The sequence below is a fragment of the Microbacterium sp. zg.Y1084 genome (assembly GCF_024623595.1).
GTDB classification, from domain to species: domain Bacteria; phylum Actinomycetota; class Actinomycetes; order Actinomycetales; family Microbacteriaceae; genus Microbacterium; species Microbacterium wangruii.
In genome coordinates, this window is record NZ_JANJGV010000008.1 from 1 (window position 1) to 54,741 (window position 54,741).

The following is a 54,741-nucleotide window of genomic DNA, read 5'->3' on the forward strand; positions in this document are numbered from 1 at the left end:
GGGGTGCTGGGTTCCCCCCCCCAGGGTATTGAGTGTGGGCCGATGGGGTTGGGGGGGGGGGGGGGCCGGGGGCCCCCCCCGACCTCAGGGTCAGTCGACGGCCGGCTGCTCGCCGTCGATGCCGGCGGGAGCGAGGTGCTCCTCGAACAGCGCGGTCCACACGTCGCCGCCGTCGGTGAAGAGGGAGTTGATGTGGTCGAGCAGAACGGTGTCGCCCTTCTCCAGGCCCACGCCGTAGCGCTCCTCGCTGAAGGGCTCGCCGGCGATCTTCAGCTCGTCGGGCTGCTGCGCCACGTAGCCGGCGAGGATCGCCTCGTCGGTGGTGATGGCGTCGACCGAGCCGGACAGCAGCTGCTCGATGCACTGCGAGTAGGTGTCGTACTCGACGGTGTCGCCCGGGCTGTACTCCTCGCGGATGCGCTGCAGCGGCGTCGAGCCGGTCACCGAGCAGACGATCTTGCCTGCGAGGTCGTCCGGTCCGGTGATGTCGTCGTTGTCCGCGGCGACGAGCAGGCCCTGGCCGGTGAGGAAGTACGGACCGGCGAAGTCGATCTGCTCCTTGCGCTTGTCGGTGATCGAGTAGGTGCCGACGTAGTAGTCGATGTCGCCGTTGACGATCGCCTGCTCGCGGTTGGCGGAGGGGATGGTCTCGTAGGTGATCTGGTCCTCGTCGAAGCCCAGCGACGCCGCGATCCAGCGCGCGATGTCGATGTCGAAGCCGGTGCGCTCATTGGTGGCCGCATCCTGGTAGCCGAGGCCCGGCTGGTCGTTCTTCACACCGATGATGACGCCGTCGCGCTCGACCATGCGGTCGTACGTCGGGCTGCCTTCCAGCGAGACGTCGGTGGCGACCTCCCACAGCGCTGTGGTGTCCTCGCCGTCGGTGGCTTCGCCACCCGGGTTGTCGGGCGTGCCGCTGTTGCAGCCGCTCAGGGCGAGGGCGGCGATGGCGATGCCGGCGAAGGCGCCGGCCATACGGGTCTTGCGCATGTGATCCTCCTGGTGTCGATGGTTTCGGTGACCGGCCCGGGTGCACGGGCGCGGACGTCTCAGTGCGTGATGAGCTTGGAGAGGAAGTCCTTCGCGCGGTCGCTGCGCGGGTTGGTGAAGAACGTGTCGGGGGTGGCCTCTTCGACGATCTGCCCGTCGGCCATGAACACCACGCGGTCAGCCGCCTTGCGCGCGAACCCCATCTCATGGGTCACGACGATCATCGTCATGCCGTCCTGCGCGAGACCGACCATGACGTCGAGCACCTCGTTGATCATCTCCGGGTCGAGCGCACTGGTGGGCTCGTCGAAGAGCATGACCTTGGGCTTCATCGCGAGTGCGCGTGCGATGGCGACCCGCTGCTGCTGCCCGCCTGACAGCTGGGCGGGAAGCTTCTCGGCCTGCTGGGCCACCCCCACCCGCTCGAGCAGGGCGCGCGCCTCGCGCTCGGCATCCGCCTTCTTCATGCCCTTGACCTTGATCGGGCCGAGCGTCACGTTGTCGAGGATCGACAGGTGCGAGAACAGGTTGAACGACTGGAACACCATGCCGACGTCGGCACGCAACGCCGCGAGGGCCTTGCCTTCCTTCGGCAGCTCTTTGCCGTCGATGGTGATCGTTCCGCTCGTGATGGTCTCGAGGCGGTTGATCGTGCGGCAGAGCGTCGACTTGCCGGAGCCGGACGGGCCGATGACCACGACGACCTCGCCGCGGTTCACGGTGAGGTTGATGTCCTTCAGCGCCTGGAAGTCGCCGTAGTGCTTCTGCACGTCGGTGATCACTACGAGCGGCTCGCCTCGCTGGACGTCGATGTTCGACGTGCGCGGGGCAGCCTGCGAATCTGATGTCGCCATGGAACTCACCTTATTCATCCGCCGGGATCCACCGTGGCGGTTGCCCGGACCTTTACCGTTCTGAAACATAATCGACGCGCGGCGCGGTGTGCGCGGATGCCGCGGGGACGGTCCTCCGGGCAGGGCGCGCGTCAGTCGTCGGCGCGTTGGGCGAACGCCGACTCGTAGAGGCAGACGCTGGCCGCGGTGGCGAGGTTGAGCGACTCGGCGGCACCGTAGATGGGCAGACGCAGCGCCAGGTCGGCGTGCGCACGCGCCTCCTCGTCGAGGCCCCGCGCCTCGTTGCCGAAAAGCCACGCCGTGGGGCGGGCGAGCAGCGCGCGGCTGGCCAGGAAGTCCTCGCCGCCCACGTCCGCCGCGACCACCTGCAGGCCGGCGGCGCGCGCCCGGGCCGCCGTCGCCTGGAGGTCGGCGCCCACGGCGACGGGCACGTGGAAGAGCGAGCCGGTCGTGGCGCGCACGACCTTCGGGTTGTAGAGGTCCACGGTGCGGCCGGTGAGGATCACGGCATCCGCCCCGGCGGCGTCGGCCGCCCGGATGATGGTGCCGAGGTTGCCGGGGTCGCGCACCTCCTCGCAGATCGCGATCAGCCGCGGGCCCGCGGCGAAGATGTCCTTGAGCGACGTGGGCGACTGGCGGGCGACCGCCACGAGCCCCTGCGGGGTGACCGTGTCGGCCATCGCATCGATGACGGCTTCCGTGGTGAAGACGACGTCGACGCCGGCTTCCTCCGCGGCGTCACGGATGTCCGAGTGGCGCTCCAGAGCGCCCGGTGTCGCGAAGAGCTCCACGAGCGCGTCCGGCCGGTGCGCGAGTGCCTCGCGGGCCGCCTGCGGACCCTCGAGCAGGAACAGTCCGGTCTCCTGTCGCGCGCTGCGCTTGGTCAGCTTGGCGACGGCACGCACACGAGGCGAACGCGGATTCTCGAGCACGCTCCCATCCTAGGGCGCGCATGCCCGGCATCCGGGTACGCCGAAGGGGCGCCCTCCGTGGAGGACGCCCCTTCGTGACACCGCGAGAGCGGTGAGGTGTGCGTGCGTCAGGCCTTGGGAGCGTTGACGTCGGCGGGCAGCGCAGCCTTGGCCGTCTGCACCAGCGAGGCGAACGTGGCCGGCTCGTGCACGGCCAGCTCGGCGAGCATGCGGCGGTCGACCTGCACGCCGGCGAGACCCAGACCCTGGATGAAGCGGTTGTAGGTGATGCCGTTCTGGCGGGCAGCGGCGTTGATGCGCTGGATCCAGAGGCGACGGAAGTCACCCTTGCGCTTGCGACGGTCACGGTACGCGTAGACCAGCGAGTGGGTGACCTGCTCCTTGGCCTTGCGGTACAGGCGCGAACGCTGACCCCGGTAGCCGGAGGCGCGCTCGAGGATGACGCGACGCTTCTTGTGGGCGTTTACTGCCCGCTTGACTCTTGCCATTTTCTTCTACTTCCTAACGTGCGGGGGAGCTCAGAGACCGAGCAGCTTCTTGGCGACCTTCGCGTCACCCGGGGCCAGGACCTGCTCCTGGTTCAGGCGACGGGTGCGGCGGCTCGCCTTGCCCTCGAGGTTGTGGCGCATGCCGGCCTGCTGCTTCATGAGCTTGCCGCTTCCGGTGACCTTGAAGCGCTTCTTGGCACCCGAATGGGTCTTCTGCTTCGGCATCTCTTCTTCCTTCGTTGCTGGTCCCGCGCAGGCGGGAGTCGGTATCCCGCGGTGCGGGGGTCTGTGGGGCCTATTCGGCCGGCTGTGCGGCGGAGTCGTCTCCGCTTGCGGCATCCGCTGCCTGGCCGTCGCCGGAGCGGGCCTGGCGTGCGGCTTCCTTGTTGGCCGTGCGCTGGGCGTTCTGCTCCGTCTTGACCTCGGACTTGTTCTTGTGCGGGGCCACGACCATGACCATGTTGCGGCCGTCGATGGTCGGGCTCGACTCGACGGTGCCGTACTCCGCGACGTCCTCGGCGAACTTGCGCAGCAGACGCACACCCTGCTCGGGGCGCGACTGCTCGCGGCCGCGGAACAGGATCATGGCCTTCACCTTGTCGCCGGCCTGCAGGAAGCCCTCGGCGCGCTTGAGCTTGGTGATGTAGTCGTGCGCCTCGATCTTCAGACGGAACCGGACCTCCTTGAGGACGGTGTTCGCCTGATTGCGCCGCGCTTCCTTGGCCTTCTGCGCCGCCTCGTACTTGAACTTGCCGTAGTCCATGATCTTGACCACGGGGGGCTTCGAGTTCGGGGCCACCTCGACCAGGTCGAGTTCGGCCTCCTGTGCCAGGCGCAGCGCCACCTCGATGCGGACGACGCCGACCTGCTCACCCGCGGGTCCGACGAGGCGGACCTCGGGGACGCGGATGCGGTCGTTGGTGCGGGGATCGCTGATGCGGAGCTCCTCTTACGTAGCGAATGGGTTCGGCCACCGCGACGGCCCGTCATCAAACGGTCCCTCGCGGGCGGAAGATTCGCACGTTCCACCCGCACAGCGCACCTGCGCCGGCTTGTGCACCCTAGCTACCCCGTGGAAACGGAGCGGAGTGCGTGGACCCGGTAGCCTGGAGCGGCAAGCGCGGGTGGGATGTGATCCTCTTTCGATCCGGGGTTGAACCCCCGGTGCCCGCGAAAGTCTAGCAGAAAGTGCGATGTGAACACGATTCCCGATGGCCAGGCCGATTCCACGGCGCACGCGAGCGCTCCGGACGCCGAGACCCAGGCCCGCTGGGACGAGCAGGACCGCGCGGCGAGCGCCGCCACGCGCGACATCGCGGATGTGCCCGCCGTCGAGGTGATCACGACCGCCGCCGTGCACCTGATGAGCGCCGCCGCCGTGAAAGTCGGCCTCGCCGACGACCCCGAGACGCAGCAGGACCTCGACGAGGCGCGCAAGCTGATCAACGCCCTGGCAGGTCTCATCACCGCCGGCGCCCCCGAGATCAGCGACATGCATGCCCGCTCGCTGCGAGACGGACTGCGTTCGCTGCAGCTGGCGTTCCGCGAGGCGTCGGTGATCCCCGACCCGATCGGCAAGGGCCCCGGCGAGAAGCTGACCGGCCCCGTCACCTGACCCGCTGCCGGGTGGGTGTCCGTCACGGACGCTCACTCGGCGCCGGGCACGCTCATTCCGGTGCGCGCAGCAGTTTCACAGTCAGCGAGTCGACCAGCACCGCGATGCGGTTGTCGGCCGCCCAGTGCGCGGCAAGGCGCTGCAGCACGGCATCGAGCTCGGCTTGGTCCAGGCCCGACATCAGCTGCAGCCGCACCACCAGCTCCGGCCCGCGAAGCCGGGCATCGGGATCGCCCGGCTCCACCGACAGGTCGAGCACGGCGAGCTCTCCCCCGACGCTCTCCTGCAGCCCGCGGTACACCTCCGGCGACGCGAAGCTCGGCTCCCAGGGCTGCCCCTGACCGATCGCCCACACGGCGGGACGGCGCAGCACGAACTCCGTCTCGGACGTGGGGTCGATCACGATGAGGTCGGTGTCGTCATGGGCCGCCGCGAGCGCGGTGCGCATGCCGTCGGCGGGTACGGGACGGGCGGTGGCATCCCACCGCTGCATCGCCTGCACCGAGGTGAACACGGGCAGCACGCTGCGTCCATCGGGCGCGGCGACGGTGACGATCGAGAGCTCCTGCGTCTTGTCGACGGCGAGCCCGGTCGGACCGACCCCCTCGTCGCCCTTCTCCGCCACGAGCGGGATCAGCAGCCTCGCCTGCCGATAGGCGTCGACCACGGCGACCTGGTCGCCCTCGCCCGCCCGGAACGCGAGGAGCGCCGCCAGCAGTGCCGGGTCGGCGGACCCGTCATCCCCGGCGTGCGGGTTGGATTGGAAGCTGCGTCCCTCCCACGCGACCCCGGCGGAGTCGGCGGTGTTGCCGCAGTGGTCCTCAGAAGCCGGCGACATCCAGCGCCTCGGCCAGGGTGAACGCCTCGGCATAGAGGGCCTTGCCCACGATGGCGCCCTCCACCCCCAGCGGCACGAGCTCGCGCAGTGCGGCGATGTCGTCGAGGCTCGAGATGCCTCCGGATGCCACGACCGGCTTCGGGGTGCGGGAGGCGAATTCGCGCAGCAGCTCGAGGTTCGGGCCGCGCAGAGTGCCGTCCTTGGTGACGTCGGTGAGCACGTAACGGGTGCAGCCGGCCGCTTCGAGGCGGTCGAGCACCTCCCACAGGTCTCCGCCGTCGCGGGTCCAGCCCCGGGCGGCGAGCGTCGTGCCGCGCACATCCAGCCCGACCGCGATCGCGTCGCCGTAGCGCGCGATGACGTCGGCGGCCCATTCGGGGTTCTCCAGCGCCGCGGTGCCGAGGTTGATGCGGCTCGCTCCGCTTTCGAGCGCGGCCTCGAGCGAGCGGTCATCGCGGATGCCGCCGGAGAGCTCCACCTGCACGCCCTTGACGTTGCGCACCTGCTTGATGACCTTGCGCAGCACCGCCGTGTTGTTGCCGCGACCGAACGCCGCATCCAGGTCGACGAGGTGGATCCACTGCGCCCCCTGCCGGGCCCAGGCCATCGCGGCGTCGACGGGGTCGCCGTAGGTCGTCTCGGAACCCGCCTCGCCCTGCGTCAGGCGCACGGCCTTGCCGGCGGCGACGTCGACGGCGGGGAGGAGGATCAGCTCAGGGGTGGACGCGAAATCGTTCATGGCTCCAGGTGCGGGCTCGGGATGCGCAGCGTCAGGCCGCGCAGGCACGATGTCAGACAGTAGTCGGGCGCAGCGCGCCGATCCAATTGGACAGCAGACGGATGCCGGCTTCGCCGGACTTCTCCGGGTGGAACTGGGTGGCCGAGAGCGGCCCGTTCTCGACGGCGGCGAGGAACGGCGCACCGTGACGGCTCCAGGTGAGGGCCGGCGCGGGGAACGGCGGGATGACGTCGAGCTCCCACGACTGCGCGGCGTAGGAGTGCACGAAGTAGAACCGCTCCTGCTCGAGCCCGCGGAAGAGCACCGACCCCTCGCCGGGCTCGACGGTGTTCCAGCCCATGTGCGGCAGGATCGGGGCGTCGAGCTCGGTGACGGCGCCGGGCCATTCACCCAGGCCGGCGGTGTCCTCGCCGCGCTCGACGCCGTGCTCGAACATCACCTGCATGCCCACGCAGATGCCCAGCACCGGCAGTCCCCCGGCCAGTCGCCGGTCGATGAGCTCATCGGCACGGCTGGCACGCAGCGCGTCCATCACGGCGCGGAAGGCACCCACCCCCGGGACGACGAGCCCGTCGGCGTCGCGGATGAGTCCGCGGTCAGCCGTGAGCCGTGCATCGGCCCCGGCGGCGACGAGCGCCTTCACCGCGGAGTGGACGTTGCCCGATCCGTAGTCGAGCACCGCAACGAGAGGCCGGGCGGCCTCGCTCACAGAGCGCCCTTCGTGCTGGGGATGCCCTGCACGAGCGGGTCGAGGGCCTTGGCCTGGCGGAACGCTCGCGCGAACGCCTTGTACTCCGCCTCGGCGATGTGATGCGGATCGCGACCTCCCAGCACCCTGACGTGCACGGTCATTCCGGCGTGGAAGGTGATCGCCTCGAACGTGTGACGCACGAGCGAGCCCGTGAAGTGGCCGCCGATCAGGTGGAACTCGTAGCCGGCGGGCTCCCCCGTGTGCACGAGGTAGGGCCGGCCGCTGATGTCGACGACGGCCTGAGCCAACGCCTCGTCCAGAGGCACCAGCGCGTCGCCGTAGCGGGAGATCCCGCTCTTGTCGCCCAGTGCTTCGCGGATCGCCTGGCCGAGCACGATCGCGACGTCCTCGACGGTGTGGTGCGCGTCGATGTCGGTGTCGCCGGAGGCCCGCACCGTGAGGTCGGTCAGCGAGTGCTTCGCGAAGGCGGTCAGCAGGTGGTCGAAGAAGGGCACGCTCGTGTCGATGTGGCTGCGACCGGTGCCGTCGAGGTCGAGGTCGAGCTCGACGGACGATTCGCTGGTGGCGCGGCGCACAGACGCGGTGCGCGCCTCGGGACGGGTCATGACCCCGAGTCTATCGACGCCAGCGCGTCGAGGAACGCGGTCGTCTCCTGCTCGGTCCCCGCCGTCACCCGGAGGTGGTGCGGGATGCCGACGTCGCGGATGAGCACTCCCCTGTCGTAGAGCGCCTGCCACGTGGCGGCGGGGTCGGCGACGCCGCCGAACAGCACGAAGTTCGTCCACGACTCGTGGGGCTCGTATCCCAGCGCCTCCAGGGTCGCCGAGATGCGGTCGCGCTGGGAGACGATCTCGTCGACCATGCCCAGCATGACCGGCGCGTGCCGCAGCGCGGCGGTGGCGGCCGCCTGAGTGAGTGCGCTGAGGTGGTACGGCAGCCGCACCAGCCGCAGGGCGTCGATCAGCGCGGGATCGGCTGCGAGGTATCCCACCCGCGCTCCGGCGAAGGCGAAGGCCTTGCTCATGGTGCGGGACACCACGAGCCGCTCGCGCCCCGGCATCAGCGTCACCGCCGACCGCGCGTCGCGTGGGGCGAACTCGACGTACGCCTCATCGACGATCACGACACCGGCTGTGGCCTCGTAGACCGCCTCGACCACGTCGAGTGACAGCGGCGTTCCGGTGGGGTTGTTCGGCGCGCAGAGGAAGACCACGTCGGGCGCCGCCTCCGCGACCTGCGATGCCGCGTCGTCGGGAGCGAGGGTGAAGTCGTGCGCGCGGTGACCGGCGACCCAGGTGGCTCCCGTCCCCCGCGTCAACAGCGGGTACATCGAGTAGGTCGGCGCGAAGGAGAACGCGGTGCGGCCGGGACCGGCGAACGCCTGCAGCACATGCTGCAGCACCTCGTTCGAGCCGTTCGCCGCCCAGATCTGGTCGCGGGACAGGCCGTGGCCGAGGTACTCGGCGAAGGCCTCGCGCAGCGCCGTGAACTCGCGGTCGGGGTAACGGTTCACGTCGCGCAGCGCACGAGCGACGGCGTCGAGGATGTCGCCCGCGACCTCGTCGGGAACCGGATGCGTGTTCTCGTTGACGTTCAGAGCGACGGGGAGTGCCGCCTGCGGAGCGCCGTACGGCGTCTGGCCGCGCAGATCGTCGCGGAGGGGGAGGTCGTTGAGACTCGGGATCACCCCTCCCATGCTAGCCAGCCCGGCCATCAGTGGGCTCGGCCCCAGGTCGGAACGTATCGCCCTCGCACCCGGCCTCACGGCGCGGCGGTGTACTCCCAGGGGATGGACAGTCGCTGACCGGCGGCGACCACGGAGGACTCGAGGGCGTTCAGCCGCACGATCTCGTGGATGACGTCGCGCGGGTCGGCCTGGGGCGCGACCTCTTCGGCGATCGACCACAGCGATTCGCCCGCAGCGACGGTGACCATCTGGAACGAGCCGGCCGGAGCGGAGCGGTCCCCGCTGGCGAGTGCACCTCCCCCACTGAGGGCGGCGGCGCCGACGGCGATGACGATGGGGAGGGCGGCGAGACCGGTGAACACCCGGCGACCGCGGGCGGTGAGCCGCAGCCGCGTGGCGGACGACGTCGGTCCGGCGAGCTGGATGGTGGTCATGGAGTCCTCCTCTGTGGCGATCTTCGCATCCGACCTTCGGCCAGGAAGGCCGGATGCGAAGTTCTTTTCCGAAGTTATCTTCGATGTTCTAGGGTGTCAAGCACGGGACCGGTCGGATATCGAATCGCACGCGACACGCGTGGACCTCTGCGCCGCGGCATCCGGCACCGGATACGGTTTCGATAGGAGCACCCCATCACGGACCTCCGACATTCGAAGACGCTGCCTCGCGCGGCGAGACGGGAGAAGGCTCGATGACCGACGCGACACCGGCCGGCCGCGAGCGGGACAAGCCGCAGACGCGGCGGCGCAAGAGCCTCAGCGAGAAGCAGCTGGCGATCCTCGAGGTCATCCAGCGCTCGATCGCACGGCATGGCTACCCGCCGAGCATGAGGGAGATCGGCGACGCGGTGGGACTCAAATCGCTGTCGAGCGTGACCCATCAGCTCAATCAGCTCGAGCTGAGCGGATACCTCCGGCGCGACCCCGGCAAGACGCGCGCCATGGAGGTGCTGATCGACCTGCCCGGCTCTGCCGCCGAGAATCCTGCCGATGCCGCGCCCAGCGTCGGCGACGCCGCGCTCGTGCCGCTCGTCGGCCGCATCGCCGCGGGCGTGCCGATCACCGCCGACCAGCAGGTGGAGGAGATCTTCCCGCTGCCGCGCCAGCTGGTGGGCAAGGGTGACCTGTTCATGCTGAAGGTCAGCGGCGAATCGATGATCGATGCCGCGATCTGCGACGGCGACTGGGTGGTCGTCCGCTCGCAGCCCACAGCCGACAACGGCGACATCGTCGCGGCGATGCTCGACGGCGAGGCGACGGTCAAGACGTTCCGCCAGCGCGACGGTCACACGTGGCTGCTGCCGCGCAACAGCGCGTTCGAGCCGATCCTGGGCGACGAGTCGGTCGTGCTGGGCAAGGTGGTGGCGGTGCTGCGCGCGGTGTAGCCGCGACCGCGCGTACGCCGCGTGACATGACGAGGGGATGCCGCACTGCCGCGGCATCCCCTCGTGCGTCCCCGCCGGGAGGTCAGGCCCGCACCGCCACCTCCTCGCGCACCGCGCGCGCGGCCGAGACGAGGTTCTCCAGCGACGCGACCGTCTCGGCATAGCCGCGGGTCTTCAGTCCGCAGTCGGGGTTGACCCACACCTGGCCGATCGGCAGCTCGGTGACGGCGCGCCGCAGGAGGCCCGCGATCTCGTCGACGGACGGCACCCGGGGCGAGTGGATGTCGTACACGCCTGGCCCGACGCCGCGCGCGAAGCCCGAGGAGCGGATGTCGCCGATCACCTCGCCACGGCTGCGGGCCGCTTCGATGGAGGTGACATCGGCGTCCAGCGCAGCGATCGCATCGATGACGACGGCGAACTCCGAATAGCACAGGTGCGTGTGCACCTGGGTGGCGGGGACGGCGCCCGCGGTGGCGAGACGGAACGCACCGACCGACCACTCCAGGTAGTGCGGCTGGTCGGCGCTCTTCAGCGGCAGCAGCTCGCGCAGGGCGGGCTCGTCCACCTGGATGATGCGGATGCCGGCCGCCTCGAGGTCGGCGATCTCATCGCGGAGGGCGAGCGCCACCTGGTCCGCGGTCTCGCCCAGCGGCTGATCGTCGCGCACGAACGACCACGCCAGAATGGTCACCGGCCCCGTCAGCATCCCCTTCACCGGAGCCGCGGTGAGGCTCTGGGCGTAGGCCGACCACCCCACGGTGATGGGGGCCGGCCGAGAGACGTCGCCCCACAGGATCGACGGGCGGGTGGCCCGCGATCCGTAGGACTGCACCCAGCCGTTGCGGGTGACCGCGAAGCCGTCGAGGTTCTCGGCGAAGTACTGCACCATGTCGTTGCGCTCCGCCTCGCCGTGCACCAGCACGTCCAGCCCCAGGCGCTCCTGCAGCTCGATCACCCGGCGGATCTCGTCGCGCAGGAAGCCGTCGTACTGCGCGGCGGTCAGTTCTCCACGCGCAGCGGCGGCGCGGGCACGGCGGATGTCGCCGGTCTGCGGGAAGGAGCCGATCGTCGTCGTCGGCAGCACGGGGAGTCCGAGCTCACGCTGCGCGGATTCCCGCGTGGCGGCTGCGGCCCGCGAGTAGTCGTCGGGACTCAGCGCCGCTGCTCGCGGCCGGACCGCCCCGTCGCGCACGCCGGGGGCGGCGTGCCGGTCGGCGAGCGCAGCGGATGCCGCCGCCAGCTCGTCGGCGATGCCCTCGCGCCCGACCTGCAGCCCCGTGGCGAGCGTGGCGACCTGCTGCACCTTCTGGTCGGCGAAGGCGAGCCAGGACACCAGGCGGGGATCGAGGTCGGGCTCATCCGCGACGTCGTGCGGCACATGCTGCAACGAGGTCGAGGTGCCTGCGGCGACGGCGCGGGCACCGAGGGCGCGCAGCGCGTCGAGTCGCTCCCAGGCGGCGGCGAGGTCGCCGCGCCACACGTTGCGGCCGTCGATGACGCCACCCACCAGCGTCTTGCCGTCGAGGCCGGGGGCGGGCTCCGGCACGCCGCCCCGGTGCAGGTCGAGCGCCACCGCCTCGATCGGAGCCGCGGCGAGCGCCCGCCACGCCTCGGCCGACAGCCGGCCGTAGCCGGCGGCGACAAGCACGGCGGGACGGTCGGCGGCGTCGCCGAGCAGCGCATAGGCGCGGGCCGCGGCTTCGGCGAGGGCGGCAGGCGACGCCGGCAGGCTCTCGCTCACCAGCGCCGGCTCGTCCAGCTGCACCCACTCCGCGCCCGCCGCGCGCATGGCGGCGAGAAGCGCGCGGTACACCGGCAGCAGCTCGTCCAGGCGCGAGAGCGGGTCGAAGCCCTCGGGCGCGGCATCCGTCGCCTTGGCCAGGGCCAGCAGCGTCACCGGGCCCACGATCACGGGCCGGACGACCACCCCGTCGGCACGCGCTTCGGCGACCTGGCGCGCGAAGCGGTCGCTCGACAGCGCGAACCGCGTCTCGGGACCGATCTCGGGCACGAGGTAGTGGTAGTTGGTGTCGAACCACTTCGTCATCTCCAGCGGCGCACGCTCCCGGTCGCCGCGTGCCGCTGTGAAGTACGCCGTCAACGGGATCGTCCCGTCCGCGGCACGGAGGTCGGCGAACCGCTGCGGCAGCGCGCCCACCGTCGCGGCGGCGTCGAGCACCTGGTCGTAGAACGAGAAGGTGTCGGGGATGGCGGAGTCCCCGGCCCCCAGCCCGAGCGCTGCGAGGCGCCGGCGGGTGCGCCGACGCAGGTCGGCAGCCACCTGCTCGAGCCCTTCGAGATCCAGATCGCCGGCCCAGTGCGCCTCGACGGCGCGCTTGAGCTCGCGGCGCGGGCCGATGCGCGGGTAGCCGAGGATCGTACCGGCGGGGAACGTGGCGTCGGTCATGATGCGGTCTCCTTGTGTGGGGTGAGGATGCCGCCCTCGCGGAGGACGGACAGGACGGTCTCGTGGTCGTTGAAGGCGTAGAGGTGCACGCCGGGGGCGCCGCCGGCGACGACGGCGCGGGCGAGATCGGCGGCCGCTGCGATGCCGATGTCGCGCTGGCCTGCGGCCGACGGCTCGACCTCGAGCGCGATGGCCAGCTCAGACGGCAGGTCCTCGCCCGTCAGCTCCAGCACGCGACGCAGGCGTGCGGGCGAGGTGATCGGCATGATGCCGGGCAGCAACGGAATCGTCACCCCGGCCGCGCGCGCCCGGTCGACGAAGGCGAGGTAGACGTCGGGGTGGAAGAACAGCTGCGTGATCGCCAGCGTGGCCCCGGCGGCCTGCTTGGCCAGCAGCGCGTCGAGGTGCTGACCGGCGTGGCGAGACCGCGGGTGCCCCATCGGAAAGGCCGCGACGGCGATGTGCGCGCGCGGGCGCGGCGCGACGCGCGCTGCACCCGGCAGTCCCGGGATCGCATGTTCGGTGTACGGGGCGTGCTCGGCCTGCACCCGGTCGATGAGCTGCACGAGTTGTGCCGCGCTCTCGAGGTCGCCCAGGAAACGGTCGCCCTCGGCCGCCCCCGCGGGCGGGTCGCCGCGCAGCGCGAGGAAGCTCGTGATGTCGGCGTCGAGGAACTCGCGGATGAGTGCCGCGGCCCCGGCGTAGGTGTTGCCCACGCAGGTGAGATGGGCCAGGGGCTCGACGGCGGTCGTGCGGCGGATGTGGCGCAGCACCTCGAGGGAGTCTCCGCCGGTCGATCCCCCCGCCCCGTACGTCACCGACAGGAAACGGGGACCCGCGGCCGCCAGGCGTGCGATGGTCTCGCGCAGGTGGCCGGCGGCGGCGGCGGAGCGCGGCGGATACAGCTCGAACGAGAACGGCACGGTCGGTGCGCTCGCGTCGGGCGACAGGCTCATGGGGGCGTCCTCGGAGGTTCCGGGAATGCGGCCCGGACGGCCGCATCCACGCACAGCGTGCGTTTCTCGCGGGCGGGTGCCGGGCTCGGCTGTCGCTCCTGCCGCGCTCGGGGAGCCGGCGACGATGGGGCCACGGTAGCGACGCTCCCGTGCGTGCGCGACGGATGTGACGCACTGTGTCCCCGCGTAACGTTGTGCGCATGGTGGACGTTCTCCCGTACGGTTCCTGGCCATCCCCGCTCACGGCCGAGCAGGTCTCGGGCGCGGCGCCGCGCCTGGAGGGCGCGCGCTTCGTCGGCGACGAGGTGTGGTGGGGGGTGACGCTCCCCGCGGAAGGCGGCCGCACGGCCGTGCGCCGGCGGCGGGCCGACGGGACGGCGGCCGACGTGCTGCCGGCGCCCTGGAACGCACGCTCGCGGGTGCACGAGTACGGCGGCGGAGCTTGGACGGCCTCCCCTGAGGGCACCCTCTACTTCGTGGAGAAGACCGATCAGCGTGTCTACGCGGTGCGCCCCGGCGCCGACCCCGAGCCCCTGACCCCGGCCGACGGCGATGTGCGTCACGGCGGGCTGAGCTGGCAGGCCGGCACCCTGCTCGCGGTGCGCGAGGACCACACCGCACCCGGGGTCCCGCGACGCGCGATCGTCGCGATCCCCGTGGACGGCGGCGCGGTGATCGAGCTCGCCGGGGGCAGCGACTTCGTCGTGCATCCTGCGCTCAGCCCCGATCGCCGCCATCTCGCCTGGGTCGGCTGGAATCACCCCGACATGCCGTGGGACCGCGCCCGACTGTATGTCGCGGAGATGGAGGCCGGCGTCGCGGTGCGGCCCGTGGTGCTGACCGACGGCGAGACCTCACCGCTGCAGCCGGTGTGGACCGATGAGCGGCACCTGCTCTTCAGCGACGACCCCACCGGCCGCTGGAACCTGTGGCGACGCGACGTGCTCGACGACGCCCCCGCCCAGCCGGTCGCCCCGGCCGACGCCGACACCGGCGGACCGGTGTGGGTGCTCGGTCAGCGCTGGTTCGCGCCGTTGCCCGATGGGCGCATCGTGGCGGTGCGCACGCACGGCGGCGACGACGTCGTGCTCATCGATGCGCACGGCGCCGCGCAGAGTCTCGGTCTGCCGCTGACGGCGGGCGTGTCGGTCGAGGACGTCGCCGGGACGCGCGTGCTGCTGACCGGAGCCGGCATCGACACCCCCGCCGGACTGTGGCTCGTCGACGTCGACGAGCCGGCCGCCGCGCAGGCGCTCGTCGGCGGCGAGCCCGCCTGGGCGCCGGAGTGGACCCCGATCCCCCGCGCGGTGACGGTGGAGGGCCCGCACGGCCCGGTGCACGCGTTCGACTACCCGCCCACCCACCCCGGTGTCGTCGCCCCCGACGGGGAGCTGCCGCCCTACGTGGTGTTCGTGCACGGCGGGCCCACCGCCCACGTCGCCGCCGCCGCATCGGGCAGGATCGCCTACCTCACCAGCCGAGGGATCGGCGTGCTCGATGTCAACTACGGCGGCTCCAGCGGCTATGGCCGCGCGTACCGCGAACGCCTGCGCGGCCAGTGGGGCGTCGTCGACGTCGACGATGTGGCTGCCGCAGCCCAGGGCCTGGCCGACGCCGGGCGGGCGGATGCCGCGCGCCTGGCGATCGCCGGCGGTTCGGCCGGCGGGTGGACGGTGCTGTCGGCGCTCGTGGGCACCGATGTGTTCTCGGCGGGCATCTCCCGCTACGGCGTCGGCGATGCCCGCACCCTCGCCGAGGACACGCACGACTTCGAGGCGCGTTACCTCGACGGACTGATCGGCCCGCTCCCGGAGGCCGAGGCGGTGTACGTCGAGCGGTCGCCGCTGAGCCGGTCGGATCGCTTCCGCGTGCCGGTGCTGCTGCTGCAGGGCGCCGAGGACGAGGTGGTGCCCCCGTCGCAGTCCGAGGCGATACGCGACGCGCTCGCCTCCCGCGGCATCCCCCACGCCTACGTCCTCTACGAGGGCGAGGGCCATGGGTTCCGGCGTGCGGAGACCGTGGTGCATGCGCTCGAGTCCGAGCTCGCGTTCCTCGGGCAGGTGTTCGGGTTCGCCACCCCGGGTGTCCCGCCGCTCGAGCTGACGCGGGCGGACTGACAAGTGGGGGCCGCCATCACGGCGGGCCCCCACTCCTCAGGTCAGGCGTCGGTGCGGAACCGCTCCAGCTCGGCGGCCAGTCGCGGCGACACGTGCGCGTGCAGGGCGGTGCCCTCCTCCTCGTGCGACTGCGCGACGATGTGGCCGGTCTCGTGCGCGGCCGAGACGAGGTCGCCCCGGTCGTAGGGAACGAGCGCGTGCACTTCGACCGCCGGCAGCGGCAGAGCCGCTTCGACGACGGTGCGCAGTTCGTCCACGCCCTCGCCGGTGCGCGAGGAGACGAAGAGGGCGTCGGGCACGAGTCCGCGCAGCACGAGACGGGTGTCGTCGTCGACGAGGTCGGCCTTGTTGAACACGACGATCTCGCGGATGTCGCGCGCGCCCACGTCGCCGATCACGTCACGGACCGTGGCGATCTGGCTGGCGGGGTCGGGGTGCGAGGCATCCACCACGTGCAGGATGACGTCGGAGCCCGACACCTCCTCGAGCGTGGAGCGGAACGCCTCGACGAGCTGGTGCGGCAGGTTGCGCACGAAGCCGACGGTGTCGGTGAGGGTGTACACGCGACCGTCAGCCGTCTCCGACCGGCGCACGGTGGCGTCCAGCGTCGCGAACAGCGCGTTCTCGACGAGCACGCCCGCGCTCGTGAGCCGGTTGAGCAGGCTCGACTTGCCGGCGTTGGTGTACCCGGCGATCGCGACGGAAGGGATCGTGTTGCGCTTGCGCTCTGCGCGCTTCGCGTCGCGCGCAGGGCCGAAGTCGCGGATCTGCCGGCGCAGCTGCGCCATGCGGGTGCGGATGCGCCGACGGTCGAGCTCGATCTTCGTCTCACCGGGTCCGCGCGAGCCCATGCCGGCGCCGCCGGCGCCCACCTGGCCACCGGCCTGGCGGCTCATCGAATCGCCCCAGCCGCGCAGGCGCGGCAGCAGGTACTCGAGCTGCGCGAGTTCGACCTGCGCCTTGCCCTCGCGGCTCTTGGCGTGCTGGCTGAAGATGTCGAGGATCACCGTCGTACGGTCGATCACCTTGACCTTCACGACGTCTTCCAGGGCACGGCGCTGGCTGGGCGCCAGCTCGGTGTCGGCGATGACGGTGTCGGCGCCGACCGCGGCGACGATGTCACGCAGCTCCTGCGCCTTGCCCCGGCCGACGTAGGTCGCCGGGTCGGGGTGGGGGCGCCGCTGCAGCACGCCGTCGAGCACGACCGCACCGGCCGTCTCGGAGAGGGCCGCCAGCTCGCGCAGCGAGTTCTCGGCATCCTCCTGCGAGCCCTGGGGGTAGACGCCGACGAGGACGACGTTCTCCAGCCGCAGCTGGCGGTACTCGACCTCGGTGACGTCCTCGAGCTCGGTCGACAGCCCGGGCACGCGACGCAGCGCCGCGCGCTCCTCGCGATCCCACTGCTCGCCGTCGCCGTCGCCATAGGCGGTCGAGGCGTCCTGCAGCGCCTGCGCGGCACCCAGCGGGTGACCGTCGGCACGGTCGCCGAACGTGCTGACCTTCACTCCCGGGCGCGCCTCAGCGCGCGCCAGCACCCTGTCCACCGGGTCTACCGGGGTGTGATCGGGGCTTTCGGGTGTGGTGGTGTCTGTCATGGATTCCTTTCGGGAGACCGCAGGGGCGGCATCCTCAAACTCTAGCTTTCCGCGCTGCGCGCGGCCTCCGCTACGCTCGCAGGATGGGGAACGATCACTACTTCAGTGCCTCCCCGTCCAGTTCCGATGATCTCCGTCGCATCCGGGTGACCCTGTCCGACCGCGCCGTGGACGTCATGACTGCGGGCGGGGTGTTCAGCCCGGGACATGTGGACTCGGGGACAGCGGTGCTGCTGACCAACACTCCGCCGCCTCCGCCCGGCGGGCACCTGCTCGACCTCGGCTGCGGATGGGGTCCCATCGCGCTGTCGCTGGCCATGGACGCGCCCCACGCGACCGTCTGGGCCGTCGACGTCAACGAGCGGGCGCTCGATCTCGTTCGCCGCAACGCGGAGGCATTGGGGCTTGACAACATCAACGCCGTGCAGCCGGGAGATGTTCCCGACGACGTCGTGTTCCGCACCATCCGCTCCAACCCGCCGATCCGCGTCGGCAAGAGCGTGCTGCACGACATGCTGCAGCAGTGGATCCCCCGGCTCGGTGAACGCAGCGACGCGTGGCTCGTCGTGCAGCGCAACCTGGGATCCGATTCGCTGCAGCGGTGGCTGGATGCCACCTTCGCCGACGGCTACAGCGTGCACCGGGCTGCCACGGCCAAGGGTTTCCGCGTCCTAAAGGTGCGGCGACACGGGACCCCGCCGACGGCGGAGATCTCCCTGCCCTGAGGCGGTCGCCGCGCAGGTCAGGCGAGTGTGACCTCGCCGGTGAACACCAGCGTGGCCGGCCCCGACAGCAGCACGTGCTCGCCGTCGTCGTCGGTGCGCACCCGCACGCCCAGCGTGCCGCCGGGCACGTCGACCTGCCAGGCGTCGGGCGCCGCAGCGCCCGCCCACAGCCGCACCGCGAGGGCCGCGGCGGCCACACCGGTGCCGCAGCTGAGCGTCTCGCCCACGCCGCGCTCGAACACGCGCATCGTGATCGCACCCACACCGCCGCGCACGAGCGGGTCGGCGGGGACGACGAACTCGATGTTCGCGCCGTCGCGGGGCTCCGGGTCCAGCAGTGGCTGCACCGTGAGGTCGAGGCCTTCGAGCTCGCGCCGGGTGGGCAGGGCGACCACCACGTGCGGGTTTCCGACGTCGATCCCCTGGCCAGGGCGGGCCACATCGAGCCCCCGTGCGCGCACGAGCACGTCGCCGTCCTCGGCCCGCCACACGCCGAGGTCGACTTCGAAGCCGTCCGCCGACCAGGTGACCCGCTTCACGCCCGCCCGCGTGCCGATGTCGAGATGGCCGGCGTCGGGCAGTGCCGCCAGCCCGGTGTCGACGAGGTAGCGGGTGAACACGCGCACGCCGTTGCCGCACATCTCCGCGATGGAGCCGTCGGCGTTGCGGTAGTCCATGAACCACTCCGCACCGGATGCCGCCGCCTGGTGTCCCGCAGGCAGCGCAGCCGACCGCACGACGCGGAGGATGCCGTCGCCGCCGATGCCGAAGCGCCGGTCGCACAGCACGGCGACCTGGTCGTCGGAAAGGTCCAGGGCGCCATCGGGGTCGGCGATGATCACGAAGTCGTTGCCGGTGCCGTGGCCTTTGGTGAACGGGAGGGTCTGCGGCATCCGGCCAGTCTATTCGAGGCCCGTGCCGGCCCCTCCGCCCCGGTCGATCGTCGGCGAAGCCCAGCCGGGGGATTCTTCCAGCGCGGCGGCGTCGGCGTCGGGACCGACCCAGGTGACGTCGGCATAGCGACGGAACCACGACACCTGCCGCCGGGCGTACCGCCGGGTCAGCGCCTGCGTCTGCGCGATCGCCTCCGCCTCGGCGAGGTCTCCGTCCAACTGCCCGAGAGCCTGCGCGTAGCCGATGGCGCGCCGGGCGGTCACACCGTCTTCGAGGCCCGCAGCGCGCAGCGCCGCCACCTCACCCACCAGGCCGTCGCGCCACATGGCCTCCACCCGCGCATCGAGCCTGGCCACCAGCTCGTCGCGCGGCATCTGCACGCCGACGATGCGCGTCGGCTCGTGCCACAGGACGGGGGTCTCCGGCAGGGCCGCGCCGTGGGTCGCCTCGCCCTGTTCCAGCACCTCGAGCGCGCGCACGATACGTCGGCCGTTGCGGGGATCAACCCGTTCGGCGGTCAGCGGGTCGATGTCGCGCAGCCGGGCGTACAGTGCGCCGGGTCCGGTCTCGTCGAGCTCGCGCTCCAACCGTGCGCGCACGGCGGGGTCACGCGGCGGAAAGCGGAAGTCGTAGAGGACGCTGGAGACATACAGGCCTGAACCGCCCACCAGGATCGCGTCGGCGCCCCTGCCGTGGATGGCGGTGACGGCGGCACGCGCAGCGTCCTGGTACCACGCGACAGCCGCATCCTCGGCCGGCTCCAGCACGTCGAACAGGTGATGCGGGATGCCGCGCCTCTCCGCGACGGGGAGTTTCGCGGTGCCGATGTCCATGCCTCGGTACAGCTGCATGGCATCGGCGTTGACGATCTCCGCCGGACGGCCGCGTGCGGCAAGAGCCTCGACGAGGTCGAGCGAGAGGGCGGTCTTGCCGGTGCCGGTGGCGCCGATGACCGCCCACAGGGCCGGAGCAGACGGGTCAGACACCGACGCGCAGCGTGGGCAGTCCCAGCGATATCGCTCGGGGCGCGCCGTTCTCGCCGGCCGGCGCGGGTACGGCGCACGACTCCGCCTGCGCGCGGTCCCACGCGTCGCCGGCGCGGGTGCGGCGGATGCGCAGCGGCGCCCCGTCGGGAGCGTCGGCGAGCAGGTGGAAGGGCGCAGCGTGCGTGATGACGACCGACACGACGTCGCCCGGACGCGGTGTCTGCGACTGCGCAGTCACCTCGAAGTGCACGAGGCGGTTGTCCTCGGCACGACCGGTGAGCCGATGCGTCGCGGCGTCCTTCTTGCCCTCGCCGGTGGACACCAGCACGTGCACCTCGCGCCCGACCTGCGCCTGGTTCTCCTCGAGGCTGATGCGCTCCTGCAGTGCGATGAGCCGGTCGTAGCGCTCCTGCACGACGTGCTTCGGCACCTGGTCGGGCATGGTGGCGGCCGGGGTGCCCTCGCGGATGGAGTACTGGAAGGTGAACGCGCTGGCGAAGCGCGCCTGCTCGACGACGCGCATGGTGTCCTCGAAGTCCTCGTCGGTCTCGCCCGGGAAGCCCACGATGATGTCCGTGGAGATCGCCGCGTGCGGCATCCGCTCGCGCACCCGGTCGAGAATCCCGAGGAAACGCTCCGAACGGTAGGACCGCCGCATGGCCTTCAGGACGCGATCGCTGCCCGACTGCAGCGGCATGTGCAGCTGCGGCATGACCGCGGGGGTCTCGGCCATGGCAGCGATGACGTCGTCGGTGAAGGCGGCGGGGTGAGGGCTGGTGAAGCGGATGCGCTCGAGCCCCGGGATCTCTCCCGCCGCGCGCAGCAGCTTGCCGAACGCCTGGCGGTCGCCGAACTCCACGCCGTACGAATTGACGTTCTGTCCGAGCAGCGTCACCTCGATCGCGCCGTCATCGACGAGCAGGCGGATCTCGTTGAGGATGTCCCCTGGCCTGCGGTCCTTCTCCTTGCCGCGCAGGCTCGGGACGATGCAGAACGTGCAGGTGTTGTTGCAGCCCACCGAGATGGAGACCCACCCGCTGTGCACGGCGTCGCGCTTGGTCGGCAAGGTGGAGGGGAACACTTCGAGCGACTCGAGGATCTCGAGCTCGGCCTCGCCGTTGTGCCTGGCACGCTCGAGCAGGCTCGGCAGCGAGCCCATATTGTGCGTGCCGAAGACGACATCGACCCAGGGGGCCTTGCGCTGCACGGTCTCCTTGTCCATCTGCGCAAGGCAGCCGCCGACGGCGATCTGCATGCCCTCGTGCTTGTCCTTGCGGGACTTCAAGTGTCCGAGCGTGCCGTACAGCTTGCCTGCGGCGTTGTCGCGCACGGCGCAGGTGTTGATCACGACGACATCGGCTTCGCCGCCATCCTCGGCACGCACGTAGCCGGCGCTCTCCAGCGAACCCGACAGCCGCTCGGAGTCGTGCACGTTCATCTGACAGCCGAACGTGCGCACCTCGTACGTGCGGGGACGACCGTCGGCCGTGTGTGCGGCGGGTGACGGCGCGATGAGTGTGGGGGCGGCGGAGGGCGAGCTCATGATCTGTTCATTGTAGGTTCCCGCGCCGAGCGCGAGCCGGGCAGTCCGCACCCTGTGCTGCTGCCACGGAGCGGAGGGATCAGCGGAAGCGGACGCCGCCGCCACCACCCGAACGATTCTCCGCGATCGCCGCCCGCGCCGCCGTCGCGGCGACGGAGCCGGGGTAGCCGCGACGGGCCAGCTGGCCCATGAGCCTGCGCAGCGCGGTGTCGTCGTCGACATGAGCCAGCTGGCGCGCCTTGGTGCGCGCGAACTCGAGCGCACGCTCGGCGTCGTCGTCGGGCTGCTCGCTCAGCGCCGCATCGACGACCTCGCGCGGGATGCCGCGGGCTGAGAGCGTCTGCGCGATCGCCCGCCGGCCCTGCCCCTTGCGCTCGGTGCCGGTGTGGATGAGCTGTTCCGCCAGTCGCTCGTCATCGAGGTAGCCACGACGCAGGCAATCGTCGAGGAGCTGCTCGATCTCGTCGGCGGGGAGCTCCTGCGACACCAGAGCGGTGCGCGCCTCGGACACGGACAACTGCCGGGTGCGCAGCTTCTTCAGGAGCATCCGCTCTGCCGCGGCCACCCGCTCCGCCGGATCGGGCTGCGCGTCATCGCGGGCGTCGTCCGGGCGCTCGGCCGCGAAGCGCCGTTCCCGGGCACCGCCGGGTCCCCCGTCGTGCCAGGTCGAGCGCCACCGCGGCACGAGGTCGATCGGCGCGCTCACCTCGTGGTCTGCAGCGGCGCCCGCCGGATCGCCGACCACCGAGAGACCCGCGTCGGTCGACGCCGCCGCGGCGCGCGGCTCCCGCCCGGCCCGTGCGCCGATCGCCGTCGGCATCGCCGAGCCGGCCGGGTGACGCGACGGGCGGTGCGCGCCGAACAGCGGGATGACGGGGGCGACCCCTTCGGCGTCCTCCGGGACGCCCCCGTCGCTCTCGAAACGGACCATCAGGCCGGGCGGCGTGCCGCGAGCTCGTCGGACGCCGGCTCTTCGACGGCCTTGGGCTGTCCGATGCCGAGCTTCTGCTTGATCTTCGTCTCGATGTCCAGGGCCATGTCGGGGTTGCGCAGCAGGAAGTTGCGCGCGTTCTCCTTGCCCTGACCGAGCTGGTCACCCTCGTAGGTGTACCAGGCACCGGACTTCTTGACGATCGCGTGCTCGACACCGAAGTCGATGAGACTTCCCTCGCGGGAGATCCCCGTGCCGTACAGGATGTCGAACTCGGCCTGCTTGAACGGCGGAGCCATCTTGTTCTTGACCACCTTGACGCGGGTACGGTTTCCCACCGCGTCGGTGCCGTCCTTGAGCGTCTCGATGCGCCGGATGTCCAACCGCACCGACGCGTAGAACTTCAGCGCCTTGCCGCCGGCGGTGGTCTCGGGCGAGCCGAAGAACACGCCGATCTTCTCGCGCAGCTGGTTGATGAAGATCATCGTGGTGTTGGTCTGGTTGAGACCACCCGTGAGCTTGCGCAGCGCCTGCGACATCAGTCGTGCCTGCAGGCCGACGTGCGAGTCGCCCATCTCGCCTTCGATCTCGGCCTTCGGCACCAGCGCGGCGACCGAGTCGATCACGACGAGGTCGATGGCGCCCGAGCGCACGAGCATGTCGGCGATCTCGAGCGCCTGCTCGCCGGTGTCGGGCTGGGAGACCAGCAGCTGGTCGATGTCGACGCCGAGCTTCTGCGCGTAGTCGGGGTCGAGCGCGTGCTCCGCGTCGATGAAGGCGGCGATGCCGCCCGCACGCTGAGCGTTGGCGATGGCGTGCAGCGTCAGGGTCGTCTTACCCGACGACTCCGGGCCGTAGATCTCGATGATGCGGCCGCGAGGCAGTCCACCCACGCCGAGGGCGACGTCGAGGGCGATGGAGCCGGTGGGGATGACGGCGACCGGTGCGCGGTCGTCGCTGCCCAGCCGCATGACGGAGCCCTTTCCGAACTGCCGGTCGATCTGGGAGAGGGCCGATTCGAGGGCCTTCTCGCGGTCAGCGGGTGATGGCATGACGTGCTCTTTTCTGCTCGCGGTCGGTCGCCTGTAGGCTGCCGCGCTCCGCCCCGGAGGGGAGGATGCTGCGACAAGGCGTGTGGTGTGCGATGACGTGTTCCACGCTACGGAGGGCCTCCGACATTGCGTCGGCGGTCTTCCGTGATCGTGGACAGCCACGCCCTCGACACCTGCTGTGCAGGAGCCTACGCCGGACTCGAACACATCTTCGACGACACGCCGTGTCGCGCACGTACTCCTGTGCGAGTGCGCGCCTAGGCCCGCCGCGGGTCCATCCGACCCACGCCGTAGCGACGCGACGCGGGGACTTCGGCCTCATCGCAGAGCGCGACCCACACCTCACGGGCGGGGACGCCGGCATCCAGCGCTTCACGGGCGGTACGACCGCCGACGCGGGCGAGCACCAGATCGGCCACCAACGACGGCGCGCGCGACCCGAACTCATCCGTCACGGCGCGATCGAACTCGCTGCGGCGCATAGGACCGACTCAGCGCAGCGACATCGCGGGCTCGGCCTCGACCGAGGCCACCAGGTCGTCGGGGACGACGTCCGGGAACGTGTGCAGACCCTCGAGCACGGAGATGCGGTCGCCGACCTCTCTCATGATGGAGGAGATGGGCACGTCGAGCGCGTCGGCCACGGCGGCGAGGATCTCGCTCGACGCCTCCTTCTGACCGCGCTCCACTTCGCTCAGATAGCCCAGCGCGACACTCGCGCGTCCGGCCACCTGACGGAGGGTGCGCCCCTTCTGCAGACGGAAGTCACGCAGGACTTCACCGATTTCTTGACGAACCAGGATCATCTTGGGCCCCCTCTCGCTTTCCACTCCCCACGGGTGCACACGGTACAACACCGCGGAGTGACACTCTAATCCCGCTTTTTGTGCATGGGATGGGAATTCATCAACACGCAACATCGCGCACGCCGGATCTGTTCCCGTCAGAGCGCTTCGAGCGCCAGCGAGATGGCGCGCAGCGCGGCCGCGGCGCGGATCTCCTCTCGATCCCCCTCGAGGTGCAACGACTCCACCCGCGAGCCCAGCGACGTCGAGACCGCGATGTGCACGGTGCCGACGGGCTGGCCGTCGGGCGAGTCCGGACCGGCGATCCCCGTCGTGGCGATGCCGATGTCGGCCGGCTGACCGGGATCCCCCACCGCCGTGCGCACGCCGCGGGCCATCTGCCGCGCGACCCGCTCGTGCACCGGACCGTGCGCCTCCAGCAGGACGGGGTCCACGCCCAGCAGGGTCTGCTTGAGGTCGGTGGCATAGGCCACGATGCCGCCACGCACCACTGCGGACGCCCCGGCGACCGCCACCAGCGACGCGATGACGAGCCCTCCGGTGAGGGACTCGGCGACGCCCACCGTCCAGCCCAGCTCCCGCAGCCGGTCCACCAGCTGCTCGGCATCGCTGCGGCGACCCCCCGACACGAGCGTCTGCTCGGCGTCGTCGGGCAGGTCGGGATCGGGGGCGGGGCGGAAGGGAGTCACGAGTCGCCCCCGGAACGCGTGCGGCGACTGCCGCGCACCTCGGTCACGACGTAGTCGATGCCGCTCGCCACGGTGAGGACGACGGCGATGGTCATGGCGACCACGTTGACGGGGTGGATCCACTCCCCCACGAGCGTCCACAGCGGCAGCAGCGCCAGCGACAGCGCCACCGCCTGCGCCACGGTCTTGAGCTTGCCCATCCAGGCGGCAGCGACGACGTGGTCGCTGGCGACGATGAGGCGGTGCACTGTGATGCCGACCTCGCGCACCAGCACGACGATCGTGATCCACCAGGGAAGCTCGGCCAGGATGGACAGCCCGATGAAGGCGAACCCGGTGAGCACCTTGTCGGCGATCGGATCCAGGAGCTTGCCCAGGTCCGTGACGATGTCGTGCTTGCGGGCGAGGTGTCCGTCGATGCCGTCGGTGGCGATGGCGACGATGAACAGCGCCGCCGCCCACCAGCGCAGCGCGCCGTCTGCGCCGCCGTCGGCCAGGAGCATCCAGAGGAAGACCGGCGCGCACAGGATGCGCACGATCGTGATCGCGTTGGGAAGCTGCCGGGGAATCGCCACGGTTCGAGCCTATCGCCGCCGGCTCTCAGCGCCCCGTCAGACCCCAGGCATCCTCGTCCTCGGCGTCGTCCTCGACGACCTCGTAGCCGGCGAACTGCGCCTCCACGGGGTCCTCTTCCGGCTCCTCGGCGACGTCCTCGCCGCGCAGACGCGCGAGCACGCCCGGAAGCTGCTCACCGGTGACGAGCACGTCACGGGCCTTCGAGCCCTCGGAGGGTCCGACGATCTCCCGTGACTCCAGCAGATCCATGAGCCGTCCGGCCTTGGCGAAGCCGACGCGCAGCTTGCGCTGCAGCATCGAGGTCGACCCGAACTGCGTGGACACGACCAGTTCTGCCGCCGCCAGCAGCAGTTCGAGGTCGTCGCCGATGTCCGCGTCGACCTCCTTCTTCTCGGTGACCGCGGCGACGTCCTTGCGGTACTCCGGACGCGCCTGCTGCGTGACGTGCTTGACGACCTTCTCGATCTCGCTCTCGCTGACCCATGCGCCCTGCACGCGCAGCGCCTTGGAGCTGCCCATCGGGCTGAAGAGGGCGTCGCCCTGGCCGATCAGGCGGTCAGCTCCGGGCTGGTCGAGGATGACGCGGGAATCCGTGACGCTGGTGACGGCGAACGCCAGCCGCGAGGGCACGTTGGCCTTGATGAGACCGGTGACGACGTCGACCGACGGGCGCTGGGTGGCCAGCACCAGGTGGATGCCGCTGGCACGCGCGAGCTGGGTGATGCGGACGATGGAGTCCTCCACATCGCGGGGCGCGACCATCATCAGGTCGGCGAGCTCATCCACGACCACCAGCAGGTACGGGTAGGGCTTGAGCACCCGCTCGCTGCCGGCGGGGAGCTGCACCTCGCCCGCCACGACGGCCTTGTTGAAGTCGTCGATGTGGCGGTACCCGAACGACGCGAGGTCGTCGTACCGCATGTCCATCTCCTTCACGACCCACTGCAGCGCTTCGGCCGCCTTCTTGGGGTTCGTGATGATGGGCGTGATCAGGTGCGGCACGCCGGCGTACGAGGTCAGTTCGACCCGTTTGGGGTCGATGAGCACCATGCGCACCTCGCTCGGCTTGGCGCGCATCAGCAGGCTGGTGATCATCGAGTTCACGAAGCTCGACTTGCCCGAGCCGGTGGACCCGGCGACGAGCAGGTGGGGCATCTTGGCGAGGTTGGCCACGACGTAGCCGCCGCCGACGTCCTTGCCCACCCCGATGGTCATGGGGTGCACCGAGTTGGTCGCCGCAGGCGAGCGCAGCACGTCGCCGAGGGTGACGATCTCACGGTCGGTGTTGGGGATCTCCACACCGATCGCGCTCTTGCCGGGGATGGGCGCGAGGATGCGCACCTCGTTGGATGCCACGGCGTAGGCGATGTTGTTGGTCAGCGCGGTGATGCGCTCGACCTTCACGCCCGACCCGAGGGCGATCTCGTACTGCGTCACTGTCGGGCCGCGGGAGAAGCCGGTGACGCGTGCGTCGACGGAGAACTGCTCGAACACGCTCGTGATGGCGCGCACCATGGCGTCGTTGGCTTCCGACCGGGCCTTGGGCGGGGTGCCGGCGGCCAGGGCCGCCGTGGAGGGCAGGCGATAGGTCGCGCCCGGCGGCATCCCGTCGCCGTCGCCGCCGAGACCCGACATGCCAGGCAGCTTGCCGTCGTCGAGCACCTCGGTGGCGTCCTCACGGATGCCGGTGTCGGTGCGGCGGCTGCTCTTGCGCACGGCTTCCGCGATGTCGGGGTGGATGACCTCGGTCATCGCGTCCGGCAGCGGCGGCGGGGGCGGCGGCGGCGCGATGGCCTGGTCGAACCCGCCGGTGTCGCCCTCGGTCGACAGCAGCGCGGTGAGATCCTGCGACCCGAGGCCCTCGTCGGGGTCCTCCTCGCGGCCGGACTTGTTGCGGCGCCACCAGGGCAGCGACTCGTCGGCGTCGCCGGCGCCTGCGGACGCCGCAGCCGGCTTGTCCTCCGGCTCGGCCCCGAACATCCAGACGTAGAGCTCCCCCAGGCGGCGGCCGATGCGGTTCGGCGGCGTCTTGGTGAGGATCAGCACGCTCAGCAGCGCGACGAGGCCGAGCACCACAGAGGCGCCGATCTCGGTGAGGAAGGTGAGCGGCTCGCCCACCATCCAGCCGAACAGCCCGCCCGCGGTGCTGAGCGCGGGAAGCCCTTCGCTCGGCTGCGGCCGCCCGCCGTGCACGTGGCAGAAGCCGGCGATGGTGAGCACGAAGAGGCCGAACCCGATGCCGATGCGCCCGTTGTCGTGCACCGATGACGGATGCCGGAACAGCCACCCCGCCAGCAGCAGCAGCAGCACCGGCAGGATGAACGCGGTCCGCCCGACGAGCCCGCCGGCGGTGTAGGCGCTGAGCGTCGCGGCGACGTCGGTGCCGATGAGGAACCACTCCACGACGGTGCCGGCGATCGCCAGGAGCACGAGCAGGAACGGGAAGCCGTCGCGGCGCTGGTCCTTCTCGAGCGTCTCGGGCCCGAACGCGCGGAACATCCCGCCGGTGGCGTGCGCCAGCCCCATCCAGGCGCGGGCGATCAGCGGTGGCTTCTCAGGCTCGTCGACGTAGCGCTTCGGCGCCGGGGCGGGCTTGCGGGCGCGCGAGGACGACCCCTTCGCGGGTGTGCCCTTCGCGGGCGCGCGGCCGCTCGTGGTCGGACTGCTGCTCCTGGCCATTCCTCAACGGTACGTCGCGACCACCGACATTGCCCGGAACGACGCGGCTCCGACCGCCTGCCCCCCAGACGCACGAACACCCACGGGCCCGCTCCTGGCGGGCCCGTGGGTGTCGTGACGGAAGGCTCAGGCCTCGATGACCAGCGGCACGATCATCGGGCGGCGACGCAGACGCTGGTTGACCCAGCGGCCGATCGTGCGACGCACCACCTGCGAGAGGGCGTGCGAGTCGCGGACGCCCGACTTCGACGCCTCCGCAAGCGCTGCGGCGATCTTCGGCTTGACGTCGTCGAACACCGAGTCGTCCTCGGCGAAGCCGCGGGCGTGGATCTCGGGTCCGGTGATCACGGCGCCGGTGGAGGCATCCACCACGACGATGACCGAGATGAACCCCTCCTCGCCGAGGATGCGACGGTCCTTGAGGTCGGCGTCGGTGATCTCGCCCACGGTGGAGCCGTCGACGTAGACGAAGCCGATGTCGAGCTGGCCGACGACGCTGGCGACGCCGTCCTTGAGGTCGACCACGGTGCCGTTCTCGCCCAGGATCGTGCGCTCGGCGGGAATACCGGTGTCCTGCGCGAGCTTGGCGTTGGCCATGAGGTGGCGGTACTCGCCGTGCACCGGCAGCACGTTCTTCGGCTTGAGGATGTTGTAGCAGTACAGCAGCTCGCCTGCGGCGGCGTGGCCGGAGACGTGCACCTTGGCGTTGCCCTTGTGGATCACGTTGGCGCCGAGCTTGGTGAGGCCGTCGATCACGCGGTAGACCGCGTTCTCGTTGCCCGGGATCAGGCTGGATGCCAGGATCACGGTGTCGCCGGGACCCGGCTCGATCGCGTGATCGAGGTTCGCCATGCGGCTGAGCACGGCCATCGGCTCGCCCTGCGACCCGGTGGACATGAAGACGATCTTGTCGTCGGGCAGGTCGTGGGCCTTCTTGTAGTCGATCAGCACGCCCTCGGGGACGGTGAGGTATCCGAGGTCGGCGGCGATCGTCATGTTGCGCAGCATGCTGCGCCCCAGCAGCGCCACGCGGCGGCCGTTGGCGTGGGCGGCGTCCAGCACCTGCTGCACGCGGTGCACGTGGCTCGAGAAGCTCGCGACGATGACGCGGCGCGGCGAACGCGCGATGACCTGGTCGAGCACGGGGCCGATCGAGCGCTCCAGCGGCGTGAAGCCGGGCACGTCGGCGTTGGTGGAGTCGACGAGGAAGAGGTCCACGCCTTCCTCGCCCAGCCGCGCGAAGGCGCGCAGGTCGGTCAGGCGGCCGTCCAGCGGCAGCTGGTCCATCTTGAAGTCGCCGGTGGCCAGCGCCACACCGGCCGGGGTCTTGATCGCGACGGCGAGCGCGTCGGGGATGGAGTGGTTCACCGCGACGAACTCGAGGTCGAAGGGACCGATCTGCTCGTGCTGGCCCTCCTTCACCGTCAGCGAGTACGGCTTGATGCGGTGCTCCTTGAGCTTCGCCTCCACGAGCGCCAGGGTCAGCCCCGAGCCGATGAGCGGGATGTCGCGCTTGAGGCGCAGCAGGTAGGGCACCGCGCCGATGTGGTCCTCGTGACCGTGCGTCAGCACGACGCCGACGATGTCGTCGAGGCGGTGCTTGATCGGCTCGAAGTCGGGCAGGATCAGGTCGACGCCGGGCTGGTGCTCTTCGGGGAACAGCACGCCGCAGTCGACGACGAGGAGCTTGCCCTCGTACTCGAAGACGGTCATGTTGCGCCCGATCTCGCCGAGTCCGCCGAGCGGAATCACGCGGAGCGTTCCGGGGGCGAGGGTGGGGGGCGTGGTGATCGCGTTGGGACTCATCGTGTCGTGCCGTGAACCTTCGGTAGTGCGCCGCCAGCTGCCGCGTTGCGGTCGGGTCGGAAATTGGAGAAATCTGCTCCGGCGACGTCGGTGACCAGCGCCAGCTCGTCTTCGATCATCGCGGCCTCCCATTCCTCCGGCCCCACCAGGGGCAGACGGACGCGGGGGCTGGAGATACGGCCGAGGCCGTGGAGGATGTACTTCGCGCTCACCGTGCCGGGCACGTGCGTCATGACTGCGCGCACGAGCGGCTCGAGCTGCTTGTGCGCGGCCGTCGCCGCGGCGAGGTCGCCGCGGTTGACGGCATCCACGATGACGCGATACGGCGCCGGGGCCACATTCGCGGTCACCCCGATGAGTCCGGACGCGCCGATCGCGAGGTGCGGCAGCACGTTCGCGTCGTCGCCGGAGAAGTACATGAGGTCGGTCTGGTTGAGCACCCGGCTGACCTCACTGAAATCACCCTTGGCGTCCTTGACCGCCAGGATGTTCGGGTGCTTGGCGAGACGGAGGATCGTCTCGTACTTGATCGGGACGCCGGTGCGGCCCGGGATGTCGTACAGGATCACCGGCAGATCGGTGGCGTCGGCCACCAGCCGGAAGTGGGTGAGGATGCCCGCCTGGGTGGGCTTGTTGTAGTACGGCGTGACGATCATGATGCCGTCGGCGCCGGCCTTCTCGCTGGCCTTGTACAGCTCGATCGCGTGGGCGGTCTCGTTGGAACCGCCGCCGGTGATGATCTTCGCCCGGCCCGAGGCGACGCTCTTGCCCACCTCGACCAGCCGGATCTTCTCCGGGTCGGTGAGGGTGCTCGTCTCCCCCGTCGTCCCCGTCACGACGATGCCGTCGGCGCCGGCGGTGATGACGTCGTCGATGTGCTTCTCGACGGCGGGCCAGTCGACCTCGCCGTCGGCGGTCATCGGTGTGATGAGCGCGACGAGGACCTGTCCGAACGGGTTGGCCTGATGCGTCATCCTCCCAGGGTATCGGTTCGCCGGGACCCGGCCGATAGTGTCGCGCCATGACGTGGCAGATGCGGGCGACCCGCGAGGTCTATGCCAACCGATGGATCCGCGTGCGGGAGGACGCCGTGACGGGCCCCGGCGGCGACGGCGTCTACGGGGTGGTGGAGATGCGGCATCCGGCCGTGTTCGTCGTCGCGCTCGACGAGATCGACCGCGTGTGCCTGGTGGAGGTGGACCGCTACACCGTCGGCACCTCCCTGGAGGTCCCCGCCGGCGGCTCGGACGGGGAGGACCCGCTCCTCGCCGCCCGGCGCGAACTGGCCGAGGAAGCCGGGATCGAGGCGTCGGAGTGGCGCAGCCTGGGCGTGATGAACGCGCTCAACGGCATCGCCGTGGCCGCCGAGCACGTCTACCTCGCCCGCGGCATCCGGGCGCTGACGGATGCCGCCGGCACGCAGGCCGAGGAGGGCATCACGGCCGTGCACTGGGTGGGGTTCGGCGAGGCGATCGACATGATCGCCGACGGCCGCATCACCGACGGCGAGACGATCGCCGCGCTGGCATACGCCGGCATCCGGCTCGGCCGATTCGCCTGATCAGCGCCCCTTCGACGCGGTCGCGACCACCAGGCGGTCGGGCAGCACGCGGGTGAGCGCGACGAGCACCTTGTAGCGCAGCGACGGCACCGAGACGGACGTGCCGCGTGCGACGTCACGAAGGGATTCGGCCACGACGTCGCGGGCGTCGAGCCACATCCACCCGGGCACCCCCTCGCGTCCCGGCTCCATGCCCATGCGCTCGTGGAAGCTGGTGTGGGTGAACCCGGGGCACACGGCGGTGACGCTCACCCCGCGCGGGCGGTAGGCGACGTTCGCCCAGCGGCTGAAGCTGATGAGCCACCCCTTGACGGCGCCGTAGGTCGAGCGCGGGGTGAACGCCGCGACGGAGGCCACGTTGACGATGCGCCCGCGGCCCCGCGCGAGCATGCCGGGAAGCGCCGCGCGCATGAGCGCCATCGGCACAGCGACGTGCAGGTCGAGGTGGCGCTGCTCGTCGGCGATGTCGTTCTGCTCGAACGCCAGCGGCAGACCGAAGCCGGCGTTGTTGACGAGCATGTCGACGGGGCGGTCGTCATCACTCAGCCGTGCGACAACGCGGGCGAGCCCATCCGCATCGACCAGGTCGGCGGGCAGCGCTTCACACTGCACGCCGTGCACGCCGGTGAGGTCGTCGGCGAGGGCGGCGAGCGCGTCGGCATCCCTCGCCACGAGCACGAGGTCCATGCCGCGCTCCGCCAGCTGCCGGGCATACTCGGCGCCGAGCCCGGAGCTCGCGCCGGTGATGAGTGCCGTCTTCGCCATGGGGCGAGCCTACGACGCAGCCCCCAGGGTGAGGAAACGGTAGCGGATGCCGGTGCGGGACGTGTGCCACCCCTCCCCCGGGTCCGCGGCGGCGACGGGCCACGACGAGCGGTCGGGGGCGAAGGTGTCGCCCTGCACCTCGAGGTCGAGCTCGGTGACCTCGAGCAGGTCGGCGCGGTCGATCGCCTCGCGGAAGAGTCCCGACCCGCCGATCACCCAGACCCGGGCGGGGGCGTCGGCATCGGCGAGCCACAGTGCGGCATCCAGCGAACCGGCGCGCTCCGCGCCGTCATCCGCCCACGCCGTGTCGCGCGTGACGACGATGTTGCGGCGCCCCGGCAGCGGCCGGAACCTCGGCGGGAACGACTCCCAGGTGCGCCGGCCCATGATCACGGGCGCCCCGGCGGTGACGGCCTTGAAGTGGGCGAGGTCCTCCGGCACGTGCCACGGCATGCCGCCGTCGGCGCCGATGACCCCGCCCCGGGCCTCGGCCCAGACCAGGCCGATCGGCGCGGTCACACGGCCACCGCGGCGCGGATGGCCGGGTGGTGGCGGTAGTCCTCGACGACGAAGTCCTCGTACGTGTAGTCGAAGATCGACCCCGGCGTGCGGGCGAAGCGCAGGGTCGGGTACGGGTAGGGGTCGCGGCTGAGCTGCTCGCGCACCTGCTCGAGGTGGTTGTCGTAGATGTGGCAGTCGCCGCCGGTCCAGATGAACTCGCCGGGCTCGAGACCGGTCTGCTGCGCGACCATCAGGGTCAGCAGCGCGTAGGAGGCGATGTTGAAGGGCACGCCGAGGAACAGGTCGGCGCTGCGCTGGTACAGCTGGCAGGAGAGCTTGCCGTCGGCCACGTAGAACTGGAACAGCGCGTGACACGGCGGCAGGGCCATCGAGTCCACCTCTGCGGGGTTCCACGCCGTGACGATGTGCCTGCGGGAGTCGGGGTTGGTCCGCAGCTGTGCGACGACCTTGGCGATCTGGTCGATCGACCCCCCGTCGGGGGTCGGCCATGAGCGCCACTGCACGCCGTAGACGGGGCCGAGCTCGCCGTCGGCATCCGCCCACTCGTCCCAGATGGTGACGCCGTGCTCCTGCAGCCATGACACGTTCGACTCGCCCCGCAGGAACCACAGCAGCTCGTACGCGATGGACTTGAAGTGCACGCGCTTGGTGGTGATGAGGGGGAAGCCCTCGGCGAGGTCGAAGCGGATCTGCCGGCCGAACACGCTCGTGGTGCCGGTGCCGGTGCGGTCGTCCTTGTGCGTGCCGTGCTCGAGCACGTCGCGCAGGAGGTCCTCGTAGGGGGTGGGGATCGCCGTGGTCACGGCTGCCACGATACCCGCGGCCGGATCGGGCGCGGCGCGCGGCGCAGGCGCGTTGGGGGTCCGGGGCGGTTCGGGAACCGATACGCGCCCCGAACCGCGCCGGCACCGCGTTCGGGAACCGATACGCGCCCCGAACCGCGCCGGCACCGGGTTCGGGAACCGATACGCGCCCCGAACCGCGCCGGCGGAGCCGGGACGGTGCGCCGTCCGTGCGGCGTCGGCGCGCCCACCCCCGGGATGCCGATAGCCTGGCAAGCGGTGAACCCCGTCGATGCACTGATCATCCTCACCGCGCTGCTCGCGGTGACGATCGGCGCGGGCGCGATCGTCCGCTGGCGCCAGGGTCGCCCCGTGCGTCATGCACCCGATGAAATCGTCGACCCGGAGAGACTGGGGGCCCCGGGCCTCGGTCACACCGCGACCCTGCTGCAGTTCAGCACCGAGCTGTGCGCCCGGTGCCCGGGCGTGCACCGCACCCTTTCTGCGTTGGCCGCCGAGCGTGAGGGTGTCATGCACCTGGACGTGGACCTCACCCATCGGCCGGACATCGCCAAGCACTTCCATGTGCTGCAGACGCCGACGACCCTCATCCTCGACCAGGACGGCGCCATCCAGACGCGCGTGGGCGGTATCCCCAGCCGCCACGTGATCGAGCTCGAACTGAGCCGCCTCGGCTCGGAGGCGCACGGTGGCTGAGCGGGCGGACGCCGCGTCCGGAGGCATCGACCCGCGCGGCCCGCGGTTCGGGGCCGCCCTCACCTCGGTGCTGCTCGGCGCCGCCGTCGTGCTGGGCCTGGTCGGCCTCTCGACCGCGCAGGCCTCGTTCGGGTGGTTCGCCTACCAGCCGCTGGCGGACACCGTCCTGGCACCCGAGGGCTGGGCGGTCACGCAGGCCACGGTCGCGGAGCGGGCGCTGGACCCCGGCTTCCTTCTGCTGCTCGTCGCGGTCCTGCTGTTCCTGTGGGGCGTCCTGTCGCCGCGCACCGCACCGTGGGCGGCGCTGTTCCGCACCATGGTGCAGCCGCGACTGACCCCTGCGCTCGACCTCGAGGATCCCCGCCCGCCGCGGTTCGCGCAGGGCGTCGGCCTCGCCGTGACCTCCGTCGGCGTGACGCTGCACCTTCTCGGTGTGCCGTGGGCGGTGCCGGTCGCCGCAGCCACCGCACTGATCGCGTCGCTGCTGAACGCCGTGTTCGGGCTGTGTCTGGGATGCCAGATGTACCTGCTGCTCCAGCGCGTCGGCATCGTCGGCCGCGCCCGCCCGGCATCCGATTCCTGAGGCGCGGTCCAGCCGTTCCGCCGCGGCATCCGCGCCGTTAGGCTCGGCACCGGGACGCGCCCGGCGTCCCGCCGAACCCGGGAGGAACGCATGAGCGTCACGAGCGAAGCCAGCACCACGTGGAAGGGCACCCTGTTCGAGGGCACGGGCGAGGTGAGCCTGTCCAGCTCCCATCAGGGACCGTTCGACGTGAACTGGAAGGCCCGCAGCGAGGGCTCCGCCTCGGTCACGACCCCCGAGGAGCTCATCGCCGCGGCGCACTCCTCGTGCTTCTCGATGGCCCTGTCCAACGCCCTCGCCGAGAACGGGACGCCACCCGAGCGCATCGACACCACCGCGTCGGTGACCTTCGTCCCCGGCAAGGGCATCAGCGGCAGCCACCTCAATGTCAACGCCACCGTTCCCGGACTGTCGGCCGAAGACTTCGCCCGCCTGGCCGACGAGGCCAAGAAGGGCTGCCCCGTCTCGGCGGCGCTCGCCGGCATCGAGATCACCCTCGAGGCGACCCTCGCCTGACATGACAGACCAGCAGGCGCCGCGGCGCGTCGTCGTGGCGGGGGCGTCGGGACTCATCGGCCGCGCCCTGGCCCGCTCGCTGCGCGACGACGGGGTGAGCGTCACCCGGCTCGTCCGCCGTCGGCCTGAAGCCCCCGACGAGGTGGCGTGGCTCACCGATGGCGCGCCACTGGATCCGCAGGTGCTGGCCGGAGCCGACGCCGTCGTCGGTCTCAACGGCGCGAGTATCGGCCGGTTCCCGTGGACCGCGGCGTACCGCAACGAGCTGCTGTGGTCTCGTATCCTCCCCACGCAGGCGCTGGCACGCGCGGTGCGGGAACTCGGTGATGAGGCTCCCGCGTTCCTCTCGGCGTCCGGAGTCGGCTACTACGGCTCGGCGCCCGGGGAACGGCTCACCGAGCAGGGCCGACGCGGCGAGACGTTCCTCGCCGACCTCTGCGGCGAATGGGAGGCGGCGGCCTTCGCCGCGAGCGGCCGCGCCCGGGTGGCGACGCTGCGCACCGCGCCGGTGGTGCACCGCGACGGAGTGCTCAAGCCGCTCATGCTGCTCACCCGCGCCGGGGTGTCGGGGCCGATCGGCCGGGGCACGCAGGCCTGGCCGTGGATCTCGCTCGACGACGAGGTGCGGGCGATCCGCCACGTCATCGACGCCGACGTGGAGGGCCCGGTGAACCTGACCGGTCCCACGCGGGCCACCGCCAACGACCTGGGATTCTCACTGGCGGTGCAGCTGAACCGTCCGTTCCTCGTGCGCGCACCGGTGTGGGCGCTGCGTGCCGCGCTCGGCCGCGACGCGACGGAGGGCCTGCTCACCGCCGACGCTCACGTCGTGCCGCAGGCGCTGGAGGCCACGGGCTTCGATTTCCATCACCGCTCTGTCGACGACGCCGTCACCGCCGCGCTGCGCGACGAGTAGCTGCACGCGGGCTCGGCGGCCGTGCTCGGCGGCGGCAGTCGGCGGGGCTCAGCGACCCTCGGCGCGCTCCAGAGCGATCGCCCGACGCACCGCGGCGCGGGCACGGCGGCGGTCGCCCGCGGCGTCGTACGCCAGTCCCAGCCGGTACCAGGCGCGCCAGTCATCGGGCGCAGCCTCGACCGCGGAGCGGTAAGCGGGGAAGAGGGCGTCGGCCTCCTCGCGCAGCGGGCGGCCGCTGGGACGCACGGCGACGCTCTCGGTGGGAAGGGCGCCCTCCGCCTCGAGCCGGCGCCCCACCTGCTGAGCGCGCCATCCGAACCACAGCTCGCGGCCGAGGCCCCAGGCGGCGAGCACCGGCAGCACGAACAGCGCGACCCCCATGGCCACGCCGATGGGTTCGCCGCTGACGAGCAGCAGCCACCCACGCTGGGCGACCAGCACGATGTACAGGGCGAGCATCACCGCCATGACGGCGACGCCGATGCGCGCGCTCATGCGCCGGTCGTCCGGGCGACCTGTCCGGGGACTCCGCCTTCATCCACGCCCGCGTCGGCCGCGGGAGCGCCGGGCAGGCGGATGCCGATGTCGATGAGGCTGTCGAGCCCCACCACCACACCGCGGGCGTCTCGTGCGGCGGCGAGGGCGAGCCCGATGCCGGGGGCGTAGGCGCGGGCAGGGTCGACGGTGTCGTGGACGATCGTCAGCGACTCGCCCGGCCCGGAGAGGACCGTCTCCTGCCGGGCGACGACACCCGGCCGGCGCAGCGAGTGGATCGGCACGCTCGCCACCTGCTGGCCGCGTGCCCGCTGGTCGACGTACGGCGACTCGACCGGACCGACCTCGGCGCGGGCCGCGGCGATCAGCTCCGCGGTGCGCACGGCGGTGCCACTGGGGGAATCGACCTTCGACTCCCGGTGCGCCTCGACGATCTCGATCGACGGGAAGAAGGGCGCGGCTGCCGCGGCGAGCGCAGAGCCGAGCACGGAGCCGATCGAGAAGTTCGGGATGAACACGGCACCGGTGCCCGCCTGCTGCACGAGCGGCCGCACCAGCGCGATGCGCTCGGCCGACCAGCCGGACGTGCCGACCAGCAGCTGCTGTCCGCGCTCCACCGCGCGGCGCACCACGTCGACCGAGACGGCGGGGGTGGACGTGTCCACGACGAGGTCTGCGGCATCCATTTCGCTGAGGTCGCTGGAGGAGGACAGCGACGCCACCAGTTCGAAGCCGTCGGTCGAGGCGATGACCGCCTGCACGATGCCGCCGAGCTTGCCGGTCGCGCCCACGAGGGCCACGCGTGTCGTCATGCCACCAGCCTACGGCGCTACGCTCGAAGGCATGGTGAGCCTGCGCCCGATGCCCGTCGACGACCCCATCGCGCACGAGCTGCTCGCTGAGTACTTCGCCATGCGGGCGGAGACGTTCCCGGGGCAGGCGTACCGCACGGTGTTCCCCGACCCCGCCGCGTTCACGCCGCCCGCCGGGGTGTTCCTGGTGGTGCGGGACGACGAGGACCGCGCGGTGGGCTGCGGCGGCATCCGTCGCATCGCCGACGGACCGCACGGGGTGCGCTACGAGGTCAAGCACCTGTATCTGCGCCCCGAGACGCGCGGCAAGGGGTGGGGCCGCGTGCTGCTGGCCGGGCTCGAGGATGCCGCGCGGGAGTGGGATGCCGCGGAGCTCGTGCTCGACACCCACCACACCCTCGAGGCGGCGGGCGGGCTGTACGCGGCATCCGGGTTCGCGTCGATCGAGCCCTACAACGACAACGCCAACGCGACCCGCTGGTACGGCAAGGCGCTGTAGGGCCTCACCGTCGCGGGCGCGGTCAGCGGCCGCCGCGCAGCGCGGTCACCGGCTCGATCCGCGCGGCACGCCGCGCGGGGAACCAGCCGGCGCCCAGTCCGACGACGGCGCCGAGCAGGGCTCCGGCGATCGCCACCCACGGATCCACGATCGGCGTCCACTGCTGCGCGACGGCGAACCCGACGACCGACACGACGGCCAAGGCGGACCCCAGCAGCCCGCCGAGCAGTCCGATGATCACCGACTCCACGACGAACTGCGAGGCGATCTGACGTCCCGTGGCGCCCAGCGCCCGGCGCAGACCGATCTCGGGCACCCGCTCGATGACGTTGAGCATCGTCACGTTCGCGATGCCCAGCGCACCCGCCAGCAGCACGATGCCGCCGAGGATCAGGAACACGACGTTGACGTCGGCGCTCACGCTCTCGCTCAGGCCGGACCGCGCCGTGGGGGCGGAGACCTCGAGGGTCTCGGGCGCTCCGGGCGCGAGGGCGACGGCGGACTGCTGCCCCACCTGCGGACCGGTGCCGGTCTGGATGCGGATCTGCAGCTGACCGGGAGCACCCAGGGCACGCTCGGTGCGGGCGGTCTGCAACGGCATGACCACCGCGTCCAGCAGCTCCCCCCGCGCCTGCAGCTCGTCGAAGACCCCGATGACGGCGAACGGCACACCCCCGATGAACACCGAGGGCTGACGGTCGACGCGGTTCACCCCGAGTCGTTCCGCCGCCCGCGCCCCCAGCACGACGACGCGGTCGCCGCGGGTGTCGTGACCGGCGTCGAACATGCGGCCGGTGACCACGCGACCGTCGAGCACGTCCAGCAGCCCGGGACTGGCGGCGATGAGCCGGGGCGCGGCGGTGGACGCCGCCGACGGGTCGTTCACCGGCACCGCCGTGACGGTGTCGCTTCCGAGGTCGACCTCGGCGATGAGGGTCGCCGCTTCGACGCCGACCAGCCGGGAGACGCGGTCGGCCGCGTCCCAGGGCAGGCGCGCCGTGGCGGCGCTGCCTCCCGAGGCCGTCGGAGCCTTCCCCGGCGCGACGACCACCTGGGTGGCCTTGACGGCGTCGAACTGCCGCGCGATCTGGTGGGCCGCAGTCTGCGCGAAGCCGATCGTGGCCACGAGGGCTCCGATGCCCAGCACCGTGCCCACGAGGGTCATGGCCAGGCGCCCCGGCCGCGAGCCGATGTCTGCCGTCGCCTCGACGACGAGGTCTTGGAAGGTGAACCGGTCGGCGTGACGCACGCGCGGCACGAGCTGCACCGGCGACGTCTCCTCGACCGGCTGCGCCTCGCCGACGGCGGCGATCGCGGCGGGGCGGCGTCGACGCCGCAGCAGGCGCATCACGTCTCCTCGCTCAGGCGGCCGTCCGCGATGCGGACGCGCCGGTCGGCGCGGGCGGCGACCGCCGCGTCATGGGTGATGACGATGAGGGTCAGCCCGTCGGCGCGCAGGTCGTCGAACAGCTCCATCACCTCGTCGGAGGTGGCCGCGTCCAGGTTGCCGGTGGGCTCGTCGGCCAGCAGCACGCTGGGAGTGCTCACCACCGCGCGGGCGACGGCCACGCGCTGACGCTCGCCTCCGGACAGGGTGGTGGGCAGGAAATCGGTGCGGTGTCCCAGTCCCACCCGGTCGAGGGTGGCGCGGGCGCGCCGCTCCCGTTCGCCGCGCGGCACCCCGCTGTAGAGCATGGGCATGAGCACGTTGTCGAGCACGGTGCGCCGCGGCATCAGGTGGAACGACTGGAAGACGAAGCCGATGCGGCGCGCACGCACCGCAGCGCGCTCGTTCTCACCGAGCGTGCCGGTGACGACGCCGTCGATGCGGTACTCGCCCACGCTCGGCCGGTCCAGCAGCCCGAGCAGGTTCAGCATCGTCGATTTGCCCGACCCGCTGGGGCCGACGATCGACACGTAGTCCCCCCGCTGCACCCGCAGGTTCACGCCCTTCAGCGCCTGCACCTCCGGCGGGCCGGGGAACGACCTCGTCACATCGCGCAGCTCCAGGAGCGGCGCGGTCACCGCCCGACCACCACGAGGTCGCCCTCGTCCAGCCCGCCGTCGACGGCGACGACCTCGACGTGCCCACCTGCGGCGAGCCCGGTTTCGACCACGACCAGACGGGTCTTGGCCGCCTCGCCTTCCCTGGGGTCGCCGTCGACGACCTCCAGTCGCGCCTCCCCGCCGGGACCGGCGGTGAGGGCGGCCACGGGCACGAAGAGCACCTCGCCCGCGGTGGCGCCCACGGGCACCGACACGCGCACGTTGCTTCCCTGCAGCTGCATGGCCTGCTCGGACGTCAGTTCGTCCGGCTCCATCAGGATCGTCCACCGGTCGCCCTGGGACTTGCCGGGCGTCACCGCCGAGATCACCGCACGGTGGGGGGTGCCGTCCGCCAGTTCGAACGAGGCCTCGCCGCCGACCTCCAGCAGCACGGCATCGGTGGCGGCGGCGCTGCCGCTGACCGTGATCGTCGCACCCGACACGACCATCGCCGCGCCCTGCAGCACCTGACCGCGGCGGACGTTGACGCCGTCGACACGTCGGGGAAGGTCGCCGAGGAACAGCACCTCGCTCGAGGACAGCGACGGCAGCGCCTGCTGCTCCGCGCGGGTCATCGCGGTGCGCGCTTCACCCAGCTGCCGTTCCGCGGCCTCCACCGCGGCGCGGTGGCCGCTCGTGTCGGGCGCGGCATCCAGCTGCCGGCGCTCCAGCGCGCGCAACTCCACCGCGTCGCGCAGGTCAGAGACGTCCGCTTCCCACGCCGGCACTTCGGCCGGGTCGGCGGGGCGCTGACCCTGCCGCACGTCCAGCGCGCGCTGGGCGCTGGCGACGGCGTTGTCCGCGGCGCGGATGTCCACCGGCGACGCTCCGCCGCCGGCCTGGCCGAGCTCGGATCGCGCTGCGGCGAGCGCCTGCTCGGCCGCCCGCACGCCGTCGCGCGCGGCGGCGACGGCGTCGGCAGCGCCTTCCGCTGCGGCCGGTGCGGGGTACCCGACCTGTGCGTACAGAGCCGTCACCGCGGCAGCGGCCGTCTCGTCGAAGAGGTCGGAAGCCGGGTCGCCGGCATCGATCCCGACCGCGCTCATGGCCTGTTTGAACTGCACGACGTCGGGCCCGGTGAGGCCGTAGGTGAGCGTGCGGTAAGCGGGAAGCTCGCCGGGAAGCACGATCACCGGGCGTCCGGCGACCTCGAGCGCCACCGAGAGCGCATCGAGGGTCGCCCCGTCCTCGGGCACACTGCCGGTGACCACCGCCGGCCCGCCGAGGGCGGCCGTGTCGATCGTCACCTCGACGGAATCCGCGTAGCCGACGTCGCCGCGCAGGGTGACGTCGTTGCTCAGGATGCCGCGCTCCACCGCCACGGTGATCAGTCCCGGGGCGGGCGGGTCGGTGAAGGAGGCCGCATCAGCCGGCGACAGCACGAATCTCCCGACGAGCAGTCCGCCCACCAGGCTCACCACGGCGGCTGCGGCCAGGATCCACAGCGCACGATTGCCGTGGAGCACCCGTCGCCACCCCTGGGCACCGCTCGGCGTTTCGACGACGTCCGCCGCCTCGGTGGGCGACTCCTCCCGCAGGACCTCCTCGAACGCCGCCGCGTCCTTCTCTGTCACCGGTTCGCCTGCTCAGCGGCGGCCTTGAAGGCGTCGAGCTCGGCCTTGTGGTCTTCGATGAACTGCTCTTCGAGCACGGCGGTGACGCGCCGGCTCTCGGCCCGGTAGTCGGTCTTCTCCCGGCAATCCAGGTCGACCAGCGCGAGCTCGATCTCCCGCTCCCCCAGCTCGTCGAGAACGGGGTCGTTCTCCACGTACTCCGTCACCGACTCCCAATGCGCGTTCAGCTCGTCGCTGATCGAGTTGGAGGCGTCGGACTGCGCCGTGAACCCGGGGTAGCCGTTCTCATCCATGCAGGCCGCCCACTCCGCGTCCAGCTCCGCCAGCTCCGGGGCCTGCGAGATGCTCATGTAGAACTCGTTCATGGCGTCCATCAGCGGCTGGTGCTCGTCGGCGGTGAACGGGTTGTCACCCTCCATCTCGTGCTGGGCCCAGCCGTGACATCCGCTCTGTGTCCAGTCCCACTCGTAGGCGCCGTCGTCGCCCATCTCCTCCTCCGTGGGGGTGGGGCCGTAGAGCGCCTCGTAGTAGGCGTTCATCTCGGACTCCGACAGGCTCGCGACGTAGTCCTGGTTGGGGTCGACCCACTCCTCGCCCGGCTCGACAGGCTCGTCCTGACCGGGATAGTTGATCATCCCGTAGCCGTACTGCGCGACCCACTCCCGGGAATCGGGCTCGTAGCCGCCGGCGTCGTACGAGACGCCCCCGCTGTACGTGGCGGGGATGTACTCGAATCCCTCCTCGGTCATGCACGTCGCGACGAGTTCCTCGCGCTCCGCGTTCTCCTTCTCGAGCCGCGCGGTCTGCTCCTCTTCGCTGAGGTCGCCGCCCCACGCGGCAGCGAGGTACGCCTCCAGCGGGGACTGCTCCTCGGCGGACGCGGCGTCGGAGTCGGCGGGCGTGCAGCCGGTCAACGCGATCAGCAGCGCGGCGGCGCCGGCGACGGCACCCGCAGTGTGGCGGTTCATGTTCCTCCAGAGTCGCTCGCGGCCTCGGCCGCTTCCATAACGGTGAGGCTAGGCGAGCGCTGAAGACCGCGGCATCCTTCTCGAGGATGATGTGGCGTGCGTCGGATGACCCCCGCGTATCAGAGTGTCGCAACGCAACGCGGCGTCTCGACGCGGGGCGGCATCCGTTATCGGATCGATGCCGTGCGGAGCATCTCAGACCGGCGGCAGCTCGGGCAGACCCGTGCGCAGCTCGACCGGGAGGTGCCCGAGGTCGTTGTGGGAGATGAGCGTCCAGGGCCGTCCGGCGCGCTGGGCGACGACGGTGAGTCCGCAGTGCGCCTGGTTGAGTGTCAGCCAGCGCCAGGTGGGCATCTGCAGCACCTCACGCACGAACCAGGCGATGACGAAGTTGTGGGTGATGATGAGCTCGTGCGCGTCGGGCTTGCGCCGCAGGAACTCCCCCACCGCGTCGGCCATCTGCGCGGACCCCGCCTCGATCTCCGCATCGGTGTACGAGCCGAAGAACGACTCGTACATCGACGGCGTGTCCTCGGTCATGCCCGTGGGCACGCAGTCGAACAGCAGGGCGTTCGGCTGCGGCGAGACCGACGGCAGCCGGTCGGCGACGGCACGCGCGGTCTCGGCCGCGCGCTCGAGGGGCGAGTGCCACACGGCTGTCAGCGGCACGCCGGACAGGCGGTCGGCCAGAAGCGCGGCCTGACGCTGGCCGCGGGGTGAGAGCGGCCCGTCATCGATGCCGTGCTCGGCGTCGAGGTGCTCGCCGTGGCGGACGAGGTAGAGGTATTGCGTCACGCTTCTCGCTTCTCGCTTCGGGGAACGCGCGCCGCAGCGCGCCATTCCAGCCTACGTCAGTGCCTCGGTCAGGCCGCGGCGCGCGCCAGGTCGGCGAGCTGGCCGCGCCCCAGGCGCACACCCACCCCCTGCGCCAGCTCCGCGACGTGCGCCGTGGAGTACACGTTGACGATGGGCGCGACCACCGTCTTCTGCGCCAGAAGCCAGGCCAGTGCGACCGCGGCATCGGACACGCCCAGTTCGGCGGCGACCGCGTCGAGCGCGCGCAGCGTGCGGGCGCCCCGGCGGTTCATGTTCTTGGCGAGCTGCGCACCCCGCACCGAGCCGCCCACGTCGGCACGGGAACGGTGGTGGCCGGCGAGGAAACCGTGCTCGAGAGCCTGCGACGGGGTCACCGCGATGCCCTGGGCTCCGGCGACCAACCGCAGATCGCCCTCGAAGTCGTCACGGCGCAGCAGGTTGTAGGGAACGTCGAGCGTGGTGAGCCACGGAAGCCCCGCCGACGAGAGGATGCGCGCCTCGACCAGCTGCGGCGCCGTGAAGCCGAAGGCGCCGACCGTGCGCACCTTGCCCGCGCCCACGAGCCACTCCACCGTCGCCAGGGTGTCTTCGAGCGCCGTCGCCCCGTCGGCGCCGCCGTCGAGATAGAGCACATCGATGCGGTCGGTGCGCAGCCGCGCGAGGGATGCCTCGACGGCGCGCACCAGGTTCACGGACCCGAGTCCCGGATGGTCGGGGTGCCCGCCGATGCGCACCGCGACCACCACGTCGTCGCGCACGCCGCGCGAATGCAGCCACTGGCCGATGATGTGCTCGCTGCGCCCGCTGGAGTGCGAGTCGGACGTGTGCACCGCATTGCCGCCCCGCTCCAGAAAGGAGTCCAGGATGGCGTGGCTGGATTCGAGGTCGACGTGCCAGCCGAATTCGGCGCCGCCGAGCATGAGGGGGAACACCTCCAGCCCCGATTCTCCGAGCGGCACGCGCACACCCTGCCCGACGGGAGGCCCCAGAACCGGGATCGGGGATGAGGGATGCGAAAGCGACACGTCCGTGCGCACGCGCGCGAGCGGCTCCGTCGATCCGACGCCGAACATTGCCATACCGCCCCCCTCGGATTCCGCAGTGGATGCCGAGCCTTCCTCCGCGCCCCCGGCGCTTACCTAGAGGGTAGGTCAGGCCGGCGACACCGCGACCGTCCGCGGGGCACGTCGGGTGAACTTTCCATAACGTTCCGGTCACACCCCGGGCGGGTGTCCCCCATGCGGGGGACAGACGACGGATGCCCGCCCCTCACGAGGAGGAACGGGCATCCGATACGACGCTGCGAGGGGCGTTCGGGTCAGCTTTCGACCGGTGCCTCAGCGGCGGGAGCGGCCTGGTCGGCGCTCTCCTCCACGACCGGCTCCAGCGACAGCTTGCCGCGGTCGTCGATCTTGGTGATGCGCACGAGCAGCTTCTGGCCGACGCCGAGCACGTCTTCGACGTTCTCCACGCGCTTGCCACCGGCGAGCTTTCGCACCTCGCTGATGTGCAGCAGACCGTCCTTGCCGGGCAGCAGCGAGATGAACGCGCCGAACGCGGCCAGCTTCACCACGGTGCCGAGGAACTGCTCGCCGACCTCCGGGTTGGTGGGGTTGGCGATCGCGTTCACCTGGGCGCGGGCAGCCTCGGCGGCGGGGCCGTCGGTTGCGCCGATGTAGACGGTGCCGTCCTCCTCGATGGAGATCTGCGCGCCGGTCTCGTCCTGGATCGCGTTGATCGTCTTGCCCTTGGGCCCGATCAGCTCGCCGATCTTGTCGACGGGGATCTGCACGCTGATCACGCGCGGAGCCGTCGGCGCCATCTCGTCCGGACCGTCGATCGCGGCGTTGAGCACGCTGAGGATCGTCATACGCGCGTCCTTGGCCTGCTGCAGCGCGGCGGTCAGCACCGACGACGGGATGCCGTCGAGCTTCGTGTCGAGCTGGATCGCCGTGACGAACTCGCTCGTGCCGGCGACCTTGAAGTCCATGTCACCCAGGGCGTCCTCGGCGCCGAGGATGTCGGTGAGCGCCGCGTAGCGGGTCTCACCGTCGACCTCAGCCGACACCAGGCCCATCGCGATGCCGGCGACGGGAGCGCGCAGCGGCACACCCGCGTTCAGCAGCGACAGGGTCGACGCGCACACCGAGCCCATCGAGGTCGAGCCGTTGGAGCTCAGCGCCTCGGAGACCTGACGGATCGCGTAGGGGAACTCCTCGCGGCTGGGCAGCACCGGCACGAGGGCGCGCTCGGCGAGGAAGCCGTGCCCGATCTCGCGACGCTTGGGGCTGCCGACACGGCCGGTCTCACCGGTCGAGTAGGGCGGGAAGTTGTAGTGGTGCATGTAGCGCTTGCTCGTCGTGGGCGACAGCGAGTCGATCTGCTGCTCCATCTTGAGCATGTTCAGCGTGGTGACACCCAGGATCTGGGTCTCGCCGCGCTGGAAGATGGCCGAACCGTGCACGCGCGGGATGACCTGCACCTCGGCGTCCAGCGGACGGATGTCCGCCAGGCCGCGGCCGTCCATACGCACGCCCTCGGAGAGGATGCGGTCGCGCACGATCTTCTTGGTGACCGACTTGTACGCGGCGGCGAACTCCAGCGGAGCCGCTGCCGGCAGCTCGCCGGCCTCGGTCGCCGCGATGAGCTCGGCCTTGACGCGGTCCTTCAACTCGTCGTCGGCAGCCTGACGCTCCTGCTTGTCGGCGATCTGGTAGATCGGGACGAGCGACTCGTGTGCGCGCGCGGAGACGAAGTCGTAGGTCTCCTGGCTGTAGGGCAGGAAGACCGGGAACTGCTTGATCTCCTTGGCGGCGGTGTTGGCCACCACGTTCTGCGCGCCGACGAGCTCCTTGATGAAGGGCTTGGCGGCTTCCAGACCCTGCGCGACGATCTCCTCGCTGGGCTTGGTGGCGCCGGCCTTGATCAGGTTCCAGCTGTTCTCGGTGGCCTCGGCCTCGACCATCATGATCGCGACGTCGCCGTCGGGCAGAACGCGGCCGGCGACGATGAGGTCGAAGACCGCCTCTTCCATCTGCTCGGCCTTGGGGAACGCGATCCACTGGTCGGCGTGCTCGCCGTGACCGGGCATGAGCGCGAGGCGCACACCGGCGATCGGACCGGAGAACGGCAGACCCGAGATCTGGGTCGACAGCGAGGCCGCGTTGATCGCGAGCGCGTCGTAGAACTCGCCGGGGGCGATCGACAGCACGGTCACGACGATCTGCACCTCGTTGCGCAGACCCTCGACGAACGAGGGGCGCAGCGGGCGGTCGATGAGGCGGCACACGAGGATCGCCTCGGTGGAGGGGCGGCCCTCGCGGCGGAAGAACGAGCCGGGGATCTTGCCCGCGGCGTACGAGCGCTCTTCGACGTCGACGGTCAGCGGGAAGAAGTCGAAGCCTTCACGGGGGTGCTTGCCGGCGCTGGTGGCCGACAGGAGCATCGTCTCCTCGTCGAGGTAGGCGGCGACAGCGCCCTGCGCCTGCTGGGCGAGGCGGCCCGTCTCGAAGCGGATGGTGCGGGTGCCGAAACGTCCGTTGTCCAGGACGGCTTCGGCGGCGGTGATTTCAGGACCTTCCAAGAGGTCTCTCCTTCTTTGTTTAGACTCGCACGCGCGTTTCGCGCACGAGATCGTTCGAAGGAGCAGGAACAGGCAGATATGGGCGCGCGGAACAAGTCCGCAGGACCGCCTGCGCTGGCCACCAGTTGAAGACCACCGTCCGATTCACGGACGGGAATCCACGACAGGGGACCAGCTTTCTGCCGGGCCTGCTCCCTGAGCTCAGTATTCGATTGAGCGGATGCCACACGGGCACCCTGACCGACCATATCAGGCGCCCCTGTGCGAACGACATATGTGGTCGCCGTCCGAGCATCGTCCGCCTAGGGTTGACCCCATGAGCACCCCTGACAAGCCCGCCGACGCGGCATCCGAGGAGATGAAGCGCAAGTTCAAGGAGGCGCTGGACAAGAAGAACGCCCAGCACCGCAAGGGCGAAGCGCATCTCGACGCCGATTCGGCCGTGCATGAGAGCCACGGCCCCGCCTCCCTCAAGCGCGAGTTCCGCCGCAAGAGCGGCTGAGCCGCCCCTCAGCGGGTCTGCACGGCGTACGGCTTCTCCGCGAGGCGGTGCTGGAACTCCAGGATCGCCGGGTTGAGCACTTCGCCGTCGCGCACCTCGATCGCCCGCGCGATGGTCTCATTCGACGCCCACGCCTGCGGACCCGCCATGACCGTGGGGAGGAACGGCAGAAGCGCCTCGCTGATCTCCCAGCTCGCCGAGTTCCACAGGTACGACGGGCTGTGGTCCACCGCGTAGTAGTTGATGCCGCCTCCGACGGTGAACATCGGGTCGGCGAAGCCGGTCGGCCGCGCCCACTCGAACCCCATGCCCTCATCGCAGGAGACATCCACGATGAGGCTCCCGTCGCGGAAGGCGGCGAGGTCCTCGATGCGCAGATACAGCAGGGGATGGTTGGGGTCCTGCAGGGTGCAGTTGACGACGATGTCGCTCTCGGCGAGGAAGGGCGCGAGCGGAACACGTCCCTCGTCGGTGATGACCTCGCTGACGTACGGACCGTCGTGGTCGAACTGGCTGATCTGCGTCGCGTGGATGGGTGCGGCGACCGAGGCGGCCGCGCGGTTGGTGAGGACCCGCACATCGTGGATGCCGTGGGCGTGCAGCGCGGTGACCGCGCCGCGGGCGGTCGCGCCGAAGCCGATGACGACGGCGCTGAGGCGCCGCCCGTAGTCGCCGGTGGACCCGCACAGCTGCAGCGCATGGATCACGGAGCAGTATCCCGCGAGCTCGTTGTTCTTGTGGAAGACGTGGAGGCCGAACGTGCCGTCACTGCCCCAGTGGTTCATCGCCTCGAACGCGATCATCGTGAGGGACTTGTCCAGCGCGAGCTGCGTCATGTGCTCGTCCTGCACGAGGTGCGGCCAGCCCCAGAGGGTCTGACCGTCTCGCATCTGCTGCACATCCGCGTGCTGCGGCTTCGGCAGGAGAAGCACGTCCGCGGCGGCGAAGAGCTCGTCGCGGCCCAGCACACCGCCCACGAGCGGGCGGAGCTGCTCGTCCGGCACGCCGAAGCGCTCGCCGTAGCCGGCCTCGAGCAGCACGTGCGGACGCAGGTCGTCGGGGATGCGCTCCAGATGCCCCGGATGCAGGGGCACGCGGTGCTCGTCCGGCTTGAGCGAGGCGCCGACGACGCCCAGCGTGTGCGGATGGTGTGCGGCCATGAGCGTCCTCGTCCCGTTGCCGGAGTCCACCGGACACCGTGCCCTGACGCTACCAGGGCCGCCCGATCGGCCCGGACGCGCTACTCCCCCGCCAGCCCCCCGAGCAGGTGGCCGAAGGAGCGCCCCTCGCCCAGATAGCGGCTGGGGTCGAACGGGTCCTGGGATGCCGACGGCTGCCGCCGCGCGATCGCCTCGGCCAGCTCCTTGGCGCCCCGTTCGATCCGAGCCGCCAGAGGAGCCACGTCGTCCGGGCTCGCTCCCCAGTCGCTCGAGGCGGCGAACACCCCCGTGCTCACGGGCTCCGCGTGCAGGTACGTGAACAGCGGCCGGATGGCGTAGTCGATGGCCAGCGAGTGGCGCGCGGTCCCCGCGTTGGCGCCGATGAGCACCGGCATCCCGGTGAGCGCGTCGGGGTCGAGGATGTCGATGAACGACTTGAACAGGCCCGAGTAGCTCGTCGAGAAGATCGGCGTGACGACGATGACGCCGTCGGCCGAGACCACGGTGTTGATCGCGGTCTCGAGTGCCGGAGGCGCGAAGCCGGTGAGCAGGTTGTTGACGACGTCGTGGGCGAGGTCGCGCAGCTCGATGGTGTCGATGCGGACCTCCTGGCCCCGCTCCGCCAGTTCGCGCTGGGTCGCCGCCGCCAGCCGATCGGCGAGCATGCGGGTGGAGGACGGGTTGGACAGCCCCGCCGAGACCACGGCGATGCGGCGGGCGCTCATCGCGCGCCGCCGCCCAGGCCGAAGGCCGCCCCCGCGCCGACGGGCGCGTCCTGGTAGGGCGAAGGACCGCTGAGGTTGTCCCCCCGGTTGGCCCGCGGGCGGGCCTGGCGGGGAGCGGCGTCTCCGTAGGTGGCCGCCACCCGTGCGGCGTGGGTGGGGGCGTCGGGGACCTCGGCCGGGCGATCCGCCGCGAACTCCTTGCGCAGAACCGGCACGACCTCCCCGCCGAGGAAGTCCAGCTGCTCGAGCACGGTCTTCAGCGGAAGACCGGCGTGATCCATCAGGAACAGCTGACGCTGGTAGTCGCCGAAGATGTCGCGCATGCCGGCATAGCGGTCGATCACCTGCTGCGGGGATCCGACGGTCAGCGGCGTCATCTCGCTGAAGTCCTCCAGCGACGGGCCGTGTCCGTAGACCGGCGCGTTGTCGAAGTAGGGACGGAACTGCGCCACGGCATCCTGGGAGTTCTTCGCCATGAACGCCTGTCCGCCCAGCCCCACGATCGCCTGCTGCGGGGTGCCGTGGCCGTAGTGCGCGAAGCGCTGGCGGTACAGGTCGATGAGGCGCTGGTAGTGCTCGGCCGGCCAGAAGATGTTGTTGGCGAAGAAGCCGTCGCCGTAGTACGCCGCCTGCTCGGCGATCTCGGGGGTGCGGATCGAGCCGTGCCAGACGAACGGCGCCACCCCGTCCAGCGGGCGCGGGGTCGAGGTGAATCCCTGCAGAGGCGTGCGGAACTTCCCCTCCCAGTCCACGACGTCCTCGCGCCACAGCTTGTGCAGCAGCGCGTAGTTCTCGATGGCGAGCGGAAGCCCCTGCCGGATGTCCTTGCCGAACCACGGGTAGACCGGCCCGGTGTTGCCGCGGCCGAGCATGAGGTCCATGCGCCCGCCCGACACGTGCTGCAGCATGGCGTAGTCCTCGGCGATCTTCACCGGGTCGTTCGTGGTGATGAGCGTCGTGGCCGTCGACAGGATGAGCCGCTCGGTGCGCGCGGCGATGTACGCCAGCGTCGTCGTGGGCGAGGACGACCAGAACGGCGGGTTGTGGTGCTCCCCCAGGGCGAAGACGTCGAGCCCGACGGCCTCGGCGTGCTCGGCGATCGTGAGGGTCTCCTGGATGCGCTCCGCCTCGCTGGGCGTGCGACCGGTGGTGGGGTCCTGCGTGATGTCGCTGACGGTGAAGATGCCGAACTGCATCTGTGTGCCGGTGCTGGTGTCGTCCACGGTCGCTCTCCGCTCCCGGATGCCGTCGGCACCCGTTCTATGCAAATGAATATACCTCGTCCAACGCGTGGGATACCAGGTTATTCCCGCCGATGCACGCCCCACCGGCCAGATGGGACCCGCGGGTAGCCTGGCCGCGATGAACGACGCACTCTCCCCCGGCGCCGCTGCGCAGCCGGCCGCCCGGCAGAAGCGGCGCGTGCCTTTCTGGGACAACGCACGCTTCGCGTGCATCACACTCGTCGTGCTCGGGCACGCCGTGCAGCGGCTGACGTACGACTCCGATATCGCCCTGGCGGTGTACCTGCTCGTCTACGCCTTCCACATGCCGGCGTTCGCGATCATCTCCGGCTACTTCTCCAAGGCCGGCCCTCCGAACCAGCGCCAGATGGCCCGCGTCATCACCGACATCCTCGCGCCGTACCTGGTCTTCGAGGGACTGTGGACCCTCACCAAGTGGATCATCGAGGGCTCGGCGAACCCCGACCCGACACAGCCCTCATGGACGCTGTGGTTCCTGCTCGCCCTCGGCATCTTCCGCCTCGTGCTGCCGTACCTGGCGCTGCTGAAGCAGCCGCTGCTGTGGGCCCTCGCGGTCTCGGTGGGCGCGGGCTACCTGCCGAGCATCGACTCGACGCTGTCGCTGTCGCGCACCCTCGGCCTGCTGTTCTTCTTCACGCTGGGCTGGTGGCTGCGTGACCGCGACATCGTCGCCAGGCTCGACCTGCTGCGGTCGCGGGCGTGGTGGGTCGTCGTGGCAGCGGCGGGGGTGATCGCGGCGGCAGGCTGGGCCGCCTGGTTCTTCGTGGCGGACTGGCAGGAGATGGGGCTGAGGGCGTGGCTGTTCTACGACAGCGGGTACGCCGACCTGGGCGCGGCGCACTGGTGGGCCGGCGGCGTGCGACTGCTGCTGATGGGGATCGCGCTGGTGCTCACGGTGGCCTTCCTCACCCTCGTGCCCCGGCGGGACCGCTGGTGGACCCGCTTCGGGCAGTACACGATGTACGTCTATCTGCTGCACTCGTTCGTGCTGTACCCGTTCCGCGAGTCCGGCGTGCTGCGCGGACTCGATCCCACCTGGTTCTGGCTCCCCCTGGTCGCCGTGGCATCGGTCGCCATCGCGCTGGGGCTGGCCACCCGGCCGGTGCGCACGGTGTTCCGCCCGCTCGTCGAACCCCGCCCGCGCTGGCTGTTCGCCGACCCGACCCTCGCGCAGCGCGAGGGGCACGCCAACGATCCGACGGGCTCGCGGCGAGCACCGGACCGGCCACGCTCCTCCCCCGGCGACCGCGCGTCGCGCTGACCGCGCAGACGACGAAGGCCGCCCCACACCCGGGGCGGCCTTCAAGAAGTTCTGCGCGATTGAACGCTGGTTGCGACTTAGCGGCGCAGTCCGAGACGCTCGATCAGCGAGCGGTAACGCGCGATGTCGATGTCCTGGAGGTAGCCGAGCAGACGGCGGCGCTGACCGACGAGCAGGAACAGCCCACGACGCGAGTGGTGGTCGTGCTTGTGCTCCTTGAGGTGCTCGGTGAGGTCCTTGATGCGCTGCGTCAGCATCGCGACCTGCACCTCGGGGGATCCGGTGTCACCGGCGTGCGTCGCGTACTCTTCGATGATCGCCTTCTTGACGTCTGCTTCCAGTGCCATAGGTGATCCCCTCTCTCCTCGTTGCGCGGCGCCCGACGCCTGATACGTGGGCTCTCTTTATCCGCGGCCGATCTAACGGCAACCTGGAGAGTCTATCAGGCGCCCGGCCGGTGAGATGCCGGACGCGGGACGCAGGGATCCGGTCGGGTATCGGCGGATTCCGGCCGTCGCATCCGACCGGCCGGGGCGACGTCGGCGCCCGGGGCTAGAGTCACGGCGTGGCCACCGCATCCGCTCCCCTCGCCGTTGCCGGCGTAGCGGCACCCCGCCAGGGCGTGCTCATCGTGCAGTTCGTGCTGACGGGCGTCATCTGGGGATCGAGCTTCCTGTTCATGAAGGTCGCCCTCGAAGGCGTCTCCCCTGCACAGGTGGTGTGGAGCCGGCTGGTGCTCGGCGCGCTCACCCTCGGACTGTTCGTCGCCGCCCGCCGCGACCGGCTGCCGCGCCGACTGCGGGTCTGGGGGCACATGACGGTGCTGGCGCTGTCGTTCTGCGTCGTGCCGTTCCTGCTGTTCTCGTGGGCGCAGCAGCACGTGACCTCGGGCCTTGCGAGCATCTACAACGCCACCACGCCGATCATGACCGCGGTCATGGCGTGGGCGGTGTTCCGCGTCGAACGCCTGAAGCCCGTGCAGATCGCCGGCATCCTCGTGGGCGTGGCCGGGGTGATGGTGATCATCGCGCCGTGGCAGGGACTCGATCTGTCGCAGAGCCTCCTCGCGCAGCTCGCCATCCTCGGCGCCACCGCCTGCTACGGCTTCAGCCTGGCGTACATGCGCCGCTTCGTCGCCGACTCCGGGATGAGCGCTCTGGTGTTCTCCTTCGTCAACATCGGCATCGCGGCCGTCATCATGCTCGCCCTCACGCCCCTCGTGGCGGCGACCCCCGTGCGCGTGGACCTCTGGATCGTCCTGAGCCTGCTGGCGCTCGGGTGCGCAGGAACGGGCGTCGCCTACATCTGGAACCAGAACGTGCTGCGCGCCTGGGGGCCCACCCGCACATCGACCGTCACCTACATCACGCCCGTCGTGGGAGTGGCACTGGGCATCGTGCTGCTCGGCGAGCGACTGCACTGGAACGAGCCGGCCGGCGCGGTGCTGGTCTTCCTCGGCATCCTGCTGGCGCAGGATCGCCTGCGGCCGCGCAGACGGCGACGGGCGGATGCCGCCTGACCCCGGGAGGTCTGCGGCATCCGCCCGTCGTGGCGTCAGGCCTGGAGCGAACCCTGCAGGTCGAGCGTGATCGTGACGTCCTTGCCCACCAGCACGCCGCCGGTCTCGAGTGCCGCGTTCCACACCAGACCGAAGTCCTCGCGGTTGATGACGGTCTTGGCCGTCGCGCCGGCCTTGTAGTTGCCCCACGGGTCGACGCCGAAGCCGCCGAAGTCGAGGTCGAAGGTCACCGGGCGGGTGATGCCGCGGATGGTGAGGTCGCCGTCCACGAGGAAGTCGCCGTTCTCCACGCGCACACCGGTGGACACGAAGTCCAGCGTCGGGTGGTTCTCGGCGTCGAAGAAGTCCGCCGAGCGCAGGTGCGCGTCGCGACCCTCGTCGTTGGTGTTAACCGAGGCGACGTCGGCCGAGGCCACGACGCTCACCTCGAGGGGGTTCTCGGGAGCGATGATGGTGGCGCTCTTGACGTCGAACGTGCCGCGGACCTTCGAGATCATCATGTGACGCACGCTGAACGTCACCTCGCTGTGCGAGGGGTCCAGCACCCAGGTGCCGGCCTTGTAGCCGGGGATCTCGATCGTGGTGGCGCTCGTCGCGTCGGTCATGTGGTCCTCCATCGTGCGGCCGGCGGTTCCGGCGTCTGGGAAGGGTGAACGGCCGCGACGGAGTGTCTATTCCCGTGAATGGAAATTGATCCTCAGGATTTTCCCGAGGTCCCCGCCTCGAGGATCGACACGATGGAGAAGAGGGTGAAGCACACCGCCCCGAGGCCGGTGAGAACCCGGGCAGGGATGAAGAACCCGGGGTCGGTGATCGCGGCCTCGGCGAGGAACGCCGCGAAGAACAGGCAGGCCAGGCAGGTGAAGACCGGGATGAGGGGCACGCGGTTGGCGAGCTCGAAGTGCCGGCGCCACACCGAGGCCAGCAGGAACACCTTGGAGATGATGCTGTAGCAGACGAGCCCCAGGCCGATGAGAATGCAGCCGGGCGCGAGCCGCTCGGGGCGGTCGGAAGCGACCAGCACGACCACGCCCCAGAGGATGGCGGCGCTGCCCATGAGCAGCACCCAGAGGGTCCACGCCCATCTCTCCGGCTCGTCGAACTCGTTGCGCACCTGGCGGCCCACCGTCGCCACCAGGGAGATCAGACTGGC

General features: G+C 71.0%; 58 protein-coding genes (1 of these 58 only partly in view). 13 read left to right on the top strand and 45 right to left on the bottom strand.

What is annotated here, in order from left to right; all coding sequences use genetic code 11:
• Positions 1-90: 90 nt before the first annotated feature.
• The 6 genes from NQ165_RS10070 to infC all read right to left on the bottom strand — a co-directional run bounded on the left by NQ165_RS10070 (position 91) and on the right by infC (position 4,201).
• Complete coding sequence (locus NQ165_RS10070) at positions 91-990, bottom strand: glutamate ABC transporter substrate-binding protein (protein WP_257533172.1); 900 nt, start codon at positions 988-990, stop codon at positions 91-93.
• Between the two features lie 59 nt (positions 991-1,049).
• The gene (locus tag NQ165_RS10075; RefSeq protein WP_257533174.1) at positions 1,050-1,844 is read right to left on the bottom strand and encodes an amino acid ABC transporter ATP-binding protein; all 795 of its coding nucleotides are present in this window, start codon (positions 1,842-1,844) and stop codon (positions 1,050-1,052) included.
• Between the two features lie 131 nt (positions 1,845-1,975).
• Complete coding sequence (locus NQ165_RS10080; protein ID WP_257533176.1) at positions 1,976-2,776, bottom strand: RNA methyltransferase; 801 nt, start codon at positions 2,774-2,776, stop codon at positions 1,976-1,978.
• A gap of 107 nt (positions 2,777-2,883) precedes the next feature.
• Positions 2,884-3,264: a 50S ribosomal protein L20 gene (gene rplT, locus NQ165_RS10085; RefSeq protein ID WP_257533178.1), complete on the bottom strand. Its 381-nt coding sequence runs from the start codon at positions 3,262-3,264 to the stop codon at positions 2,884-2,886.
• 30 nt (positions 3,265-3,294) lie between these two features.
• Entirely contained in the window at positions 3,295-3,489 is a 195-nt protein-coding gene (gene rpmI, locus NQ165_RS10090; RefSeq protein ID WP_257517405.1) for a 50S ribosomal protein L35, read from the bottom strand.
• Between the two features lie 70 nt (positions 3,490-3,559).
• Positions 3,560-4,201 (bottom strand): translation initiation factor IF-3, encoded by a 642-nt coding sequence (infC, locus tag NQ165_RS10095; protein ID WP_257533292.1) that lies wholly within the window; start codon positions 4,199-4,201, stop codon positions 3,560-3,562.
• 258 nt (positions 4,202-4,459) lie between these two features.
• On the opposite strand from infC, the gene NQ165_RS10100 reads away from it, so the two are divergent.
• Complete coding sequence (locus tag NQ165_RS10100) at positions 4,460-4,879, top strand: DUF1844 domain-containing protein (protein ID WP_374679358.1); 420 nt, start codon at positions 4,460-4,462, stop codon at positions 4,877-4,879.
• A 52-nt stretch (positions 4,880-4,931) separates the two neighbouring features.
• Here the strand turns inward: NQ165_RS10100 and NQ165_RS10105 are convergent, their stop codons facing one another.
• The 6 genes from NQ165_RS10105 to NQ165_RS10130 all read right to left on the bottom strand — a co-directional run bounded on the left by NQ165_RS10105 (position 4,932) and on the right by NQ165_RS10130 (position 9,289).
• Positions 4,932-5,717, bottom strand: a complete 786-nt coding sequence (locus NQ165_RS10105) for an SseB family protein (protein ID WP_257533180.1) — start codon at positions 5,715-5,717, stop codon at positions 4,932-4,934.
• On the bottom strand, positions 5,701-6,456 hold the full coding sequence (priA, locus tag NQ165_RS10110; RefSeq protein WP_257533182.1) for a bifunctional 1-(5-phosphoribosyl)-5-((5-phosphoribosylamino)methylideneamino)imidazole-4-carboxamide isomerase/phosphoribosylanthranilate isomerase PriA: 756 nt from the start codon (positions 6,454-6,456) through the stop codon (positions 5,701-5,703). Before priA ends, NQ165_RS10105 begins: the two co-directional genes overlap by 17 nt.
• Before the next feature lie 52 nt (positions 6,457-6,508).
• Positions 6,509-7,165 carry an imidazole glycerol phosphate synthase subunit HisH gene (gene hisH / locus NQ165_RS10115; protein ID WP_257533184.1) on the bottom strand — a complete coding sequence of 219 codons (657 nt, stop codon included), beginning with the start codon at positions 7,163-7,165 and terminating at the stop codon, positions 6,509-6,511.
• Positions 7,162-7,773: an imidazoleglycerol-phosphate dehydratase HisB gene (gene hisB / locus NQ165_RS10120; protein ID WP_257533186.1), complete on the bottom strand. Its 612-nt coding sequence runs from the start codon at positions 7,771-7,773 to the stop codon at positions 7,162-7,164. Before hisB ends, hisH begins: the two co-directional genes overlap by 4 nt.
• Entirely contained in the window at positions 7,770-8,864 is a 1,095-nt protein-coding gene (locus NQ165_RS10125) for a histidinol-phosphate transaminase (protein WP_257638266.1), read from the bottom strand. The genes hisB and NQ165_RS10125 overlap by 4 nt, the downstream gene beginning before the upstream one ends.
• 65 nt (positions 8,865-8,929) lie before the next feature.
• The gene (locus NQ165_RS10130) at positions 8,930-9,289 is read right to left on the bottom strand and encodes a LysM peptidoglycan-binding domain-containing protein (protein WP_257533191.1); all 360 of its coding nucleotides are present in this window, start codon (positions 9,287-9,289) and stop codon (positions 8,930-8,932) included.
• Positions 9,290-9,543: 254 nt separating this feature from the next.
• Between NQ165_RS10130 and lexA the strand changes: the two genes are divergently transcribed.
• On the top strand, positions 9,544-10,236 hold the full coding sequence (lexA, locus tag NQ165_RS10135; protein WP_257533193.1) for a transcriptional repressor LexA: 693 nt from the start codon (positions 9,544-9,546) through the stop codon (positions 10,234-10,236).
• An 82-nt stretch (positions 10,237-10,318) separates the two neighbouring features.
• On the opposite strand, the gene metE is transcribed toward lexA, so the two are convergent.
• Complete coding sequence (gene metE, locus NQ165_RS10140) at positions 10,319-12,646, bottom strand: 5-methyltetrahydropteroyltriglutamate--homocysteine S-methyltransferase (RefSeq protein WP_257533195.1); 2,328 nt, start codon at positions 12,644-12,646, stop codon at positions 10,319-10,321.
• Entirely contained in the window at positions 12,643-13,602 is a 960-nt protein-coding gene (locus NQ165_RS10145; protein ID WP_257533197.1) for a methylenetetrahydrofolate reductase, read from the bottom strand. The genes metE and NQ165_RS10145 overlap by 4 nt, the downstream gene beginning before the upstream one ends.
• A 200-nt stretch (positions 13,603-13,802) precedes the next feature.
• On the opposite strand from NQ165_RS10145, the gene NQ165_RS10150 reads away from it, so the two are divergent.
• Entirely contained in the window at positions 13,803-15,719 is a 1,917-nt protein-coding gene (locus NQ165_RS10150; protein ID WP_257533199.1) for a prolyl oligopeptidase family serine peptidase, read from the top strand.
• Positions 15,720-15,760: 41 nt separating this feature from the next.
• Here NQ165_RS10150 and hflX read toward each other — a convergent pair whose 3' ends face one another.
• Entirely contained in the window at positions 15,761-17,314 is a 1,554-nt protein-coding gene (gene hflX, locus NQ165_RS10155; protein ID WP_257533201.1) for a GTPase HflX, read from the bottom strand.
• 83 nt (positions 17,315-17,397) lie between these two features.
• On the opposite strand from hflX, the gene NQ165_RS10160 reads away from it, so the two are divergent.
• Complete coding sequence (locus NQ165_RS10160) at positions 17,398-18,039, top strand: class I SAM-dependent methyltransferase (RefSeq protein ID WP_257533202.1); 642 nt, start codon at positions 17,398-17,400, stop codon at positions 18,037-18,039.
• A gap of 17 nt (positions 18,040-18,056) precedes the next feature.
• Here NQ165_RS10160 and dapF read toward each other — a convergent pair whose 3' ends face one another.
• From dapF to dapA, 12 genes are all read right to left on the bottom strand, one after another.
• A complete protein-coding gene (gene dapF, locus NQ165_RS10165; protein WP_257533204.1) occupies positions 18,057-18,932 on the bottom strand; it encodes a diaminopimelate epimerase in 876 nt (291 codons plus the stop codon).
• 9 nt (positions 18,933-18,941) lie between these two features.
• Positions 18,942-19,919, bottom strand: coding sequence for a tRNA (adenosine(37)-N6)-dimethylallyltransferase MiaA (gene miaA, locus NQ165_RS10170; RefSeq protein ID WP_257533207.1), 978 nt, complete (start codon positions 19,917-19,919; stop codon positions 18,942-18,944).
• Complete coding sequence (gene miaB, locus NQ165_RS10175) at positions 19,912-21,462, bottom strand: tRNA (N6-isopentenyl adenosine(37)-C2)-methylthiotransferase MiaB (RefSeq protein WP_257533208.1); 1,551 nt, start codon at positions 21,460-21,462, stop codon at positions 19,912-19,914. Before miaB ends, miaA begins: the two co-directional genes overlap by 8 nt.
• Positions 21,463-21,541: 79 nt before the next feature.
• Positions 21,542-22,393, bottom strand: coding sequence for a regulatory protein RecX (locus tag NQ165_RS10180; protein WP_257533210.1), 852 nt, complete (start codon positions 22,391-22,393; stop codon positions 21,542-21,544).
• On the bottom strand, positions 22,393-23,445 hold the full coding sequence (gene recA, locus NQ165_RS10185) for a recombinase RecA (protein WP_257533211.1): 1,053 nt from the start codon (positions 23,443-23,445) through the stop codon (positions 22,393-22,395). The genes NQ165_RS10180 and recA overlap by 1 nt, the downstream gene beginning before the upstream one ends.
• 257 nt (positions 23,446-23,702) lie before the next feature.
• The gene (locus tag NQ165_RS10190) at positions 23,703-23,927 is read right to left on the bottom strand and encodes a DUF3046 domain-containing protein (RefSeq protein WP_257533213.1); all 225 of its coding nucleotides are present in this window, start codon (positions 23,925-23,927) and stop codon (positions 23,703-23,705) included.
• A gap of 9 nt (positions 23,928-23,936) precedes the next feature.
• The gene (locus NQ165_RS10195) at positions 23,937-24,251 is read right to left on the bottom strand and encodes a helix-turn-helix domain-containing protein (protein WP_257533215.1); all 315 of its coding nucleotides are present in this window, start codon (positions 24,249-24,251) and stop codon (positions 23,937-23,939) included.
• A 137-nt stretch (positions 24,252-24,388) separates the two neighbouring features.
• Entirely contained in the window at positions 24,389-24,940 is a 552-nt protein-coding gene (locus tag NQ165_RS10200; RefSeq protein ID WP_374940942.1) for a CinA family protein, read from the bottom strand.
• On the bottom strand, positions 24,937-25,515 hold the full coding sequence (gene pgsA / locus NQ165_RS10205) for a CDP-diacylglycerol--glycerol-3-phosphate 3-phosphatidyltransferase (RefSeq protein ID WP_257533217.1): 579 nt from the start codon (positions 25,513-25,515) through the stop codon (positions 24,937-24,939). The genes NQ165_RS10200 and pgsA overlap by 4 nt, the downstream gene beginning before the upstream one ends.
• A gap of 25 nt (positions 25,516-25,540) precedes the next feature.
• The gene (locus NQ165_RS10210; RefSeq protein ID WP_257533219.1) at positions 25,541-28,195 is read right to left on the bottom strand and encodes a DNA translocase FtsK; all 2,655 of its coding nucleotides are present in this window, start codon (positions 28,193-28,195) and stop codon (positions 25,541-25,543) included.
• 126 nt (positions 28,196-28,321) lie between these two features.
• Positions 28,322-30,001 carry a ribonuclease J gene (locus tag NQ165_RS10215; protein ID WP_257533221.1) on the bottom strand — a complete coding sequence of 560 codons (1,680 nt, stop codon included), beginning with the start codon at positions 29,999-30,001 and terminating at the stop codon, positions 28,322-28,324.
• Positions 29,998-30,975, bottom strand: coding sequence for a 4-hydroxy-tetrahydrodipicolinate synthase (dapA, locus tag NQ165_RS10220; RefSeq protein WP_257533222.1), 978 nt, complete (start codon positions 30,973-30,975; stop codon positions 29,998-30,000). Before dapA ends, NQ165_RS10215 begins: the two co-directional genes overlap by 4 nt.
• A gap of 47 nt (positions 30,976-31,022) precedes the next feature.
• Here dapA and NQ165_RS10225 point away from each other — a divergent pair, with 47 nt between their 5' ends.
• On the top strand, positions 31,023-31,562 hold the full coding sequence (locus NQ165_RS10225; RefSeq protein WP_257533225.1) for an NUDIX domain-containing protein: 540 nt from the start codon (positions 31,023-31,025) through the stop codon (positions 31,560-31,562).
• Here NQ165_RS10225 and NQ165_RS10230 read toward each other — a convergent pair whose 3' ends face one another.
• From NQ165_RS10230 to NQ165_RS10240, 3 genes are read right to left on the bottom strand one after another with little or no spacing between them, the layout of a single operon-like run.
• On the bottom strand, positions 31,563-32,327 hold the full coding sequence (locus NQ165_RS10230) for an SDR family oxidoreductase (RefSeq protein WP_257533227.1): 765 nt from the start codon (positions 32,325-32,327) through the stop codon (positions 31,563-31,565).
• Between the two features lie 9 nt (positions 32,328-32,336).
• Positions 32,337-32,846: a dihydrofolate reductase gene (locus NQ165_RS10235; RefSeq protein ID WP_257533229.1), complete on the bottom strand. Its 510-nt coding sequence runs from the start codon at positions 32,844-32,846 to the stop codon at positions 32,337-32,339.
• The gene (locus NQ165_RS10240; protein ID WP_257533231.1) at positions 32,843-33,652 is read right to left on the bottom strand and encodes a thymidylate synthase; all 810 of its coding nucleotides are present in this window, start codon (positions 33,650-33,652) and stop codon (positions 32,843-32,845) included. The genes NQ165_RS10235 and NQ165_RS10240 overlap by 4 nt, the downstream gene beginning before the upstream one ends.
• 258 nt (positions 33,653-33,910) lie before the next feature.
• Between NQ165_RS10240 and NQ165_RS10245 the strand changes: the two genes are divergently transcribed.
• From NQ165_RS10245 to NQ165_RS10260, 4 genes are all read left to right on the top strand, one after another.
• Positions 33,911-34,348, top strand: a complete 438-nt coding sequence (locus tag NQ165_RS10245; RefSeq protein ID WP_257533233.1) for a thioredoxin family protein — start codon at positions 33,911-33,913, stop codon at positions 34,346-34,348.
• The gene (locus NQ165_RS10250) at positions 34,341-34,931 is read left to right on the top strand and encodes a DUF4395 domain-containing protein (protein ID WP_257533235.1); all 591 of its coding nucleotides are present in this window, start codon (positions 34,341-34,343) and stop codon (positions 34,929-34,931) included. Before NQ165_RS10245 ends, NQ165_RS10250 begins: the two co-directional genes overlap by 8 nt.
• Positions 34,932-35,021: 90 nt before the next feature.
• A complete protein-coding gene (locus NQ165_RS10255) occupies positions 35,022-35,447 on the top strand; it encodes an OsmC family peroxiredoxin (RefSeq protein ID WP_257533237.1) in 426 nt (141 codons plus the stop codon).
• 1 nt (position 35,448) lies between these two features.
• Entirely contained in the window at positions 35,449-36,363 is a 915-nt protein-coding gene (locus tag NQ165_RS10260) for a TIGR01777 family oxidoreductase (RefSeq protein WP_257533238.1), read from the top strand.
• Between the two features lie 48 nt (positions 36,364-36,411).
• Here the strand turns inward: NQ165_RS10260 and NQ165_RS10265 are convergent, their stop codons facing one another.
• Both NQ165_RS10265 and dapB read right to left on the bottom strand, forming a co-directional pair.
• The gene (locus NQ165_RS10265) at positions 36,412-36,858 is read right to left on the bottom strand and encodes a hypothetical protein (RefSeq protein ID WP_257533240.1); all 447 of its coding nucleotides are present in this window, start codon (positions 36,856-36,858) and stop codon (positions 36,412-36,414) included.
• Positions 36,855-37,670 (bottom strand): 4-hydroxy-tetrahydrodipicolinate reductase, encoded by an 816-nt coding sequence (dapB, locus tag NQ165_RS10270; protein WP_257533242.1) that lies wholly within the window; start codon positions 37,668-37,670, stop codon positions 36,855-36,857. The genes NQ165_RS10265 and dapB overlap by 4 nt, the downstream gene beginning before the upstream one ends.
• A 31-nt stretch (positions 37,671-37,701) precedes the next feature.
• On the opposite strand from dapB, the gene NQ165_RS10275 reads away from it, so the two are divergent.
• A complete protein-coding gene (locus NQ165_RS10275) occupies positions 37,702-38,169 on the top strand; it encodes a GNAT family N-acetyltransferase (protein ID WP_257533244.1) in 468 nt (155 codons plus the stop codon).
• Between the two features lie 22 nt (positions 38,170-38,191).
• On the opposite strand, the gene NQ165_RS10280 is transcribed toward NQ165_RS10275, so the two are convergent.
• The 7 genes from NQ165_RS10280 to NQ165_RS10310 form a co-directional block, all read right to left on the bottom strand.
• The gene (locus NQ165_RS10280) at positions 38,192-39,517 is read right to left on the bottom strand and encodes an ABC transporter permease (RefSeq protein ID WP_257533246.1); all 1,326 of its coding nucleotides are present in this window, start codon (positions 39,515-39,517) and stop codon (positions 38,192-38,194) included.
• Entirely contained in the window at positions 39,517-40,194 is a 678-nt protein-coding gene (locus NQ165_RS10285) for an ABC transporter ATP-binding protein (RefSeq protein ID WP_257533248.1), read from the bottom strand. The genes NQ165_RS10280 and NQ165_RS10285 overlap by 1 nt, the downstream gene beginning before the upstream one ends.
• Entirely contained in the window at positions 40,191-41,789 is a 1,599-nt protein-coding gene (locus tag NQ165_RS10290) for a hypothetical protein (RefSeq protein WP_257533250.1), read from the bottom strand. Before NQ165_RS10290 ends, NQ165_RS10285 begins: the two co-directional genes overlap by 4 nt.
• Complete coding sequence (locus NQ165_RS10295) at positions 41,786-42,757, bottom strand: hypothetical protein (RefSeq protein WP_257533252.1); 972 nt, start codon at positions 42,755-42,757, stop codon at positions 41,786-41,788. Before NQ165_RS10295 ends, NQ165_RS10290 begins: the two co-directional genes overlap by 4 nt.
• A gap of 195 nt (positions 42,758-42,952) precedes the next feature.
• Positions 42,953-43,552, bottom strand: coding sequence for a histidine phosphatase family protein (locus NQ165_RS10300; RefSeq protein WP_257533254.1), 600 nt, complete (start codon positions 43,550-43,552; stop codon positions 42,953-42,955).
• Positions 43,553-43,620: 68 nt separating this feature from the next.
• Positions 43,621-44,652: an aldo/keto reductase gene (locus tag NQ165_RS10305; RefSeq protein ID WP_374679356.1), complete on the bottom strand. Its 1,032-nt coding sequence runs from the start codon at positions 44,650-44,652 to the stop codon at positions 43,621-43,623.
• Between the two features lie 239 nt (positions 44,653-44,891).
• Positions 44,892-47,156 (bottom strand): polyribonucleotide nucleotidyltransferase, encoded by a 2,265-nt coding sequence (locus NQ165_RS10310; RefSeq protein ID WP_257533256.1) that lies wholly within the window; start codon positions 47,154-47,156, stop codon positions 44,892-44,894.
• A gap of 316 nt (positions 47,157-47,472) precedes the next feature.
• Here NQ165_RS10310 and NQ165_RS10315 point away from each other — a divergent pair, with 316 nt between their 5' ends.
• Complete coding sequence (locus NQ165_RS10315) at positions 47,473-47,658, top strand: DUF5302 domain-containing protein (protein ID WP_257533258.1); 186 nt, start codon at positions 47,473-47,475, stop codon at positions 47,656-47,658.
• Between the two features lie 8 nt (positions 47,659-47,666).
• Here the strand turns inward: NQ165_RS10315 and NQ165_RS10320 are convergent, their stop codons facing one another.
• From NQ165_RS10320 to NQ165_RS10330, 3 genes are all read right to left on the bottom strand, one after another.
• Positions 47,667-48,818: a N(5)-(carboxyethyl)ornithine synthase gene (locus NQ165_RS10320; protein ID WP_257533260.1), complete on the bottom strand. Its 1,152-nt coding sequence runs from the start codon at positions 48,816-48,818 to the stop codon at positions 47,667-47,669.
• A gap of 80 nt (positions 48,819-48,898) precedes the next feature.
• On the bottom strand, positions 48,899-49,543 hold the full coding sequence (locus tag NQ165_RS10325; RefSeq protein WP_257533262.1) for an FMN reductase: 645 nt from the start codon (positions 49,541-49,543) through the stop codon (positions 48,899-48,901).
• The gene (locus NQ165_RS10330) at positions 49,540-50,739 is read right to left on the bottom strand and encodes an LLM class flavin-dependent oxidoreductase (protein WP_257533298.1); all 1,200 of its coding nucleotides are present in this window, start codon (positions 50,737-50,739) and stop codon (positions 49,540-49,542) included. The genes NQ165_RS10325 and NQ165_RS10330 overlap by 4 nt, the downstream gene beginning before the upstream one ends.
• A 166-nt stretch (positions 50,740-50,905) precedes the next feature.
• Here NQ165_RS10330 and NQ165_RS10335 point away from each other — a divergent pair, with 166 nt between their 5' ends.
• Positions 50,906-52,069 (top strand): acyltransferase family protein, encoded by a 1,164-nt coding sequence (locus NQ165_RS10335; protein ID WP_257533264.1) that lies wholly within the window; start codon positions 50,906-50,908, stop codon positions 52,067-52,069.
• 77 nt (positions 52,070-52,146) lie between these two features.
• Here NQ165_RS10335 and rpsO read toward each other — a convergent pair whose 3' ends face one another.
• The gene (gene rpsO, locus NQ165_RS10340) at positions 52,147-52,416 is read right to left on the bottom strand and encodes a 30S ribosomal protein S15 (protein WP_257533266.1); all 270 of its coding nucleotides are present in this window, start codon (positions 52,414-52,416) and stop codon (positions 52,147-52,149) included.
• 218 nt (positions 52,417-52,634) lie between these two features.
• Here rpsO and NQ165_RS10345 point away from each other — a divergent pair, with 218 nt between their 5' ends.
• Positions 52,635-53,588, top strand: coding sequence for a DMT family transporter (locus tag NQ165_RS10345; RefSeq protein WP_374679355.1), 954 nt, complete (start codon positions 52,635-52,637; stop codon positions 53,586-53,588).
• A 35-nt stretch (positions 53,589-53,623) separates the two neighbouring features.
• Here NQ165_RS10345 and NQ165_RS10350 read toward each other — a convergent pair whose 3' ends face one another.
• Positions 53,624-54,193 carry a YceI family protein gene (locus NQ165_RS10350; RefSeq protein ID WP_257533268.1) on the bottom strand — a complete coding sequence of 190 codons (570 nt, stop codon included), beginning with the start codon at positions 54,191-54,193 and terminating at the stop codon, positions 53,624-53,626.
• Positions 54,194-54,285: 92 nt separating this feature from the next.
• On the bottom strand, positions 54,286-54,741 hold the end of the coding sequence (locus tag NQ165_RS10355; RefSeq protein WP_257533270.1) for a DUF2776 domain-containing protein. Its footprint extends 594 nt past the window's final position; only the last 456 of its 1,050 coding nucleotides appear in the window; the start codon falls outside the window, past its right edge; its stop codon occupies positions 54,286-54,288.

What these genes read in the sequence shown, in the direction of transcription:
- metE (WP_257533195.1), bottom strand. Translation starts at nt 12,646, where the DNA reads ATGACCGACGCCACGTTCCCCGCCGGTACGATCCTCGGCTACCCGCGC.
- NQ165_RS10350 (WP_257533268.1), bottom strand. Translation starts at nt 54,193, where the DNA reads ATGACCGACGCGACGAGCGCCACCACGATCGAGATCCCCGGCTACAAG.
- NQ165_RS10230 (WP_257533227.1), bottom strand. Translation starts at nt 32,327, where the DNA reads ATGGCGAAGACGGCACTCATCACCGGCGCGAGCTCCGGGCTCGGCGCC.
- NQ165_RS10225 (WP_257533225.1), top strand. Translation starts at nt 31,023, where the DNA reads ATGACGTGGCAGATGCGGGCGACCCGCGAGGTCTATGCCAACCGATGG.
- hisB (WP_257533186.1), bottom strand. Translation starts at nt 7,773, where the DNA reads ATGACCCGTCCCGAGGCGCGCACCGCGTCTGTGCGCCGCGCCACCAGC.
- NQ165_RS10145 (WP_257533197.1), bottom strand. Translation starts at nt 13,602, where the DNA reads ATGAGCCTGTCGCCCGACGCGAGCGCACCGACCGTGCCGTTCTCGTTC.
- NQ165_RS10215 (WP_257533221.1), bottom strand. Translation starts at nt 30,001, where the DNA reads ATGAGTCCCAACGCGATCACCACGCCCCCCACCCTCGCCCCCGGAACG.
- NQ165_RS10195 (WP_257533215.1), bottom strand. Translation starts at nt 24,251, where the DNA reads ATGATCCTGGTTCGTCAAGAAATCGGTGAAGTCCTGCGTGACTTCCGT.
- NQ165_RS10260 (WP_257533238.1), top strand. Translation starts at nt 35,449, where the DNA reads ATGACAGACCAGCAGGCGCCGCGGCGCGTCGTCGTGGCGGGGGCGTCG.
- NQ165_RS10280 (WP_257533246.1), bottom strand. Translation starts at nt 39,517, where the DNA reads ATGCGCCTGCTGCGGCGTCGACGCCGCCCCGCCGCGATCGCCGCCGTC.
- dapF (WP_257533204.1), bottom strand. Translation starts at nt 18,932, where the DNA reads ATGCCGCAGACCCTCCCGTTCACCAAAGGCCACGGCACCGGCAACGAC.
- hflX (WP_257533201.1), bottom strand. Translation starts at nt 17,314, where the DNA reads ATGACAGACACCACCACACCCGAAAGCCCCGATCACACCCCGGTAGAC.
- dapA (WP_257533222.1), bottom strand. Translation starts at nt 30,975, where the DNA reads ATGACGCATCAGGCCAACCCGTTCGGACAGGTCCTCGTCGCGCTCATC.
- rplT (WP_257533178.1), bottom strand. Translation starts at nt 3,264, where the DNA reads ATGGCAAGAGTCAAGCGGGCAGTAAACGCCCACAAGAAGCGTCGCGTC.
- NQ165_RS10265 (WP_257533240.1), bottom strand. Translation starts at nt 36,858, where the DNA reads ATGAGCGCGCGCATCGGCGTCGCCGTCATGGCGGTGATGCTCGCCCTG.
- NQ165_RS10180 (WP_257533210.1), bottom strand. Translation starts at nt 22,393, where the DNA reads ATGGTCCGTTTCGAGAGCGACGGGGGCGTCCCGGAGGACGCCGAAGGG.
- NQ165_RS10315 (WP_257533258.1), top strand. Translation starts at nt 47,473, where the DNA reads ATGAGCACCCCTGACAAGCCCGCCGACGCGGCATCCGAGGAGATGAAG.
- rpmI (WP_257517405.1), bottom strand. Translation starts at nt 3,489, where the DNA reads ATGCCGAAGCAGAAGACCCATTCGGGTGCCAAGAAGCGCTTCAAGGTC.
- NQ165_RS10150 (WP_257533199.1), top strand. Translation starts at nt 13,803, where the DNA reads ATGGTGGACGTTCTCCCGTACGGTTCCTGGCCATCCCCGCTCACGGCC.
- NQ165_RS10190 (WP_257533213.1), bottom strand. Translation starts at nt 23,927, where the DNA reads ATGCGCCGCAGCGAGTTCGATCGCGCCGTGACGGATGAGTTCGGGTCG.
- NQ165_RS10105 (WP_257533180.1), bottom strand. Translation starts at nt 5,717, where the DNA reads ATGTCGCCGGCTTCTGAGGACCACTGCGGCAACACCGCCGACTCCGCC.
- dapB (WP_257533242.1), bottom strand. Translation starts at nt 37,670, where the DNA reads ATGACGACACGCGTGGCCCTCGTGGGCGCGACCGGCAAGCTCGGCGGC.
- miaB (WP_257533208.1), bottom strand. Translation starts at nt 21,462, where the DNA reads ATGAGCTCGCCCTCCGCCGCCCCCACACTCATCGCGCCGTCACCCGCC.
- recA (WP_257533211.1), bottom strand. Translation starts at nt 23,445, where the DNA reads ATGCCATCACCCGCTGACCGCGAGAAGGCCCTCGAATCGGCCCTCTCC.
- NQ165_RS10130 (WP_257533191.1), bottom strand. Translation starts at nt 9,289, where the DNA reads ATGACCACCATCCAGCTCGCCGGACCGACGTCGTCCGCCACGCGGCTG.
- NQ165_RS10320 (WP_257533260.1), bottom strand. Translation starts at nt 48,818, where the DNA reads ATGGCCGCACACCATCCGCACACGCTGGGCGTCGTCGGCGCCTCGCTC.
- NQ165_RS10160 (WP_257533202.1), top strand. Translation starts at nt 17,398, where the DNA reads ATGGGGAACGATCACTACTTCAGTGCCTCCCCGTCCAGTTCCGATGAT.
- NQ165_RS10305 (WP_374679356.1), bottom strand. Translation starts at nt 44,652, where the DNA reads ATGGCAATGTTCGGCGTCGGATCGACGGAGCCGCTCGCGCGCGTGCGC.
- rpsO (WP_257533266.1), bottom strand. Translation starts at nt 52,416, where the DNA reads ATGGCACTGGAAGCAGACGTCAAGAAGGCGATCATCGAAGAGTACGCG.
- NQ165_RS10275 (WP_257533244.1), top strand. Translation starts at nt 37,702, where the DNA reads ATGGTGAGCCTGCGCCCGATGCCCGTCGACGACCCCATCGCGCACGAG.
- NQ165_RS10070 (WP_257533172.1), bottom strand. Translation starts at nt 990, where the DNA reads ATGCGCAAGACCCGTATGGCCGGCGCCTTCGCCGGCATCGCCATCGCC.
- priA (WP_257533182.1), bottom strand. Translation starts at nt 6,456, where the DNA reads ATGAACGATTTCGCGTCCACCCCTGAGCTGATCCTCCTCCCCGCCGTC.
- NQ165_RS10335 (WP_257533264.1), top strand. Translation starts at nt 50,906, where the DNA reads ATGAACGACGCACTCTCCCCCGGCGCCGCTGCGCAGCCGGCCGCCCGG.
- NQ165_RS10075 (WP_257533174.1), bottom strand. Translation starts at nt 1,844, where the DNA reads ATGGCGACATCAGATTCGCAGGCTGCCCCGCGCACGTCGAACATCGAC.
- NQ165_RS10210 (WP_257533219.1), bottom strand. Translation starts at nt 28,195, where the DNA reads ATGGCCAGGAGCAGCAGTCCGACCACGAGCGGCCGCGCGCCCGCGAAG.
- NQ165_RS10330 (WP_257533298.1), bottom strand. Translation starts at nt 50,739, where the DNA reads ATGCAGTTCGGCATCTTCACCGTCAGCGACATCACGCAGGACCCCACC.
- NQ165_RS10255 (WP_257533237.1), top strand. Translation starts at nt 35,022, where the DNA reads ATGAGCGTCACGAGCGAAGCCAGCACCACGTGGAAGGGCACCCTGTTC.
- NQ165_RS10125 (WP_257638266.1), bottom strand. Translation starts at nt 8,864, where the DNA reads ATGGGAGGGGTGATCCCGAGTCTCAACGACCTCCCCCTCCGCGACGAT.
- lexA (WP_257533193.1), top strand. Translation starts at nt 9,544, where the DNA reads ATGACCGACGCGACACCGGCCGGCCGCGAGCGGGACAAGCCGCAGACG.
- NQ165_RS10295 (WP_257533252.1), bottom strand. Translation starts at nt 42,757, where the DNA reads ATGAACCGCCACACTGCGGGTGCCGTCGCCGGCGCCGCCGCGCTGCTG.
- NQ165_RS10325 (WP_257533262.1), bottom strand. Translation starts at nt 49,543, where the DNA reads ATGAGCGCCCGCCGCATCGCCGTGGTCTCGGCGGGGCTGTCCAACCCG.